Below are 44090 nucleotides of genomic sequence, written 5' to 3' on the forward strand. Positions count from 1 at the left end.
GCCAGCCGAAGCAGACTCCCAAGTCTGAAGCAAAACAGAATTTAACCATTAAAAAGTCAACGAAGGAGACAACCCATGGCCCTGATATCGCTGCGGCAACTTCTGGACCACGCCGCCGAGCATGGTTACGGTGTGCCAGCCTTTAACGTAAACAACCTCGAACAAATGCGCGCCATCATGGAAGCCGCCGACAAAACCGACTCCCCGGTGATTGTCCAGGCCTCCGCCGGTGCCCGCAAATACGCCGGCGCCCCCTTCCTGCGCCACCTCATCCTGGCTGCCATCGAAGAATGGCCCCACATCCCGGTGGTTATGCACCAGGACCACGGCACCAGCCCCGCCGTCTGCCAGCGCTCCATCCAGCTCGGCTTCAGCTCCGTCATGATGGACGGCTCACTGGGTGAAGACGGCAAAACCCCGACCAGCTACGAATACAACGTAGACGTTACCCGTCGCACCGTTGAAATGGCCCACGCCTGTGGTGTCTCCGTAGAAGGTGAGCTGGGCTGCCTGGGCTCCCTCGAAACCGGCCAGGCCGGTGAAGAAGACGGCATTGGCGCCGAAGGCACCCTGGACCATGACCAGATGCTGACCGACCCGGAGGAAGCGGCGGACTTCGTTAAGAAAACCCAGGTCGACGCCCTGGCCATCGCCATCGGCACCAGCCACGGTGCCTACAAGTTTACCCGTCCGCCGACCGGTGACATCCTGGCCATCGACCAGATCAAAGCCATTCACGCCCGCATCCCGGACACCCACCTGGTCATGCACGGCTCGAGCTCCGTACCCCAGGAATGGCTGAAGGTGATCAACGAATTCGGTGGCGAGATCCCGGAAACCTACGGTGTCCCGGTGGAAGAAATCGTGGAAGGCATCAAGCACGGCGTGCGCAAGGTCAACATCGACACCGACCTGCGCCTGGCCTCAACCGGTGCGGTTCGTCGCTTCATGGCCCAGAACCCGGCCGAATTCGACCCGCGCAAATTCCTCAAGGCCACCATGGTTGCCATGACCGACATCTGCGTAGCTCGCTACGAAGCCTTCGGTTGTGCCGGCCAGGCCAGCAAGATAAAGCCGGTGAACCTCGAGCAGATGTTCGAGCGTTATGAGGCTGGCGAGCTGGACCCTAAGGTTAAGTAAGCTGCACAAAAAAGCCCCCGCGAGTCGGGGGGCTTTTCTATCCCTTTTGCCTAAACCGCTCCAGCGCCAGCAACGTATCGGTATAACGGGCAAACCGCTCCAGATACTCTGGCGACAACGTCTGCATTTCCGCAAGCGCTCGGCTAACCAGCCGGTGTGCGTTCATCGGCCCCGCCTCTTTCGGGGTGCTCTCAATCCCGTGGCGGATGCGCTCCTGAAGGGCCTGAGTGCCCTGATCCGCTCTTGCTCTGATCATCGCCTTGAGCGGTTGTGGGCTGTTGGAGCTTGATGCCGTGCGCGTTTGCTCCAGCTCTGAAGTCTCTCCAAACACCCTTTGTTCCAACGTTGATCTCGGGGCTTCGGCCGGTGTCTCTGTGATTTGATTCAGCCGGTCCAGCAGGGATGAAATGGGGGATGGCTCAGGGGCAGCGGGTGCCTGCCTGGGCTGCTCGGCACCCTCTAACCTGGCCTGATAATCGGAAATGGCCTGCTCTAGCTTCCGCCAGTGACCGCCCTGCTGGAGTCCGTTCGCGCGCAGGCGCTGTTCGAAGGACTCCAGATAACGAAAGCGAACCGGATCGAACCGGTCTGCGCCTTGTTGCTTCAGGTTCTCTAGCAATGAAAGGCTGGAGGCTTCTTTCATCATCCGTTGCCTGACCCGGTTTCGGGATCCGTGGCCGCCGAAGGTGCCCGGGGCACGGTACTGATTTCCACCCGCCGGTTCTGAGCTCTTGATTCGGCATCCGTGTTGGGTACGGCCGGATGGTGTGGGCCGAAGGCGGCGGCGAAGACGCGGTCGTTGGGCAGGCCCAGTTCTGTTAACGAACGGGTGACGGTGAGCGCCCGCTGGGCCGACAGGCCCCAGTTATCCTGGTAACGGTTGCCGGGATGCATGGGCAGGTCGTCGGTGAAGCCGCTCACCATCAGCAATTCATCGTGCTGTTCCAGGTAGGCCTGTAACGGGCGAATCAGTGATTCCAGTACTTCTTCACCTTCGGCCTGCAACTGGTCTGAATTCAGCTCGAACAATACGTTCCCGCTGATGCCGATACGGCCATCGCGGAACGTCACCAGACCTTTGGTGAGAGGGTCTTCGAGAGCTTGCTCCAGGGCCATCCGGCGCTGTTCTTCCGCCTCCCGCTTCTCGATCTCCTCGGCCAGGGACTGGCTGAGTTCCAGCTGAATGCCGATCACCCACACAAGAATCAGCGCCAGAATACCCACCAAAGCAGCCATCAAGTCCGAGAATATGGCCCAGACCGGTGCCGATTGGTGTTCGCCGCCTTCCAGCTGTTCCATCACCCGACCTCGCTGGATTCTGCCCGGCGCAGAGCCGCAGCGGCATCAATCACATCTTTCTGGGCACTGACGCTGAGATCAATCACCTCGCGGGCCTGGGCCACGTAGTAGGCCAGTTGCTCATCGTGCCGGTTGCCAGCCTTATCCAGCGCTTTCTGGATATCCGCCAGGCTGCCGATGACCTGCTGGTTGGACTGGCTGAACAGCTCAATGGCCTGCGCGAAGGCATCGCTCAGGGCGCCGACTTCCTGGCTACTGCCGGTAATGTCGTCGCCCAGTTTGCCCAGTTGCTGGCTCTGTTCCTGGATCAGGGTGTTGAAGCGTTCGCTGATGCCGGTCAGGGTTTCGCCGGCGCCGGTGATCAGGGTATCCACCGCCTCCCGCTGACTGTCAGCGGTGCTACGCTGGTTCTCCAGCAGAGTGTCCAGTTCCTGAACCAGTCGCTGGCGTTCCTCCAGCAGCTCGTTTTCCCGCTCGCTGTTGCGGGCGATTTCCGACTGCAGCTGTCGGATCACCTCGGCGGCGGCCTTCGGTGTTTCCGAGGCCGTCTCAATCAGGCGGGTCATGGGCGCTTCCAGTGCAGTGCCGAGCTCGCTCAGGTGGCGGGCTGCTGTGGCTTCCAGTTGTTCCATTCGCTCGTTTGCAGCCCGGGCTCGCTCGCTTTCCTGTTCCCGAAGCTGATCGAGCTGAGCGGCAACGGTGCTGAGCAGTTCCGCCAGCCCGGCCTGTTGCTGCTCAATCAACCCGGTGCTGCTGGTCTGGAAATGGCTTTGGTATTGAGTCAGCGCGTCATTTAATGCTGCCAGCATGTCGTCACTTTGAACTTGCTGTCGGGCCAGACCGGCCTGCCAGTGTTGCGTTACCTCAGCTCCTGCATTGTTCAGGCGTTCACAGCTCTGTACCAGTTGTTGCTGTTGTTCCTTGAGCCAGGTTTGGTGCTGGTCGTTGATGGCGCCAAGCCAGGTGTGGAGTTGTTCCTGCAACTGGCTTTGACTTTGTTCGTTCTGCTTTGAGAGGGTCGCCAACGTCTCCTGGTTCTGGGCCTGTTGTGCAATCAGATTCTGCTGCCAGCGTTCGCCCGCCTCCGTGGTAACTGCCTGAAACCCGGAGATCAATTCCGTGAGTTGTTCACGGGCATTATCTGCCCAGCTTTGTTGCAGGCCGTGAGCATCCTTCTGAAGTTGCTCCAGGGCCTGGACAACTATGGGCTCAATCCGCTCTGACGCCTGCTTTGCAGTGTTGTCTAATGCCGTTGTCAGGGAGTTGGCTACGGAGTCGGCCAGGGTCTGATAGTGGCGGCCGACCGTGCTGTGGAATTCCTGCTGGTTCCGGGTCAGGGACTGTTCCAGTTGCTGGCCAAGTTGCTCCATGCGCGCCGTCATGCGTTCCATGGCCGAGGCCATTTCGGGCAGGGCTTTGGCCTGGCTTTCCAGTGCCTGAAACGCCTGGTGGCGTTGATGATCTGTAGATAGATGATGCAGCTTGTTTCGCAGCGCACTATCCAGGGCGCGGGACGCCTGCAACCGGTCCCGGCGGCTCAGGGTAGAGGCCAGCCCCAGCATGGCGGAGGCGGCCACGCCGGCAATGGAGGTGCCAAAGGCGAGACTCAAACCGGCAATCGGTGCGGCCAGTGCGCTGCGAATAGCGCTCAGTTCGGTACTGTTATCCAGCGCCGAGGCGGCGCCGCCAAGGGTCACAATCATGCCCGCAAAGGTGCCCAGCAGGCCCAGCATCACCAGCAGGCCGGTCAGGTAGGGTGTCAGTTGCGGGCCGGGTAATGCGGCGGCATGGCCCTCGATTCGCCGTTGCACCGGGAACTGCATCGGGGCGGGCAGTGTGCCAAGCCAGTGGTTAACCTGCTCCTGGCTTTCAGGTAACTGATGAACCTGTGCGTTCAGTTCGCGGGTTTGTCGGCGGAAATTCACCAGTTCGCCAAAGCCGAGACAGTAAACGGCGCCAATCAGCCCGGTAAACGCCAGCGCCAGCAGGTCGGAACCGACAAATCCGGCACCAATCCAGGCTACCACGGCCAGGCCGATGGCAAACGCCAGGGTAAAGAACAGTTTACTCATGGGGTGTTGTTAACCTCTTTGTGGCAAGCCTCCAGCAAACCCAGAACCGGTTCCAGCCGAACATCCAGTTCAGCGAGTAACAAAGACTGCGCTTCCTCGCAGTAACGGTGGAACCAGTCGGCCGTTGTGGCCGGGGTAGGGCTTTGCTCCGGGGTGGTCGATCGGTGCTCGAATCGTTGTTCAAGTACCTTGGGAATATGGGAAAAACACTGTGCGGTATACCCGGCCATCGTTTGATCAAACACGGCGTCCAATTCGGCCAGGTGAGCCAGCTTCGGGCCCTGATCTTTCATCGATTTTCGAACCTTGTCCCGCAACTGACGGCTGTTGGCCGCCACTTTGCGTTGGAGTGCGAGCCAGGTATTGAGAGCGGCTTCAAGCTCGGGTTCACCATCAAACTCCAGATCTGAGCCAAACCCGCGAATACGCTGAACCAGTGCCCTGCGTATCGTCGCCAGCTCCTCGGTTAACCGGTCTACCACGGCGCCCTGAGGCGTGCCTGGCTGTTTCGCCCGATAACCAATGGCCGCATCCAGGGTCATGGTGTTGCCCAGACCGAACAGCCGGCTCAGGCGCTCTGCGAAGCAGGGCAACTGGGTGCCGTTCAGCGTTGTCGCTGAATCATCCAGTTGGCGCAATAGCCTGGCTCTGAGGCCAGTATTTGCCAGAGGTTGCGAGGGCATTGGCTGGGGTTTCACTCCGGTTTCCGCGCAGGTAACGTTCAAAGCTCGCTATTCTACTGGCTAAGCGGAGTGAATGATAATGACTGTAGCGTGAGAAATGAGCGCCTAGCTGGCCTCTGGCACAGGCACAGGGTGGCGCCAGGCAACCAGGAAAATCATCAGCCCGGCCACGGCGGTTGCAGCTCCTACGTAGCCAGTGGATTGCCAGCCGAAGCCAGCGGTAATGGCCAGCCCGCCAAGCCATGGGCCAAGGGCGTTGGCGAGATTGAACGCGGCGTGATGGGAGGCGGCGGCCAGGGTCTGGGCGCCGGTGGCTACGTCCATCAGGTGGGTTTGCAGAGCCGGGCCCAGCGCCACCATCAATGCGGTCAGGAAGCAGACCACGAGTAACACCGGCAATGAGCCTGTGGCAGACGGAAAGACGCTCAGAATCATGGCGCTGAACACCAGGATCACGCCAACGGCCCGGAATTGCAGACGGTCAAACAGCCAGCCACCAAGCAGGTTGCCCACAAAACCGCCCATCCCGAACACCACCAGGGCCACCGGAATCCAGACCGCATCCACTCGGGTGACTTCCAGCAGCGTCGGGGCTAGGTAACTGAACACCGCGAACATGCCTGCGAAGCCGATAGCGCCAATGGCCAGCGCAAACCAGATTTGTGGTTTGTTAAAGGCGCGGACTTCGCTTAACGGGCTGTGCCTTTGTTCCTGCGGATTTTTGGGCAGGAACAGGGTAACCAGCACTACGGTGAGTAACGACACCAGGCCAACAAAACCAAAGGCATAGCGCCAGTCCATGGATTGCCCCATCACCGTGGCCAGGGGGTTGCCGATCAGCAGTGCTAGGGTCAGCCCCATCATGATCTGGCTCACCGCCTTGGCCCGCTTGTGTACTGGCACCAGCGAGGCTGCCACCAGCGCAGCAACACCGAAGTAGGCGCCATGGGGCAGTCCGGCGATAAACCGGAAAACCAGCAGGGATTCGTAATTGCTGGCCAGAGCGCTGGCCAGGTTACCCAGCGCGTAGAAGGACATCAGTAGTATGAGCAACTGCCGCCGGAAAAGTTGCGCACCGAGAATGGCCAGAATGGGTGCACCGACCACCACGCCCAGCGCATAGGTGGAGATAAGGTGGCCTACCTGTGGCTCAGAGACGCCGAGATCCTGGGCGACATTGGGCATCAACCCCATGATGGCGAATTCGCCGGTACCGATACCAAAGCCGCCCATCGCCAGCGCAAAGACGATCAGCCAGGTCGGAAGGCCGGATTCGGGGTTGTGGGTGGCGGCGCTCAATCTGATCTCCTTGATCCAGTCAGGGAAGAGAAAGCCCGCCATTGTCAGGATTGGGTGCTCTAACGGCTATAAGCGATTATGAGGATGGACGTTAGCTTACTAATTCAAGCCGTAGCGGCGTTCGCGCTCAAACCGGAAAAAGCCCTCTTCCTCTTCCCGTTCGATGGTCGGAGCAGAAAACCCGAAATGTTCCTGGCGAACGGCTTCTTCGGAGTAGCCTATCTGGCGGCGCAGATCGTTGATGGTTTGCTGGCGCTTGTCTGCAGGCAGGCTGGCAAGCTGCTGTTGCACGCTGTCCATGGCAAACAGGCCCGGACCAGTGTGGCATTGCCGTAGTCCACCGCCTCTCAGTTCTTGACCTGTCTCAAGTGGCGGTCAGCACTGGCTTGTATTTTTTCCATCAGCGTCAATTATAGGTAGTCAGAGAAACCTCTTTGGTCAGATGCGAGGAGCGCCATGGATTTCAAAGACTATTACGCCGTCCTCGGTGTGAGTGAGTCTGCCACGCCCGAGGAGATCAAGAAGGCCTACCGTAAGCTGGCGCGGAAGTACCACCCGGATGTCAGCAAAGAAGCCGACGCGAGCGACCGTTTTAAAGATGTGGGCGAAGCCTATGAAGTGTTGAAAGACCCCGAAAAACGGGCCGAGTACGACCAGTTGCGCAAGTACGGTGCCCGCGCCGATGGCTCATTCCAGCCGCCACCGGGCTGGCAGAGTGCCTCGGGCTTTGGCGGTGGAGGATACACCGAGGCCGACGCTCGCCAGTTCAGTGATTTTTTTGAGGAAATCTTCGGCGGTGGCCGGCGTGGAGGCTTCGGGGGTGGCGGTTTTCACCAGAGCATGAGAATGCGGGGCGAGGATGTGCATGCCCGGCTGGCCCTGTTTCTTGAAGAGGCTTTTAACGGTTGCGAGAAACAGGTGTCGTTCACGGTTCATGAACCGGATGACCATGGCCGCCTGATACCACGCCAGAAAACCCTGAAAGTAAAAATCCCTGCGGGCATGCGGGAAGGGCAGCATATCCGGCTGAAGGGCCAGGGCGCACCCGGAATTGGTGGAGGTGAGCCTGGCGATCTGTTTATCGAAGTGGAACTGGCGCCCCACCCTCACTTCAGTGTTGAGGGCCGGGATGTGCTGCTTACCGTGCCGATTTCGCCGTGGGAAGCCGCCCTGGGGGCAACGGTCACAGTGCCAACGGTGACCGGAAAGGTGAATGTGAAGGTGCCGAAGGGGGCCACCAGCGGGCGCAAACTCCGGCTCAAGGGCAAAGGCTTTCCGGGCAAACACCCGGGCGACCAGATTGTGGTACTGCAAGTGGCCATGCCCGAACAGCACACGGCGGAAGCCGAAGCACTCTACGAGAAGCTGGCTGAGCTGGAGAAAGGGTTCAATCCGCGCAGCAAGCTGCACGTGTGAGGGAGGCGAACATGACGAGTAAAGACCGGATTCTGATGGTGGAAGTCACCGACACCGATGGCAGCACCTTCTCGCTTCGGGAAATCTGCGAACGCGGGGGCTGCCATGCAGAGTTTGTGATCAAACTGGTGGACTATGGAGTCATCGCGCCACTGGACGAGGTGCCGGAAGTGCGCCAGTGGCAATTCGACGTGGCCGCATTGAGTCGCCTGCAGAAAGCGCTGCGCCTGCAGCGGGATCTCAAACTCAACCTGCCCGGGCTGGCCATGTCGCTGGAGCTGCTGGACGAAGTACAGGGCATGCGGAGGGAGGTGGACCGCCTGAACCAACGCATTCGTCAACTGATGGGCGAGTAGCGGTATTTTGTCCCGGGGGCTGAATGTCTGGTTCAGCTCCCGGACACGTTTCCAGAAACGATTCACGAAATTGTCATCTTCCTGAACTGGACAAATTTAAAATTTGGGATTATTTTCCTACTTAAATAGTTGGGAAAACATTCCCAAATAGTGTGGCGCTGAAAACAGCGCCGGATTCTGTCAAATCAGTCGGGAGAAGGAAGATGAAGCGCAACGGACTTTCAAAGGCGATCAAGTTGGTTCTGGTTGGTACCTTGGCCGGCGGTCTGGCCGCCTGTGGTGGGGGCGGCTCTGGCTCCTCCGGTTCAGTAAGCACCGGTGCCAACGCCGAGGGCACCAGTGTGGGTGCCGTCACCGGTTTTGGCAGTGTCTACGTCAATGGCACCCGGTTCGCCACCGATGGCAGCGTGAACAGCGACGACGGGATCGAGCGGGAGGACCAGCTGGAAAAAGGCATGGTTCTCAAGGTTAAAGGCAGCTGGGATTCACGTGGCGAGGGGCAGGCGAGTGATATCCGTTACGACGATACCCTCCGTGGGCCACTCACCGGCGCAATCTGGGACTCCGTTGCAGCTACGGGTAAATTGCAGCTGCTGGGGCAGACGGTTGCGCTGACCAACCAGACGGTATTCCGCGGGGCCACGCCGGTTGAGCTTGCGGCACCGCTTGCCAATTATCGGGTTCGGGTAAGCGGCTGGCGCCTGAATGACGGCAGCTTCCGGGCCAGCTTCGTGGGTGCTCGTTCGCTGGACTCGGATTTTGACGATTTGAATGAAGCTGAACTTGAAGGCGTGGTCCAGAACCTGAATGCGCAGTCGCAGACCTTCACCATCAACGGTTTCACAGTGGATTACACCAGCGCGGTCGCGGATGATGATTTCAGTCTGGACCAACTGGAGAACGGGCTTGTGGTTGAGGTGGAAGGTCAGCTCAACGCAGACGGCAATGTCCTGCTTGCCGAGGAAATTGATGATGAGGACGACCTGTTTGACGACAACGATGACGTTGAAATTTCCGGTGATATCTACGATTTCGATGCGTCTGCCCGCACCTTCCGGATTAATGGCGTGCTGGTTCAGCTGAATGCTGAGACTGAGTTTGACGACATCAGCGAGGGCAGCCTTCAGGATGGCGTGTTCGTGAAAGTCGAGGGTGATTTCCGCAACAACACTCTGCTGGCGGAAGAAGTGGAAGGCCGGGAAGGCGATGCGGAACTGGACGGCATCATCCAGCAGATCGATCTGGACAATGAGTTGCTGGTGGTCAGTGGCGTTCGCGTTCAACTCACCGCCAATACCCTGATCGACGACGATGACAGCGATAACGACCTGCGTAATCGGGTTGATGACATCAACGCCTTCAGCGTTGGGGACTATGTTGAGGTGGAAGGTCGTCAGCGTACTGATCACCTTGAAGCCTTCATCATTGAGCGGGAAGACAGCGACGAAGATGATAACTTTAAGCTGGAGGCCAGAATCGATGCCATTTCCGATACGTCGGTGACGGTGATGAATCTGGAAATCCTGCTGAATGGCTTCAGCGTTGCGGGCCTTCAGGTTGGTGATGAAGCCGAGGTTGAATACGCCCAGACCATCGGCGGAGAGTATGAGTTGACCGCAAACCCTGAAAACTGAGGTTGAAGGACACAGGTTGCGGGGGATACCGCAACCTGTGTCTGGTTTTCCGGGGCAAGATGGGAATACAATCCCAAATATGACTGATGCCAAATCCAATCCCCTGCACCAAGCGCTGTTCCGCATTTTGCGCCCGATGGCCAGGCTGCTGCTGCGCAATGGCGTTCCGTTCGGCGAGTTCTCTGAGCTGGTGAAAAGGGCGTATGTGGAGGCTGCGTTGGAAGATTTTTCCGATGGCCGCCGTAAACCGACCGATTCCCGGGCGGCCGTCATGACCGGACTGACCCGTAAGGAAGTACGCAAACAGCGGGAGATCCTGGCGGGCGAAAACCCGGTTCGGGAAACCACCTCCCACGCCAACCGGGCCTCACGAGTGGTCTCCGGCTGGGTTCACGACACCGGTTTCCAGGCCAGTAACGGAGAACCCGCTGCCCTGGTGTTTGAAGGCCCGGGCAGCTTCAGTGAGTTGGTTCGAAAATACAGCGGCGACATGACGCCACGGGCCGTACTGGATGAGCTGCAACGTGTAGGCGTGGTCAGTGTGGATGTGGACAGCGGCCAGTTGCACCTGAAGCAACGAGCCTATGTTCCCACCGGAGACAGCGAAGAAATGCTCCAGATCTTCGGCGAAGACGTATCAGATCTTGTAGCTACCATTGATCACAACCTGGTGAGCAGTGAACACGGGCAGCAACCCCTGTTTCAGCGAACGCTCACGTACAACGGTGTTCCACCAGACGTCATTAATGAGTGGCGCGAGCGTGCCGCAAGGCAGTCCCAGGCCCTGCTGGAAGAACTGGACAGCTGGTTAGGGCCTCACGACCGGGGAGTATCCGGCCAGGAGGGCGGCGAATCGGTACGGACCGGCGTCAGCATTTTCTATTTTGAAGAGCCGGTTCAGACGAACAAGAGCGGAGACGAATGATGATGGCTCTTAATGTCCCGACCGGACAGCCCCCGCGCTGGCAAACCACCGAACTGGTCAGCACGCTGCTTTCGCCGGGAGCCCGTCAGGTGGTGAGATACTGGCTGAGTTCCGAGCATTTCCTGGATGAGGAGAACCACCCGAGGGTGGTGCTTGCAACGCCCCATGAACCCCATTCCTTTGTTGACCTGGTGCAAATCGCCAACCCAAACCTGGTGCCTTCTGTCGTGCTTGCGGAACTGCTTCGAAAGGGCATTGTGGAAACCCTGGAGAGCGGTCACGTTCTGTTAAAGAGAAGCGCTTATGCTCCCTGGGGTGCTACCGGTTCACTGAGCCTGGGCAATTACGATGATTTTGTTGACATCGACAAGCTACGACGACGCCACAACGACAGCTGACGATCAGTGGCGGGCCCGGATGGCCTGCAGGAGAGAACAATGTTCAGAGCAGTAACGCTTCACAGAATGCTGAAACTCGCCGCCGCACCGATCGCACTCGGCGTGTTGAGTGCCTGCGGCGGCGGTGGCGGTGGTGGAGTCGGCGTTGCCGACGGCGGCATCCGAGGCACAGGCTCCAGCGTTGGGCCGGTTTCCGGTTTCGGCAGCGTCTTCGTCAATGGCGTGAGGTTTGAGACGGATGGTCGCGTCAGCAGTGATGACGGCATTGAGCGTGAAGACCAGTTACAGGAAGGCATGATCCTGAGGATCGAAGGCGAGTGGCGGGTTGATGGCCGAGGGAATGCGGAGTCGGTCGAGTACGACGATACCTTCCGTGGGCGTGTGGACAATCTGATTCAGACCCTGGATGCCGACGGTATGGTCGAATCGGTGCAGTTCACTATCTATGAGCAGACTGTGGTTGCCGACCAGCAGACGGTGTTCAAGGACATTACGCTTGAAACCCTGGCAGACGGCGCTTTCGTGCGCATCAGTGGCTGGCGTGAGCCGGATCCCAACGGTCGGTACGGGGCAAGCCACATTGGTTTGATGACGCAGGATGAAACCAACGTAGAGATTGAAGGCCGCATTGACAAGGGTTCATTGCAGCTGAATCTGAATCAGTTCAGCATTAACGGGCAGTTAGTCTCGTACACTGACAGTGCGTTCGTCGGGTCGCTGACGGAAGCCGATCTGGCAGATCTTCTGCTGGTGGAAGCCGAAGGTACGATCTCCAATGGCGTATTGATTGCCCGGGAAATCGACGAAGGCGAAACCCGTCGCTACCGTCGGGGCTCCGGCGATGACATTGAGTTCTCAGGCCCCGTGAGCACCGACTACAACGCATCGACCCGCTCCTTCCACATCAACGGCCTGATTGTCTTTGTCGATGACAATACCGAGTTTGATGATGGTTTGTCGGCCTCGGATCTGACCGCCGGCATGCTGATACAGGTTGAGGGGGATTTCCAGGACAATGGCTCCGTACTGGCTGAAGAAATTGAAGCTCGTGAAGGCAACGCGTCAGTAGACGGTGTCCTCGACGTCAACACGCTCAACTTCAACGACCAGACCTTCCGGGTTGGTGGTGTGTTGGTGCAGCTCACGCCACGGACGATCATCACCGACGATGACAGCGATCTGCGCCTGAAACTGGCGGACCTGAACGGCAGTTATCAGTTGGAAGTGGAAGGGATTGAGCGGCAGTCCGGCTCTGGCGTTGTGCTTGAAGCGATAAAGGTTGAGCGCAATGAGGAAGACAATGGGCCAGCGGCGGATCGTGAATATGAAAGCCAGGGTCAGCTCACGCACGTGCAGGGGACTGTGTTCACGGTACTGGGAATTGATGTGCAAACCACGATAGATACCCAGTTTGAAGGCACCAGCCGCGACGAGTTGATTGATGCCTTCGATGCCGGGCAGCGGCCGGTACTTGAAGTAGAGTATCGTGAGCCAACACCGGGCAACTTCGTGGCCGATGGAATCGAACTGGAAAGCGAAGACTGAGCCATGAACCACCTCGCCCACACCTTCCTCGCACCGGACTCACCGGAGGCGAGAGTGGGCAGTATCCTCGGGGATTTCACCCGGGGGCTGGACTGGGATCATGTGCCGGCGCCGGTGCTCGAAGGCGTGCGGCACCACCTGGCGGTTGATGTATTCACCGACCAGCATCCGCAGGTGCTGGCCAGCAAAAGCCTGTTCTCAAAAGAGCGCCGGCGCTTTGCCGGCGTGGCCCTGGATATCCTCTACGACCACTTCCTGCTCCGGCACTGGGAACAGTTCAGTGACTGGGACAAAGATACCTTTATCCGGACCGTATACCAGGAACTGCAAAGCCACCGGGCGCTGATGCCGGACAACATGGCTGTGGTGACCCGCCGCATGGTTGAACACGACTGGTTTGGCGCCTATCAGGATCTGGACAACATCGGTTATGCCCTCGACAGGGTGGCCGGCCGAATCCGCTTTGCTAACCGGTTTACCGGCATCATCGACGAAATTCGGGCCAACGAAGCCGAACTGGAAGGCCATTTTCTGGCCTTCTTCCCGGAACTTCAGGCCTTCGCCAACCGCTTTCCGGAATCATCCCATCAGGCGTGAACGGGCCTGCTGATATTCCGCTTCCAATCGCTGAACCAACGCCTCAACAGGCACCACATCATGAATCTGGCTCACACCCTGGCCGGCTGACCAGACCGTCTTCCACGCTTTGGCTTCATCGTCCATGGGCTTGAGTTTCTCGCCGTAATTCACATCGCCGGCCTGATTCAGCTTGTGCATATCAAAGCCCGCGGCTTCAAGACTCTGGCGCATAAAGCTGGCCGGTACACCGGACACCGCCGGGGTATGGATGATATCCGCTGATACGGCTTCGATGATCATGTTCCGATAGGCATCCTCTGCCTCGGATTCCTCGGTATTGATAAACCGTGTCCCCATATAGGCCAGATCCGCCCCCAGTGCCTGGGCTGCCAACAGATCCTCTCCGTGCGACAAACCGCCGGCCAGCAAAATGGTGCCATCGAACACCTCACGGATTTCATGCACCAGTACAAACGGGTTGGTGGTACCGGCATGGCCACCGGCCCCTGCACTCACGGCAATAATGCCATCCACCCCAGCTTCCGCCGCCTTACGGGCATGCTTCTGATTGGTTACATCATGGAACACCAGCCCACCATAACTGTGCACCGCCTCCACCACCTGGCTGGCCGCGCCCAGGGAGGTAATCACCATCGGCACTTTGTGCTTCACACAAAGCTCCAGATCCGCCTGCCAGCGAGGATTGGTGCGATGCACCACCAGATTAACCGCATAGGGCGCGGTAACTGAGTCCGGATGGGCCTGTCTCCATTGCGCCAACTCTGTGTTCATCTGAACCAGCCATCCCTCAAATCCCTCACTGCTGCGCTGATTCAGCGCCGGGAAACTTCCCACCACGCCCGCCTTACAGCAGGCCAGCGCCAGCCGGGGCGAAGAAATCAGAAACATTGGCGCGGCGATCAGGGGTAATGAAAGAGAATCTTTGAGCTGAACGGGCATTGGCATGATTGGTCCTTGATTTTTATTGGAACTTTCTCAGGATATAGGGGATCTTAGCCTGCCCGACGAGCAGTGGACAATCGTTCCAACGGGTGACAGGACAAAACAAAAGGAGCCCACCATGGGTGAAGCAAAAAGACGCAAACAAACCGGCGCCCCCGCACCGCGTAAGCACAGAAACAAGAAACCGGCCATCATCGGCATCTCGGTAGCGGTTGTCATTGCCGTAGCGGTAGCCGTGTACTTCCTCACCCTGCCGCCCAAACCAACCTCCGAGGCACTACCGGTAGCCGCCCCCAACGCATCAGACTTCCCGGCCTCCCTCGACCAATACGGCATCTCCATTGGCCCGGCAGACGCGCCCGTTGTCGTACGCGAATTCGCCGACTACCAATGCCCCGCCTGCGCCAGCTTCGCCTCAGCCAGCAAACGCCTGAAACAGGAATACGTAGACACCGGCAAAGTCCGCTTCGTCTATTTCGACCTGCCCCTACGCCAACACCAAAACGCCGTCCCCGCCGCCCAGGCCGCCCGCTGCGCCGGAGACCAGGGCCAATACTGGCCAATGCACGACAAACTCTACGACGCACAAAGCGAATGGAGCGGCTCCAACGACCCGGTAACCACCTTCACCCGCTACGCCAACGGCCTGGGCCTCGAAGAACGCCGCTTCCGCCGCTGCCTGACCACCGAACTCCACAAAGAAGCGGTAGAACAAAGCCTGCAAGTGGCCACCCAGATGCGCGTAATGAGCACCCCAACAGTGATGGTAGACAACATCCAACTAACCCGACCGGGTTGGGGACAGCTCTCCGCAGTAATTGAGCGCGAACTGGAAAAGGCGAATAACTAAGCACACGCCGCAATAAGTCCGACGGCAAACCGAAAAGTTAGCCACTGGGTGGGGAGAACTGTACAAAAGCCTACGGAGCCATGGATGGCGGAGCGGAGCGTACAGGGACGTATTCACAGCGTCTTTTGTACAGTTCTCCCCACCCAGTGGCGGGAACGCGGGAACAAAGGCACCCAAACTAAGTAAACCCCGACTTGCACCGAAACCCCAGTTGGTTAAACTTTGCCCCGTAACAAACATCAAACCATGCTCCGGATTTACGATCCGGCCCGCAGGAGAAACCATGAGCAACGAAATAGTCGTCTGCGCACTCTACAAGTTCGCAGTATTGAATGATTACAAAGACCTACGCCAACCCCTGCTGAACCTCATGCTGGAAAAAGACGTCCACGGCACCCTGCTGCTGGCACGGGAAGGCATCAACGGCACCATCGCCGGCAGCCGCCAGGGCATCGACGCCATCAAAGACTGGATCGCCAGCGACGAGCGCTTCGACGGCGTGGACTACAAAGAATCCTTCGTAGACATCCAGCCCTTCAAGCGCACCAAGGTCAAACTCAAAAAAGAAATCGTCACCATGGGCGTTGAAGGCATCGACCCCAAACGAGTGGTTGGCACCTACGTCGACCCCAAAGAATGGAACAACCTCATCTCAGACCCCGAAGTACTGCTGGTAGACACCCGAAACCAGTACGAAGTTGAGATTGGCACCTTCAAAAACGCCGTCAATCCGGCCACTGACACCTTCCGGGAATTTCCAGAGTATGTGAAACAGAATCTGGACCCCAGCAAACACAAGAAAGTCGCCATGTTCTGCACCGGCGGCATCCGCTGTGAAAAATCCACGGCGTACCTGAAAGAACAAGGGTTTGATGAGGTATACCACCTCAAAGGCGGCATCCTGAAATACCTGGAAGAGGTGCCCCAGGAACAGAGCCTTTGGCAGGGCGAGTGCTTCGTGTTTGACGACCGGGTAACCGTCAACCACAGCCTCGAACGTGGCGATTACGACCAGTGCCATGCCTGCCGCCGGCCCATCACCGAAGAAGACAAACAACGCCCGGAATACGAACAGGGCGTAAGCTGCCATCAGTGCATTGAATCACTGACAGAAGAACAAAAAGCCCGGTTCAAGGAACGTGAGCGCCAGATGCAACTGGCCCGGGAACGCGGGGAAGCGCACGTGGGTGGTGAAGCCGCCCGCGTTATTGCTGAGCGGAAGGCCCGCAAGAAGGCCGAAAGGGAAGAACAGGCCCGCAAAAGTCTGGAGGGGGAGAAAGTTCGTAAGGTTGTTAACAACTGAAAACTAACCCAACCAAGGAGATAACATGGGTATCAGAAAACCACTGGCAGTCGCATGTATGGCACTGGCCCCGCTGGCCCAGGCCCAGGACAGTGGCAACTGGACAGGGGAGGCAGAACTCGGTGTGCTGGTAACCTCCGGCAACACCGAAGAAACCAAAGTGAACGGTCGCCTGGGATTGCAGCATGAGACCCAAACCTGGCGCAACACCGGTGAGTTCAGCTCCCGTTACACAGAGACGGAAGATCAGACCACCGCTGAAGAGTACAAGGCGGCCCTCGAAGCTGATTACAAATTCGACGACAATCAATACTGGTTTGTGCGTGGCTCCTATGAAGACGACCGGTTCTCCGGTTATGACTTCGAATCCACCCTCACCACCGGTTATGGAAACCGTGTTTGGCAGGCAGGGGATCGTTCCTTCCTGGACCTCTCAGTGGGAGGCGGTTATCGCTACAACAAGCTGCGGCAGGAAAACCCCGATGGCCGGGATGTGGAAGAAGAGGCCATCGCCCGCCTGGCTGGCCAGTTCGATTACGCGTTGTCTGAAACTGCCCTGTTTCGCCAGAAACTGAGCACCGAGATTGGCCTGGATGAGAACAACACCATCAGCCAGTCCGAGACCTCGCTGCAGAGCAACATTGTCGGTAGCCTCTCCATGAAAGCGGCTTTCCGGGTAAAGCACGTGTCTGATGCGCCCGTTGGCTCAGACAAAACCGACACCGAGACCTCGCTCTCACTGCTGTACGGCTTCTGATTCCGGATTCCCGGAGCCAACGAAAAAGGGGCAGATGGTAAAATCATCTGCCCCTTTTTCGTTATCCAGAACCTCAGACGTTGTTCCGAAGTCCCAACTCATCCGGGTAGGGGGTCAGGTACTTCTGGGTGTGCAGATAATCCACCGGCTCCTTACGCTGGGCCAGTCGCAGTAGTGTCATCGGCACCACCAGTGGAATCTCGCCGCGCCGGTAAGCTTCAATCTGCTCCAGCAGCACCGCTTTCTCTTCCGCTGCCATCCCGTCTTTCAGGTAGCCCAGCAGATGCTGCATGGCATTCACGTGAGAACCCCGGCTTACGCGCTGGGTCATGGCTTCCATAAAGCCGTGAATGTAGCGATCCGCAATCTGCGCCAGCGGCTCGGCTTTCAGATCGGCGAGCATCGGGCCAAGCTGCCGGTAGATTTTTTCAGAGTGGGCCAGCAACGTGAACTTGTGGCGCTGATGGAACTCCAGCAAGGATTGCTTGGTCAGCTTGTCGCCGGCCACGTTCTGCATCCAGTCGTCGTAGGAGAACACGCGCTCAATGAAGTTCTCCCGCAACATGTCATCGTGCAGGCGGCCTTCTTCCTCCACCGGCATTAACGGGTAGGCCTTCATCAGCGCCTCGGCAAACATGCCACGGCCATCCCGGTGCATGAAATTACCTTCCGCGTTGTGAATCTTGATGCGCTCCATGCCGCAGCTGGGGGATTTCGCCATCAGGATGTAGCCACGCAGGTTGGCGAGCGAGGGCATCACCTCGGCAATGAAGTTCTGCATGCCTTCGGTGTGGTCTTTGGTGCCCTTGCTTTCCACCAGGTGCAGGCCGTCTTCGTGCTCGCGCAGGTGAATGGCCGGGCGGGGAACACCCAGGCCGGCTTCCAGTTCCGGGCAAATAGAGCGGAACTCAAAATGCTTGGCCAGCACCTGGGTGCAGTATCGGGAATGCTTGTGGCCACCGTCGTGGCGAACTTCCTTGCCGAGCAGGCAAGTGCTAATGCCAACAGGAATACCGGTCACTAAAACTCTCCAGCCGTTGGATGATCGGGTACTACACCACTATACGTTCTCTGAGTATAGCCCGATCAATTACAGACCCGGGGCTCCAGTTGAATGCTGAACCTCTGAAAGCCTCAGCTCAGGGCCTGCTCAATCAGCTGTTTCTGGTGCTCGGCAAATCCGCGAATCAGCGCCTGGGCCTTGTCGGCGTCTCTGGCCAGGACTGCCTGGGGAAGTTCCGAGAAAAACTGACTGGTCTGTGCCAGCCCCTGGCGATATCGCTCCGCGCTGAGATAGTACGCGCGGCTGACAGCCGGTTTGAAGTTGGAAAGGGCTTCCGTCAGGTACGGGTTGTCCACCACCTTACAGCAGGCCTCCATCACCCCGAAACTGGCCTCTACCACCGCGGTAATGTCGGTGGCCGGTTGTTTTACCTGGTCCACCACCTGGGCCACGGCGTCGAGCATCATCGGCTTGTCCGATTCCTGCCAGCGTTCACACAGGCGGGCGGCCAGCATCATCAGCAGGTGCATGTACACGTCATACAGCTCTGAAGCGTAATCGGCGTTCAGTTTGGTGGCAGAGGCACCTTTGCGCGGCGTGATTTCCACCAGGTGCCAGCGTTCCAGGGTATACAACGCTTCCTTCACAGACGCCCGGCTGACCTTGAGTTCGTTCGCCAGGCTGGCTTCCTGAATACGTTCACCGGGGCGGATCTGCCCGGTCATGATGCGTTCCGCCAGGTAGTTGGCTATCTGCTCCGCCAGGGTGTTGGGCACCTGAAAATCCATAAGGGCTCTCTGAACAGGTTGAACAATCCGGCTGGCCAAAGAGGGCAGTACGCCGGCAGATGGTTGAACGCGCATGAGTTTATCACAGCCTCTTGATGGATGGATTCAGGCCCGCGCTGGGCGGGTGTTTCGTGACACTTGTCAAAAAATAACCAGAACAATGCTTGACGACTGATATATTGTAGGACAATAATGCAGAAAAAGTAAGGCCATTATTCCCATCCCGACACAACGTTTTACAACAAAAGGGGGCTACCATGAGCTCACGTCTGATTACCTGGAATACCGAGGCTGGCCGCCGTCGGGTTCTGATTACCCTGAAAAAATACAGCTACTTGATTGCCATGATTCCCCTGGTGCTGCCGCCGTTGCTGCTGGCGGCCGGGGAAAGCACCGGCCTGATCAATCTGTTTGCCTGGGGTGTGCCGGTGGTGGTGTTCGGAATCATTCCATTGCTGGACATGATGCTCGGCAAAGACGCCCTGAACCCGGATGAGCAGGACGACGTGCCCCGGCTGAATCAGGAAAAGTTCTACAAAGTCATCACGCTCGGCTGGGTGGCTGCCTACGCCGCCTTGCTGGTCTGGAGCATGACTACCCTGGCCTCCGGCGTGTTCAGTGTGGCCGGCGCCATTGGCTGGGTGGTGTCCATCGGTATTGTGGGCGGTTTGGGCATCAACGTAGCCCACGAGTTGATTCACAAAGATGGCAAGCTGGAACCCTGGGCCGGTGGCTTTCTGTTGTCGCTGGTGTGCTACGCGGGCTTCAAGGTGGAGCACCTGCGGGGCCATCACGTGCATGTGTCGACGCCGGAGGATGCGTCATCCTCACGCTACAACCAGTCCCTGTACAACTTCCTGCCCCAGGCCTACGTGCGTAACTTCATGAATGCCTGGAAGCTGGAAGCCGAGCGCCTGAAGCGCAAGGGGCAGGCACCTGTGAGCTGGCGTAACGAGCTGATCTGGTGGTACGGCATCAGCCTGCTGGCTCTGGTGGCCTTCACGGTTGCGTTCGGCTGGCTCGGCGCCGCCTTCTTCCTGGGCCAGAGCTTTATTGCCTTTACCCTGCTGGAGATCGTCAACTATCTGGAACACTACGGCCTGCATCGCCGCAAGCTGGACAACGGCCGCTACGAGCGAACCACGCCGGAGCACAGCTGGAACAGCAATTATTTCCTGACCAACGTGTTCCTGTTCCAACTGCAGCGCCACAGTGATCACCATGCCTTTGCCAAGCGCCGTTACCAGGTGCTGCGCCATCACGACATCGCGCCGCAGTTGCCGGCGGGTTACGCCACCATGGTGGTGCTGGCCTGCATCCCGCCCCTCTGGCGCAAGGTGATGAACCCACGGGTAGAAGCCTATTACCGGGGCGAAGAGCACCAGCTTACCTCCTGACAGTTCTCTCATTAGCTCCGGCCTGCATGGCCGGGGCGATACCGCCTTCAGAGTGTCTCTGGAGAATGCCGGGGTAACACCCGGCCTTAAAGCCCCGTGAATTCGTCTCTGGTTCACGGGGTCTTTTTTTACCCTTGAAATCCGGGAAGGGGGCACACAGGTATATTGGCTGAACCCTCCATCCGATAAGGACACTCGACATGCCCAAGCATTTCGAACAGGCGCCGGGCCTTTACGACGCCCCGGTTCCCGAGACCGAAGGTTACGTATTCAACCAGACCATGATGCGCATCAAAGAGCCCGAGCGCTCCATGGACTTCTACACCCGCGTGATGGGCATGCGCCTGGTGCGCAAGCTGGACTTCCCGGAAATGAAGTTCACCCTGTATTTCCTGGGCTATCTGGACGACAAACAGGCTCAGCTGGTACCCAACGATGACGCCCACCGCACCACCTTCACCTTTGGCCGCGAAGCCATGCTGGAGCTGACCCACAATTGGGGCACGGAAGACGACGCTGATTTTGCCTACCACAACGGCAACGACCAGCCCCAGGGCTTCGGCCATATCGGCATTGCGGTGCCGGATGTGTATGCCGCCTGCGAACGCTTTGAAAAGCTGGGCGTGGAGTACGTGAAAAAGCCGGACGACGGAAAAATGAAAGGCCTGGCCTTTATCAAAGACCCGGACGGCTACTGGATTGAAATCCTGCAGCCGAACATGCTGGAGAAACAGCGCAAAGACGGCTGACCCGATATGGCCCCGGCTTCAGTCTGAACGACTGTTGCCGGGAGCGTTGCCGTAACGGGAAGCCACAATAACCGCCATGGTCAGTATCACAGCCCCGGTAATGCCGATGGGCCCCAGCACCTCACCCAGAATCAGCCAGGCCAGAAGTGCCACAAACAACGGCTCCAGCGTGACAATAATGCTGGAAAGCGTGGCAGGCGTGGTCTTCATCCCCGCGAAGAAGCACAGGTAGCCAATACAGGTTGGCACCACACCGATGTACAGCACCATCAACCAGTGGGAAAGCCCCAGGCTGGCCAGCCCGGCAAAGCCACCGGTCAGCGCCACTATCGGCACCAGCATAAGGGTAGCGGTCAGAAAGCAGATAAAGGCGGTGGTGAACACCGGGGTGCCGGCGGAATTGTAGCGACTGGTGAGGGTAAAGCCGGTGTATACGGCTGCTGCCAGCAATGCCATCAGAATACCCGCAAGCCGCAAGGTGCCGGCCGTGTCTATATCACTGGCCACCAGCATGCCAGTGCCGAGGATGGCCGCAAACGCCGCCGCCAGTGTCAGCGGGCCGGGCTTCTCGCCTAACATGGGTGCCGCCAGAATGGCCACCAGAACCGGCGGCAGACATAACGAAATCAACGTGGCAATACCGGCCCCGGTGAGGTCAACGGCCACCAGATAACTACCCTGATAAAACGCCTGGAATAACCCCATTGCTGCTAATGGTAATAAGGCCTTGGCGCTGAGCCCGCGCAGTGAACTACCGGCGACCTTCTGGCCGGGATGTTGAACTTCCAGCTGTCGCTGTTCCCGCCGCATCAACAGGTAGAAAAACGGCAACGCAACCACCAGGCGCAACAGCGCAAGCGTAAGGCCGGTCAGCTCGGTGCCGGTAAACAGGAATTTGGCAACAATGCCGGTGGTGCCCCACAGCAGGGCCGCGAACGCGATGAGTAAAGCGCCATGAATCATGAAAGTGGCCAACGCAATGAATGTAAAGCCAAAAAGGGTAACAGTGGCTGGCAGTTGGCGCTATAGGGGAAAGAACGGGCAGCCAGGGCTGCCCGGAGGGCTTTAACGCTTACTCGGCAGACAGCCGATCGGCATTGCGCTCAACGGTGCGAGCACCGATGCCTTTCACATTGGCCAGGTCTTCCACAGACTGGAAGGGGCCATTTTCAGAGCGGTAAGCCACAATGGCCTCGGCCTTGCTTTCGCCAATGCCGTTCAGGGTGGCCAGCGTGGCAACGTCCGCCTGGTTGATGTTAATGGTAGCCGGCTGTTCAGCGTGGGCGAAGCCTGTGGCCAGAGAGAACAGCAGAACGAGGGTAGCCAGAATGCCTGTGTGTTTCATCGGAGAACTCCTTTTTAAAGACGTTGTTATGAGACGTCAGGAGTAACAAACCGTGGGTGTGGGTAATGGGCTGGAGCGATGAGAGAAACGGTAAAACGGTAGGCTGTGTAAGTGCACGGAACGGGACCACAGTCCGTGTAGTCCCCAAATTCCGTGGCTGACCCCTGCCTGATCCATCAGGCGCGCATCATCCTGAGCACTTCGTCCTTGCGTTCGTCCCTGTAAGCCCTGTTCCATCGGGCAACTCCGGTTCCGTGGAGTTTCCATCCCTGAGCCAACGTCCGTGCTGGCTTGTCATCCCTGACAATGCTCATTCTACGCCTGGCCGGTTCATTAAGAATCGGACATCTGCCTGTCGGTGTGTGCGATATTTCCTACAGCGCTGTGAGCCTGCCGGTGAACCTAAGTTCATTGTTTCACGGGGCTTTTCTGGGCAATTTCTTGCCCGCCACGATGGGCTTCGGCGGCCTCTTTTATCTTCTCCATGGTGATTTCCCGCACCGCTTTCTGGCTGGACCGGATGTGCCGGGTCAGCCGGTCGGCGGCATCGGTGGCATGGCCGGTGCGAAGTGCTTCCAGAATCTGAGCGTGTTCTATATAGGTGGCATCCACCCGGTCATCCCGGGTGAAATCCAGCCGCCGGATAATCCGCAGGCGGTCGGTAATTTCCCGGTGAATGCGGGTCATCTCCCGATTGCCGGCGGCGGCCACCAGGTCGCAATGAAAGCTCTCGTCCAGCGCCCGCACGGTGCTGCCCACGGCCCGTTCGGAGGGGTGGTCCGGGTTCCAGATGGCAATCAGGGTGCGCAGGGTTTGTGGCTCCGCGGGCAGGGCGCAGATTTTGTGCATGGCGGCCCGTTCGAGGGTAATCCGCAAGTCGTAGAGTTCTTCCACCTGCTGAAAGTCAAAGGGCTTAACCTGCCAGCCACTGCGAAACAGGACGTCGACGTAGCCTTCCCGCTGCAACCGGTACAGGGCCTCGCGCACCGGTGTCCGGCTGGCGTTCAGGCGAGCACCTACGTCGCCTTCGCTGAATTTGTCTCCGGGAATCAGGCGGAACTCAAATATATCGTCCTTCAGGGCTTCATAAACCCTGTCTGCCATGGAGGCCTTTCTTTTGGTGGTCGTTTTCATTTTCGGAGTATTCCCTCTTTGGGGGTGTCCTCTTGTTTTGGAGTTTGGCGCTGGGCCGGCTGTTGGGGTGGGCCTTTCAAAAGACGCCGTGAACCCATCCATGGGGGCTTGAGCGCAGCATCCCTGCTGCGCACACTTTTGAAAGGCCCACCCCAACATCCGCCCCGACTCCCCAGGCCTGTTAGAGGCGTCTGCCGAGAAAGTGGAGTTGCCACGTTATTCCACATCGAGTTTCAGGCAATCGTAATCAGTTTTTTATGCCGCAATCACAGGAGCCAACCAAGCCGATGTGCGGGAACCCCTCCACAGACTGTGCGCAGCAGGGATGCTGCGCTCAAGCCCCCATGGATGGGTTCACGGCGTGTCTGTGGAGGGGTTCCCGCACAGCGGCGCTTTCGCTAACCAAAGCGGCCAGCACCACTGAAACACACTCCCAACCTAGACTTCGATACTCAACAGCGGCTCCCCGGGAGTAACAGACTTCCCAGGCTCCACATGCATAGCACTGATGGTGCCAGACAGCGTCGCATTCACCTCGAACTCCATCTTCATAGCCTCTACGATCACCAACGGATCACCCTCCGCCACCGTATCCCCCGGCTTCACCAGGCACTTCCAGATATTGCCGGCAATCTCCGCGCTCACCAGCTCCCCAAACCGCTCCAGGTCTGAGGTATCCGGTTTTGGCGGGGCCTTGGCCAGGCGGTCGAGTTCTTCGGCTTCGCTCTCCTTCCACAAAGCCACCTCTTTAGCATAAGCCGCCTGCTGCAGTTTGCGGAACTCGGTGATGGAGCTTTCGTTGGCGTCCAGGAAGGCCTGGTGGGATTTCAGATCGAAGGTTTCTTCTTCGATTTTGATTTCCAGCTTGCCGGCGCGGAACTGGTCGCGCATCTCGGTCAGTTCGTCTTCGGTGACCGGGTAGTAGCATACCTGATCAAAGAACCGTAACAGCCAGGGGGCGTCTTCGGCGAATTGTTTGTTTTTCAGGTATTTGTTCCAGATCGGCAGGGTTCGGCCCACCAGCTGGTAGCCGCCGGGGGAATCCATGCCGTAGATGCACATGTAGATGCCGCCGATGCCTACGGTGCCTTCGGCGGTGTAGGTTCTGGCCGGGTTGTATTTGGAGGTGAGCAACCGGTGGCGTGGGTCCAGGGGCACGGCGCAGGGGGCGCCGAGGTAGACGTCGCCCAGGCCCAGTACCAGGTAGCGGGCGGAGAAGAGCACGTCTTTGACGTCGTCCCGGCTGGGCAGGCCGTTGATGCGTTGCATGAAGTCGACGTTGTTGGGTAGCCAGGGCGCGGTGTCGCGAACGGACTGGCGGTATTTCTCCACGGCTTCCAGGGTGGCGCTGTCTTCGAAGGCCATGGGCAGGTGGATAACCCGGCTGCGCACTTTCAGTTCGTCGGTGGGCGGCAGGGTGGCTTCCAGGTCCAGCAGGTAGGTCATCAGCGCTTCCTGGGACAGCAGGCGGGCGTCGTACCTCAGCTGCAGGGAGCGCACGCCGGGGGACAGTTCCAGCAGGCCGTTGGGTTGTACATCGGCGATGGCTTCCATCAGGGCGTGGATGCGCATGCGGGCGCCCAAGTCCAGCACGTTGGCGCCGTATTCCAGCAGGATGTACTGGTCACCGGCCTGGCGGTAGGTCACTTCCGGGCGGCCGTCGGTTTCGTCCAGGTGCGCCAGGATGGTGGCAGACAAACCGTTCAATGGCGCCAGGTCAGGCGCCACCAGGGTGACCGCCGGCGGGGCCATCAGGCTCTTGATGGCCAGTTCCTGGCGTTCGGCCAGTTGCACCGCCGTGTCGTTATCAATCGCTACAAACCGGATGGTGTCGCCGGGTTTTACCTGGCCGACTTTCCACAACTCGGCTTTGGCGATGGTCACGGGGCACACAAAGCCGCCCAGGCTGGGGCCATCCTTGGTGAGAATCACCGGCATGTCGCCGGTAAAGTTGATGGAGCCGATGGCGTATTCGGTGTCGTGGATGTTGGACGGGTGCAGGCCCGCCTCGCCGCCGTCTTCACGGGTGAATTCCGGTTTCGGGCCGTTCAGACGGATGCCCAGGCGGTTGGAGTTGTAGTGTACTTCCCAATCCTGCTCGAAGAACTTCTCGATGGATTTTTCCGAGAAGAAATCCGGGGCGCCGTGGGGGCCATAGAGCACTCCGATTTCCCAGTGGTTGGGGTAATCCGGAATCAGGTCTGGGTCTGCCGGGGCGGGGTCGTGGGTTGGCCCCGGGGTGGTGCAGGCGGGCAGTTCCAGCTGGCTGATGCCGAGCATGTCGCCTGGGCGCAACGGGCGGCCGCCGTGGCCGCCAAACTGGCCCAGGGCGAAGGTAGACCGGCTGCCCAGGTACACCGGCACATCAAAACCGCCGCGTACCGCCAGATAGGTACGGCAACCTTTGATGGCCTTGCCCACGGCCAGTACCTGGCCGGCTTTGACGGTAATGGGTTTCCAGAATTCCACCGTTTTGCCGTCGAGGGTCGCGTCTGTAAGCGCACCGGTCAGCGCTACTACGGAATCCTTGTGGAATTTCAGGCTGGGGCCGATCAGTGTGGACTCCAGGCCGGCGGCGTCGTTGTGGTTGCCGACAATCCGGTTGGCAATGCGGAAGGCGTAGTCGTCCATCGGGCCACTGGGCGGTACGCCGATGTTCCAGTAACCCACACGGCCAGGGTAATCCTGCACCGTGGTGTAGGTGCCGGGTTTCAGCACCTCGGCCACTGACGGCTTGAACTCAAAGCTCTCCAACGCGCGGGTGGAGACAATGCCATCCTCAAAACTTTGCTGGGCCACCACCTGGCGCAGGTAATCCAGGTTGGTGGCGATGCCCATCAATCGGGTTTCCGCAAGCGCCTGGCGCAGTTTGGCCAGCGCGTCGGCCCGATTGGTGCCGTGCACAATCAGCTTGGCGATCATCGGGTCGTAGTGGGCGGACACTTCACTGCCGTTTTCCACCCAGGTATCCACCCGCACGCCGTGTTCCGGCCAGTACACATCGGTCAGTTCACCGGGGGAGGGCTGGAAATCTTTCAGCGGATCTTCCGCGTAAATGCGCACTTCCATGGACGCGCCGTCCAGTTCCGGCTGGAAGGTGGCCAGGTCCGGGCTTTCGCCGGCGGCGATTTTCAGCATCCACTCGATCAGGTCCAGGCCGGTGACAGACTCGGTCACCGGGTGCTCCACCTGTAAGCGGGTATTCACTTCCAGGAAGTAGAATTCGTCCCGGTCGGCGTCGTAAATGTATTCCACGGTACCGGCAGAGCGGTAATTCACCGACTGCCCGAGGGAGACGGCGGCATCCAGCATGGCCTGGCGCGTGGCGGCCGGCAGGTTAGGCGCCGGCGTTTCCTCTACCACCTTCTGGTTGCGCCGCTGCAGGGAGCAGTCCCGTTCGCCCAGGGCCACCACGTTCCCTTGGCCATCGCCGAACATCTGCACTTCCACATGGCGGGCCCGGGCGATGAAGCGTTCCAGGAACACGCCGCTGTCGTTAAAAAAGCTCTGGCCCTGGCGGCGCACGGTTTCGAAGGCATCCCGCAGTTCGCTGTCGCTGTTGCAGCGGGTCAGGCCGATGCCGCCACCACCGGCGGTGCTTTTCAGCATCACCGGATAGCCCAGGCGCTCGGCGGTTTGCAGGGCTTCGTCCAGGGTTTCCAGCAGGCCGCTGCCCGGGGCCAGGGGCACGCCAGCGGCTTCCGCCAGTTCACGGGCCCGGTGTTTCAGGCCGAATTCGCGCATCTGTTCCGGGGTGGGGCCGATGAACACAATGCCTTCGGCCTCGCAGGTTTCGGCGAAGTCGGCGTTCTCGGACAAAAAGCCGTAACCGGGAATGATGGCTTCCGCGCCGGTTTGTTTGGCCGCCGCCAGAATCTGGGCCTTGTCCAGGTAGGTTTCGCTGGCGCCTTTGCCCACCAATGCCACGGCTTCGTCGGCGGTGGTGACGTGCAGGCTGTGGCGGTCTTCATGGGAGTGAACCGCCACGCTGCCGATGCCCATGGCTTTCAGGGTGCGAATGGTGCGAACGGCGATTTCGCCTCGGTTGGCGATCAGGACTTTCTTGAACATGTTGTTTGGTCTCCGGAGTAGGTGGATCAGGCCCTGGATTTAATGAAAGCTCGCCAGCCGCCGAATTCGGTGACGTCGCGGGCGCCGGTGAAGCCGTAGCCTTCGCAGATAAAGCCGTTCACCCAGCGGCCATCGGCCAGCTCAACATTGCCGATGCCCAGGGGGGCGGGGATCAGGTCGACGAAGGAGCCGAATTCCGAGGCGGCCATTTCCCAGACTTCCAGCACAATTTCGGCGCCGCCGTCTTCCACCCGCTTCAGGCCCGGTTTGGGCGGAGTGGTGTTGGGCAGGGCGTACAGGCGGTAATTGGGCGTGGTGGTGGTTTGCTCCAGCAGCCGGGCCTTGCGTTCGGTAAGCTGGGTGTTCAGGGGCATGCCGGATAAATGGGCGCCGACTACCGCTACCTGAATGGTCGGAACGGCCGGTTGGTAAGTAACCACTTCCTCCGGTCGGGCTTTATCTGTGGCGCCCAGGGGTGTTGGGTGGGCATTCAGCCAATGGCTGGCCAGGGTTTGCAGTTCCCGGTCTTTCCAGGCACCGCTTATCAAGGTCACGCCAAAGGGCAGGCCGTCGTCCCGGAAGCCGGCGGGCACCGCCAGGGCGCACATATCCGCCAGGTTCACGAAGTTGGTGTAAGTGCCCAGCTGGCTGTTCAGTGCTACCGGGTCGGCATTCACCGCTTCAATGGTCGGGGCGATGGGCGCGGTGGGCACCAGCAGGCCGTCTACTTCTGCCAGGAGGCTGTCGATCTGCCGCAGCAGCTCTTCCTTGCGGTACTGGGCGTTGAAGGTGTCGGTGGCGGTGAAGCGTTCGGCTTTGCTGATAATGGAGCGCACCGTCTCGTTCATATCGCCGGCGTGGCCTGCCATAAACCCTTTAACGGCCGCGTGGCGCTCGGCTACCCAGGGGCCTTCATAAAGCAGGGCGGCCAACTCCAGCAGCGGGCTGAAATCCAGCGGCACCAGTTCAACACCGGCGGTATCCAGCTGGCGCCACTGGCCCAACGCGGTATTCCAGGCCGCTTCCGCCTGCTGGTCACCAAAGAACTCGGGGTGTTCAGGAATGGCCAGGCGCTGCACCGGGCCGGGGCGGCGAAGGGCTGGGGCATCCAGGGGCAGGGCGCTGGGTGCTTTCCGGGAAAAGGCATCGGCGGAATCAAAGCCCGCCATCACCTCTGCCACCAGGGCGGCATCGCCAATGGTCAGGCCGAACACCGAGACACAGTCCAGCGACCGGCAGGCTGGCACCACACCGTTAATGCTGAACAGGCCTTTGGTGGGTTTCAGCCCCACCAGGTTGTTCAGGCCGGCGGGCACGCGGCCGGAGCCGGCGGTGTCTGTGCCCAGGGCAAAGGGCACCAGGCCCCGTGCCACCACAGAGGCAGAACCAGAGCTGGAACCGCCGCTGATCACCTTCGGGTTAACACTGTTGGGTACCGCACCATAGGGCGACCGGGTGCCCACCAGCCCGGTGGCGAACTGGTCCAGATTGGTTTTGCCAATCACCACGGCGCCGGCGGCTTTCAGTTTGCGCACCACGGTGGCGTCTTGTTCGGGGGTGTAGGCAAAGGCCGGGCAGGCGGCGGTGGTTTCAAAGCCGGCGGCATCAATGTTGTCTTTCACCGCGAACGGAATGCCATAAAGCGGTAACTGCTCCAGATCACCGTCAACGGTTTCCAGCTGGTCTGCCAATCCGGCCATGGCCTGGTGGAAGCCGTCTTCGCCCAACCGGGAGATCCAGGCGTTGTCGTCACCTTTCAGGTAATCCAGCAGTTTGCTGATCAGGGCTTCTGGCTCGGCGCCTTCTCTGTAGGCCTGTTGCCAGTCTGCGATCGTCCATCCAAGGGTGGTTGGCATGGGGTGGTGTCCTCATGTGTGGTCAAACTTGTATACATGAGCAATGGCAAGCTGCGTGCCAGACACCGGATAAACGTCACTATTTCAATAAAAACAGTTGGTTAATGGTTTTTGCGTGATGAGTGTGCAAAACCGGCGTGCACCAGTAAGGCGCAGAATCACGCCAGAAGGCACCAAAATCAGGCCTCAATCCGGGTAAATCACCGGCCCTGGCGGCCTTTGGATAGCTTGTATACTAGATAACTTATTGGTTTTTCGTGCTTTTTGTAGGAGTTGGAACGGCAGATGCAATCACCCCGTTGCGTTTGACGACTCATAACCCAACGAAAAGGACGCGCAACATGAGCATCAAAAAACACGTGAAAATGGGCCTGTCTGCACTGGTACTGTCTGTCTCCTTCCACGCCATGGCGGCGGAAGACCCCATCAAAGTGGGCATTCTGCATTCCCTCTCCGGCACCATGGCCATCAGTGAAACCGCACTGAAAGACACCATGCTGATGCTGATCGAAAAGCAGAACGCCGAAGGCGGTGTACTGGGCCGCAAACTGGAGCCGGTCGTAGTAGACCCCGCCTCTAACTGGCCGCTGTTCGCTGAGCGGGCACGGGAACTGCTGGAAAAAGAAAAAGTAGACGTGATTTTCGGCAACTGGACCTCGGTTTCCCGTAAATCCGTGCTGCCGGTGGTGGAAGAACTGAACGGCCTGCTGTTCTACCCGGTGCAGTACGAGGGTGAGGAATCTTCTGAAAACGTCTTCTACACTGGCGCTGCGCCCAACCAGCAGGCCATTCCAGCGGTGGATTACCTGAAGAACGAACTGGGTGTTGAACGCTGGGTACTGGCGGGCACCGATTACGTTTACCCGCGCACCACCAACCGCATCCTGGAAACCTACCTGAAAGACCAGGGCGTGGCCGATGCAGACATCATGATCAACTACACCCCGTTTGGTCATTCCGACTGGCAGTCCATCGTTTCCGACATCAAGAGCTTCGGCAGCGCCGGCAAGAAAACCGCCGTGGTTTCCACCATCAACGGCGACGCCAACGTGCCGTTCTACCGGGAGCTGGGTAACCAGGGCGTATCCGCCTCCGACATTCCCGTGGTGGCCTTCTCCGTGGGCGAGCAGGAGCTTTCCGGCATCGACACCGCGCCGCTGGTGGGCCACCTCGCCGCCTGGAACTACTTCATGAGCGTGGATAACGAGGCCAACTACGACTTCATCGACGCCTGGGTAGAGTTCAAGGGCGACGAAAAAGCCGTCACCAACGACCCCATGGAAGCCCACTACATCGGCTTCAATATGTACGTTGAGGCGGTGAAAAAAGCCGGCACCACCGATGTCGACGCCATCAAAGACGCGATCATCGGCGTAGCCGTACCCAACCTCACCGGCGGCATTGCCACCATGATGCCCAACCACCACATCACCAAACCGGTACTGATTGGCGAAATCCAGGACAACGGCCAGTTCTCCGTGGTCTGGGAAACGCCGTCTACCGTGGCCGGCGATGCCTGGTCTGACTTCCTGCCGGGTTCCAAAGACCTGATCAGTGACTGGCGCGCCCCGCTGCGTTGCGGCAACTTCAACGTGGTCACCGGTAAGTGCGGTGGCTCTGCGGAAGTGGCTTCCAACTAAGTGAACCAGCCGGGCAGGTGAGCCTGCCTGCCCGGCTTTTCCACCCTGATTTCAACGCCAACAGGAATGAACCATGAGCATCTTCCGACTGCTCGCCGGGCTCGCTTTGGCCTGGTGCCTGGCCCTGGGGCCTGCGGTGGCCACTGCCCAGGTGCAGGACGACACCGCCCAAACCCTATTGCAACGGCTCGCAGAAGCCAGCAACGCTGAAAAAAGCAAGGTACTGAAACAGATTGCAGAAAGCGGAGATGAACGTGCCCGTGGCTGGCTGGAAGCCTTTGCCGGCGGCCGCCTGGCAACGGTGAAATCCTCTGGCTACGTGGTGCTGGTAACCAGTAACACCGGCCGCAATTGGCAGGTGGCCAGCGCCGTGACCGGTGACAGCATGGGCGAGATGTCTCGCCGTGATCTGGACAGCATTCGGGTGAACAACGCCCTGCGCAGCCAGGTGGAAGGCATTCTCTCGGTGGTCGACCTGAGCGTGGCTGATCACCGCACCCGCCGCGCCGCCGCCCGCCATTTGCTGGGCCGGGTAGATACCGTAACCGCACCGTTGATTGAAGAACGGCTTGAGGTGGAAGACAACGACCGGGTGCGGGAACTGCTCGCCAATGCCCTGGCCATCCACCAACTGGAACAAGGCGACATCAACGCCATCGAACAACTCTCCGGCAGCCTGAACTCCCGCGTGCGGGCTGCTTTGAATAATGCGGCCAGCAGTGACGACCCGGCCATCGCCGCGGCTGCCGAAAAAGCCCTGGCCAGCATCGAGCAGAAACTGAAACTGAACAAAGCGGCTGAGACCCTTTACTTCGGCCTCTCCCTCGGCTCGGTACTGGTACTGGCCGCCATCGGCCTGGCCATCACCTTCGGCGTGATGGGCGTGATCAACATGGCCCATGGTGAGCTGATTATGCTGGGTGCCTACACCACCTGGGGCATGCAGCAACTGTTTCCCGGCCAACCGGGGCTGGCGCTGATTCTGTCCATCCCAGCCGGGTTCATGGTGGCCGCGCTGGCGGGCATCATCATCGAGCGCAGCGTGATCCAGCACCTTAAAGGCCGCCCGCTGGAAACCCTGCTGGCCACCTTCGGCATCAGCCTGATTCTGCAGCAACTGGTGCGCACCGTGATCTCACCGCTCAACCGCACCGTGGTTACCCCGGAGTGGATGAGCGGCTCCATCATGATCAACGAGGCGCTATCCCTCACCCTTAACCGCCTGTACGTGATCGGCTTTGCCCTGGTGGTGTTTGCCGGGCTGATGCTAATCATGCGCCGCACCCGTTTGGGGCTGGAAGTGCGCGCCGTCACCCAGAACCGCGCGATGGCCCGCTCCATGGGCATCAAAGCCACCAAAGTGGACATCATGACCTTTGCCCTCGGCTCCGGCGTGGCCGGGCTGGCGGGCGTGGCGCTGTCACAGATCACCAACGTAGGCCCCAACCTGGGCCAGAACTACATCATCGATTCGTTCATGGTGGTGGTGTTCGGCGGCGTGGGTAACCTCTGGGGCACCCTGGTAGCAGGGCTGACCCTGGGCACCATCAACCAGGTTCTGGAACCATGGGCTGGCGCGGTACTGGCCAAGATCATGGTGCTGGTAATGATCATCCTGTTCATTCAAAAACGGCCGAGGGGGCTCTTCCCCCAGAAAGGCCGAGCGGCGGAGGGCTGAGTTATGGCTTCATCACAAACCTGGCTGCTCCGGCCCCTGCAGGAGCGCTCAACCCAGATCTTCCTGGGCGTGCTGTTCAGCGCCTTGATAGTAGTCACTTTTCTGCATCTGTTCATGCCCCAGGACAGCGCCCTGCACGTGAGCGCCTATACGGTTACCCTGCTGGGTAAATACCTGTGTTACGCCTTGCTGGCGGTGGCGGTGGACCTGGTGTGGGGTTACCTGGGCATTCTCAGCCTGGGCCACGGCGCCTTTTTTGCCCTGGGCGGCTACGCCATGGGTATGTACCTGATGCGCCAGATCGGCGACCGGGGCGTGTACGGCGACCCGGTACTGCCAGACTTCATGGTGTTCCTGAACTGGGACACACTGCCCTGGTACTGGCAGGGCTTCGACATGGCCTGGTTTGCCTTCATCATGGTGCTGCTGGCGCCGGGCTTGTTGGCACTGGTTTTCGGCTTTCTGGCCTTCCGCTCCCGGGTAACCGGGGTGTACCTGTCCATCATCACCCAGGCGCTTACCTTCGCGTTGATGCTGGCCTTCTTCCGCAACGAAATGGGCTTTGGCGGCAACAACGGCCTGACCGATTTCCGGGAGATTCTGGGCTTCAACCTGCGCAGCGATGCCACCCGCCTGGGACTGTTCATAGCCACCGGCATCGCCCTGGCCATCGGCTACCTGATTTGCCGGGGCATTGTCACCAGCAAGCTGGGCCGGGTGAGTGTGGCCTGCCGCGACGCTGAAGCCCGCACCCGCTTTTTGGGGTACCGGGTAGAACGGGTGCAGCTGTTCGTGTTCGTGGTGTCAGCCATGCTGGCGGGCGTGGCCGGGGCCCTGTATGTGCCGCAGGTGGGCATCATCAACCCCAGCGAATTCTCGCCGCTGTTCTCCATCGAAATCGTGGTGTGGGTGGCCCTGGGTGGCCGCGCAACGCTGTACGGTGCCGTGATTGGCGCCATCCTGGTGAACTACGCCAAAACCGTGTTCACCGGCGTAATGCCGGACGCCTGGCTGTTCGCCCTGGGCGCGCTGTTTGTGCTGGTGACCGTGTTCCTGCCCAAGGGCATTGCCGGCCTGCTGCAAAAGCGCAGAAAGGCCAAAGACGAAGATACCACCACCGGGCAGGAGGCCACCGCATGAGCATGTTCGAACAACTCACCAACCGCGACCGGGTATTTGAATTCCTGGCCCCGGCCGCCTCCCCGGTGGATGTGCGCCACGGCCCCATCCTGTACCTGGAAGACGTTAATGTGAGTTTTGATGGCTTCAAGGCCATCAACAACCTGAACCTGACCATCGACGACGGCGAGCTGCGCTGCATCATCGGCCCCAACGGCGCGGGCAAAACCACCATGATGGACATCATCACCGGTAAAACCCGCCCGGATACCGGCTCCGTATGGTTCGGCAGCCGCCACAACCTGCTGACCATGAACGAGCCGGACATCGCCAGCCTCGGCATCGGCCGCAAGTTCCAGAAACCCACGGTGTTTGAAGCCCTCACCGTGTTTGAAAACCTGGAACTGGCCATGGCCGCCGACAAGCGCATATTCCCAACCCTGACCGCCGTCATGAAACCCGAATACCGGGACCGCATCGACGAAGTGCTGGAGATGATCAAACTCAAAACCCTGCGCGACAAACCCGCCGGCATCCTCTCCCACGGCCAGAAACAGTGGCTGGAAATCGGCATGCTGCTGATGCAGAAACCCCGGCTGCTGCTGGTGGATGAACCCGTGGCCGGCATGACCGAACAGGAAATGGAACGCACCGCCGAACTGCTCACCAGCCTCGCCGGCAAACAGTCCGTAGTGGTGGTAGAGCACGACATGGGGTTTGTGCGCTCCATCGCCCGCCAGGTCACCGTGCTGCACCAGGGCAGCGTGCTGGCCGAAGGCTCCATGGACCAGGTCTCCAACGACCCGGAAGTGATCAAGGTATACCTGGGGGAGGAGGCGTAATGCTCAAGATCCAGAAACTCAACCAATACTACGGCGAAAGCCACACCCTCTGGGACCTGGACCTGGACATCCCCCAGGGCCAGTGCACCTGCGTGATGGGCCGCAACGGCGTGGGCAAAACCACCCTGATGAAATGCATCATGGGCGAGGAAACCACCAGCAGCGGCAGCATCGAATTTGCCCAAGATGTGGAACTGACCAAAAAGAAAATCGAAGACCGATCACGCTTCGGCATCGGCTACGTGCCCCAGGGCCGGCAAATTTTCCCCCTGCTGACCGTGGAAGAAAACCTGCGCACCGGCCTGGCCGTGCGCAAGGACGGCAGCAAGAAAATCCCCGAGCGGGTGTATGAGCTGTTTCCGGTGTTGAAGGAAATGAAACACCGCAGGGGGGGTGACCTTTCTGGCGGGCAGCAACAGCAGTTGGCGATTGGCCGGGCGCTGGTGATTGAGCCCAGGTTGCTGATTCTGGATGAGCCGGGGGAGGGGATTCAGCCGAACATTGTGGCGCAGATTGGGGAGGTTATTCGCAAATTGATCGAAGAGGATGGACTTACTGTGCTGCTGGTTGAGCAGAAGTTGCCGTTTGCGCGGAAGTATGCGGATCGGTTTGCTATTTTGGATCGGGGGCGGCGGGTTGCTGAAGGGCGGGTTGAGGAGCTTTCTGATCAACTGATTAAAAAGCACCTTACAGTATGATGGCTTGCACAAGCTTATCCGTCAGCAGAAATCGCAAGAGGCTATATCGGCGTTTTGCTTAGAAAGATTGGCTGCGCTGGTCGGGGTGGCTTCAGTCTCTCGGCCGCAGCCTTCTATATGCTCTTACTGTGATCAGTTTAGGTAGCTCGACACTGAGAACCAAGTTTGCTCGTCTAGCTAGGGAAACAGGCAGCATGCACTGCTGTAAGTAGCGGAATTTTACAGTCTTTTACAACAAGCAACGGGTACCTAAAGTTAAGCTGGCAAAGCTGCTTGGGTAAGCCGGCAGCTTTTTGCTGCAAGCCTCACAAGCATGGATGTCTGCCAAGCAATTGAAAAACATAATATTTTAAGTGGGTATTGTAGTTTGATGGTTTCAATATTTTCGGGTCGAAGACTACCGTACATAGGCTATTTCATCTATGATAACTTTGCGATATATAGAAATAGCAGTGGAAAGTGAAATAATCATGAACTTCAAAGATTTTCCAGACGCGGAGTTGTATACTTTCTTTCACGAGCTCAAAGCAGAGATGAGCCGTCGAAAGTTAGCAATTGATGTTGGTAAAATTGGTGAGGAAAGGGTTATAGAGTTCTTTTCACAAAGTACCAGTTTGCCTAACTTGACAGATGCCGCCCCTGGCACAAAAAATGTGGATGCTCTATCCAGACACGGTGAAAGATACTCCATAAAGACAGTATTAACTTCAATAAAAACTAGCTCAATATATCCTGAGCCAGAAGATGAGAAGCAATCTTTTGAGTATATGGTAATTTTGAAGTTAAACTCAAATTTCTCTATAAAAGAAATGTATCGAATTAGCTGGGCTGAGTTTTTACTTGTTCGGGCATGGGATAAAAGGATGAGTTCCTGGTATGTTCCTGTAAACAAAAAGAGATTAAAAAATGTTGAACGGATTGTTTAGCTAAAAACTGGAGCATGCTGTGGCAAAACTAAATCCCAGGGCTAGAATTATTCGAACGATTGGTGATCAGCTTATAAGTGGACCGGAAGCGGCTATTATTGAGTTGGTAAAGAATTCGTATGATGCTGATTCGTCTGAAGTTTCTGTTGTTTTTAATAAAGATGATTTGGGAAGGTTATCTATCACAGTCAAAGATTGTGGCCATGGGATGACTCGCTCAGAGATATTAGATACTTGGTTTGAACCAGCGACAAACACAAAAGTTAAGAACCCAAGCTCACGAAGCGGAAGCCGGCGAATGCTCGGCGCTAAGGGGATTGGACGTTTTGCCGTTTCTAGGTTGGGAAAAATCAGCTTGATGACATCGGTGGCTGAAATCAGGTCCGAGTCAAAAAGCATACTTCAAAAGTCGACTGTCTATATCGATTGGTCTCAATTCACAGCTGACAGATACCTCCATGAAATAGAAATTGATATCGATTCGGAGAACTTGTACTCGAGCGTTGAAACTGGTGTAGAAATTGAGATAACAGATCTTCGCGATGTTTGGTCCAAAAGACAGCTTGAGAGGTTGATTATTGAGTTGAGGCGTCTTGCTCATCCTCAGGAAGACGATGCTTTTAGCATCAGACTCGATATAAGTTGTTTTTCCAAGAAGGATGATGGGTTCTCCGGATCCGATCTTTTTGATGAGCATAATTCTGACGTTTTTGTTAATTCTGATCCTGATTACGATAAGTACTTAATTAGACCGTTTGCTGTCGGAGATACTTCCGATTATAAGTTGGTCGGAGACTTTGATAAGGATGGAAAGTTTTCGGGATCGTTTCAGATACAGAAGGGTGACGGTGTTGTTCATGACTTGATCATAGCGCCACCTAAGATGTCAGAAGATGAGAAGGCGTGTGGTCCTGTATCTATTAAATTCAATATTTATGATAGGGAGCAAGATTCGATACGCCAGTTATTTGAAAGAATGGAAATTAATTTTGATAAGATTGGTATTCGAAGAGCAAGAAAGATTCTAACCGATATGTCTGGGATTTCTATTTCTCGTAATGGTTTTCGGATTCGACCATACGGTAGCCCTGATCATGATTGGCTAGAATTACAAGCGAAGAGAATTCAGGATCCATCAAAAAAATTAGGTTCGGATCAGGTTTCCGGATATGTTCTCATTAAAAGTGAGGGGGAGTCCGGAATAGTTGAGCGAAGTAGCCGTGAGGGGCTAGAAATAACTCCTGAGTTTAATAGATTGAGAAGTCTAATTATATCGTTGCTGCCTCACGTAGAAGAGCGACGTTTTAAATTTAGAGAAAAAGCGGGTTTAAGTAGACGGCCTTCAACTAATACGGATAAGGCGCGGGATGCGGCAAAGTTAAAGCGAACCACCCGTGCTCTGGAGAAGGTTCCCGAAGAGTATAGAGAAAAACTGGCTAATGCACTGCAGAAAGATACAGCAACGTTGTATGAAATGCTTGATGAGGTCGATAGCTATCAAAAAGTTCTTCAGTCTAGAGCATCATTGGGTTTGGTTGTTGCGGAAGTCGTACATGAAGGTAGACGTCTTTTAGACCCAATGTTTTCGTCTATAAAAGAGTTAAGATCTGATTGGGAGTTAGCATTTAGCGATAATGAACTGGGTAAATTATATAGAAAGCACTTCCCAGAGAATATTGAAATGGCGTTTAAAGGAGGAAAGGGTCTAGCTTCTTTATTTAAGAAGCTGGATCCGGTCTCTGGTCGGAAAAGAGGTCGCCCTGCTAACTTTTATTTTCGCTCAATTCTGGATTCGGCTCTTTCAATTCTTTCAGTGCCAATAGAGTCCAATAGTATTAAGCTTTCTATAGATAATATTGATTCGCTTATTTGCTACGGCTACAAAGAAGATGTTCAAGCGTGTCTTTTGAATTTGTTTGAAAACGCAATTTTTTGGCTTGGCAGTAATTCTAGTGAAGATAGAGAAATTGAAATTGTAGGTGAGTATTTTAAAAATAAAGTTAGGGTGCGTGTTTCAAATAACGGTCCCCTTATCAATGACGAATATAGGGATAGAGTATTTGATGCTGGGTTCTCTTTAAAATCGGATGGTACTGGCTTAGGGCTTGCGATCGCACGCGAAACCTGTAGAGCTAGTAAAGGTGACTTGAAATTGGATCTTAACGACATAAATACAACTTTTATAGTTGAGATTCCAAAGGGACAGGAAAATGATTGATATTAGGATATTAGTTGTTGAGGATGATGATGCGCAGCTCGAAACTTGGTCGCGACAGTTGAGCAGGTTTAATACAAAGAATGGGACTGAGTTTGTCATTGATAAAGCGAGGACATTTTCAGAGGCCTTCTCACTCATCTCAGCTCGAAAATATGACGCTGCAGTGATCGATATTAGACTGAAAAGAGATGGAGGCGTAAAAGACGCCACCCACGATGGGAATGAAGTTAGAAAGATGCTTTTGGATACAGAGCTTGCAGTAGTTGCACATGTAACTGGTGAACCAAACGCATCGGATATGGCCGATGAGTCTCGGATTGTTAAAGTGTTCGTCAAAGGTGGTGACGATGACCAGGAGCAGCCTATACAATATGAAATCTTGAGCTGGATTGATCAACAGACTCCTATGATTTCGGCGATTAGGGAGTCGAAGAAGTTAATTAAGACTCATTTAGCTCACGTTTTTTGTCAATCAATATGGCCTCGTTGGGAAAATTGGGCATTAAAAGATGCCGAAGACTTTCTCAGCTTAAGTTTGGCGAGACATTTATCTTCACATCTCCATACTGACCTGTTATATGGAAGTGATGGAAAGGTCCACCCTGAAGAATGGTATTTTTTACCTCCGACTAGGTCTGAATTTCAAACAGGCGACATTACTTCTGATGCTGAAAATCAGTTGATATTGGTTAGTCCACGTTGCGATCTCGAACGACTGGAGCCAGGTGATACGCTTTTGTTTGCAAAAATGCTTGATGTGTCTGGAGAGTGGGCGAATGACTTGGATAAGCTAAGTGAGAAGTCTGCCGAACTCCATAGGCAGATTTCCGATGCCTTTAACTCGGGAAATGTGCAGAAGGCTGAAAGTTTGAAAAGAAAGATAGCTGGAGAGGAGTCAACGTTTAGGCAAAAATACTCCGGACACTTGCGCAATAAATTTTCATTCCACTTCTTGCCAAAAATCAACACTTCAGATGGCAAGGGGGTCGGGCCATTTTTCGTTGATTTCAGCCATATACTGCCTGTGGAGTATGAGTCTGAGAAGTTTAACGAGTTAAAGAGATCCCGTATTGCTTCTTTATCTCCAGCATTCTTACCATCGCTGGTCCAAAGGCTGGGTGCTTACATAAGCAGAATTGGATCGCCGGACTATAGTCATATCCATTGAGTTTCGTGAGCGTTTTTTTCGTTATATCAAGCTGAATTGAGGTGAAGGATGAGGTTATTGTCCGTTATTTTCAATCTCAATAAGTTTATTGAATATTGCCTTCATTACTGGTGAGCATACGCCGTTTCCACAAAGCTTAACTTTGTCTCTTCGGCTGCCGTGAGGTAGCTGGTGTTCGCTGCCCGCTCCCATGGCTCTCAAGAGTTCATCAGGTTGCAGCATTCTCAGATACGGGATGTCGTTTTGCCAAGTGACTAATCCAAAGCGATCCAGTGTTGTCACCGTACGTAGCGGAACATCCAAGGACTGCCAGCCGCCAGCGTAGTCTGAACCATAGTAGACGATAATAAAGTTCTTGCCTCTTCCAAGCTCGGCAATCGCTCTTTCGGCACGCAACAAGGTTGCTGTAGCTCGCTTTTCCGTGTAGAGCGGTCTGCTTTGGTACTTTCCGGTTTTATCGACAATGGATCGTGCAGATTTAATCTTTCCGGCGTACAGGACTTTCAGGTCTTCCTCAGATATTTTCGATCCATTTCTATCACAAACTAAGAACATACGTTTGCGAGCCTGGGGAGCGCCAAAGTCAGCGGCGTTGAGGTAAAGGTCATTAACTTCATACCCTTTGGAGCGAATATCGTTGACGAGCTCGCTGTGCCTCCCCCATTTCCTCATGCGGTTGACGTTCTCGACGATGAGCCAGCGTGGTTGCATGGCCTCTAGCCAGGGAACAATTCCAATTGCTGTTTCTCTGCTGCGTTCGCAGCTTGGCTTCGCGCCTCTTGCAATAGAGTGAGAAGTGCATTCTGGCGAAGTCAGTAGCACATCCGGATTGTGGTGCTTCGCCAGATCGGACGGGCTCAGGTCCTCAATCGGCGAACAAATCACTTCGGCTGACGGAAAGTTGCTTTTGTATGTCTTTGTTGCTTGGTCCCATGCATCGACTGCGAGTATTGGTGTGGCGCCAGCTGATACAGCGCCGCGTGCCCCAAGCCCTCCGCCACAGAAGAGATCTACGAATTTGAGCATGTTAAGTTTATTGCCTAGATTGCCGGAATTTTGAGATTGTACCAGGCTTTGTCTGTTGAAATGAGGGGTGGGGGAAAATTAATGCATTTAAAGGCGACCGGATGTTGGTGTGAAAGGTGGCAACCATGACTGATGTGGTGCCACCTCAGGTTCGTTCGCGGATGATGGCAGCTGTAAAATGCAAAAATACCAAACCAGAGATGGTTATTCGCTCTGGATTGCATGCACTAGGTTTCCGATACAAGCTGCATGATTCACGCTTGCCCGGAAAGCCAGATTTGGTTCTTCCAAAATACCGGGGGGTCATTCTGGTTAACGGCTGTTTTTGGCACATGCATGAATGTCAGCTTTTTAAGCTGCCATCGACTCGTAAAGAGTTTTGGCGTGAAAAGCTCGAGCGGAATCGTCAAAGGGACTTACGAAATATAGATCGACTCTTGGCATCAGGTTGGAGGGTTATGGTCGTCTGGGAGTGTGCTTTGAAAGGACCGCGGAGGGGCGCAAAGGATACGATCCTGGGAGAGTGTGTCCACTGGCTTTTAAGTGATGTTGAATTCGCGTCCTTGGAGGGTAGGTAAGTGGTCGTTAACTTAGATGGTTGGGGGCCAGATATGGCGATTAATGATACCTCCAACTATCCTGGCACGATATAAAGGCTGAAGTGATGGAACTGTATTCGTTTGATGATGTTGAGGAAAAAGTGTTGGAATCTGAATTTTTCCTCGGAAAGATGGTTGAATCTGCACGAAATTGGTCTGAGTTCAGGTTTTACATCAGCGCGTATCTTTCTGCTGCTCGTTCTATAACGTTTGCCCTGCAGAGGCTAAAAGACATTCCTGGACTTGATGCTTGGTATCAGTCACATAGGAAAGCGCTAAGTAAGAATCCGATAGCAAGGTTCCTCCTTGGTGCAAGGAATAATAATGTACATGGCGGGGGGATTCCTATTGCGAGCGCTGCGTATAGCCAAAATGGTGCAGTTTATCGGTTTAGCGAGCATGATAATCGGAACCCTGATGATGTGCTTGCATGCTGTCGGCTTCACTTCATTGAATTGCTGAAGGTTGTATTAGACTGTTATTTTAAGCTAGGCGTCCACATAGACGCTCAGCAGTACTTCACGCGTGAGCACTTTGATTCAATGGGGCTGTCTATCGATGATGCTGAAGTTGAAATATGGGGGTGGGTAATGACCTCATATATTGAAGAAGGGCTCAATAAAGATGAACGTTGGTATGAGTTGCGAGGCCAGGTTAGTGGTAGTAAATTAAATCATCTTTTTTTGGGTTACCTAAATAAAGTTACGCCGCAGCCTAACCAGCCAGATTATATAAATGACTTTGAGTTTTCATATGATGACAGAGGGTGGAATCATATCCCTGTTGGCTTTGTTTCAGAAGGTGACTATAAAGACTTTATTCAGGATTTTGGGGTGCTGATAGTCTAAAAATAGCGGGGCAGGTCGGTTTCATCGGAAATTGGTAGCGTGCTGAAATCGATGCCTGGAAATTTGGGCAGTTTTTTACGGAAAACCGGAACAGATTACTTTTTTACGTTCCGGTTTTGGTTCATGGGCAATATTATGCGTAGTTTGCCCGGAGCCCGATATGATCAAGCGCAGTTGTTACAGTTTTCGGAACAAGTTTGAGCCGTCTGCGCTGAAGGTTTCTTACTCAAAAAATTACTGTGAGTGCTGCAGTGTGGAGCTGTTTGGTGAGGATTATTTAAGTTTTGCCAGAAAGTCCTCCCCAACTACGCAGAAGAACTTGGCTATCCACTTTGCAGAGCTTCTTTTCGCGGGTACTTGCTTGTTGTTATGGCTTTCGATTGGCCAGTTTTGAAGGCTGATGCTGGGAATCCAATCGGTTCCGGTTCGCGGTCATCGGAAAAATAGACCTGTCCCGGTTTTGCAGACACAGAGGCAGCATGAAGTATTTCGCTTACGGATCGAACATGTCACTCCGCAGATTAAGAGCGAGGGTTCCAAGCGCGGAGCGAATCGGTATGTTCAGGCTGGTTGAGCATGCCCTTCGGTTTCATAAGTGGAGCAGGAAAGACCAATCCGCTAAATGCGACGCACTGTTCACCGGCAATCCGGAGGACTTTGTCATCGGCGCACTGTTTGAGATACCGCGCAGCGAGAAAGGCCCGCTGGACAGGGCTGAGGGGTTGGGTTTCGGTTACGACGAAAAGCGGGTAACGGTTACGGATGCTCTCGAGCCTGTAAATAAATCTGTGTAACTGCCCACCCCATTACAGGTGGCCGTCCAGGCGGTCACCGAATTCGATAATAAAGCGATTCAATGCCGGCTTCCAATCACGGATCGGCATGGTCCATTTCTTTGAGGCCTGCTGGATCGCCAGGAAGGCCACTTTCAGGGCCGAGTCATCGCTTGGGAACAGCTTCCGTCGCTTGGTGGCTTTGCGGATCACGCTGTTCAGCGACTCAATGGCATTGGTGGTGTAGATCACCTTCCGGATCGCCGGAGGATACTCGAAGATGGTAATCAGATTGTCCCAGTGGCTATGCCAAGAGCGAGAGATCTGTGGATATTGGCTGTCCCAGCGTTCTCCAAAGGCCTCCAGTGCCTGCCGGGCTTCGTGTTCTGAGGCAGACTGATAGATCTGCTTCAGATCGGTCGTAACGGCCTTGTAGTCCTTCCAGGACACATAACGCAGTGAGTTGCGAACCATGTGCACGATGCACAGCTGTACCTTGGTCTGCGGGTACTCAGCGGCAATGGCATCCGGGAAGCCCTTGAGACCGTCCACGCAAGCGATCAGGATGTCCTCCAGGCCCCGATTCTTGAGTTCTGTCAGTACCGACAGCCAGAACTTCGCGCCCTCAGTTTCGGCAAGCCACAGGCCCAGCAGTTCCTTCTGGCCTTCCATGTTGATGCCCAGGGCCAAATATAGGGACTTGTTGATCACCCTCTTGTCCTGACGAATTTTCAGAACGATGCAGTCCAGATAGACGATGGGGTAGATCGGATCCAGTGGCCGGTTTTGCCACTCATGAACCTGCTCGATCACCCGCTCCGTGACCTTGGATACGAGCGTCGCCGAGATGTCCGCATCGTACATCTCCTTGAAGGCATCCACGATATCACGGGTGCTCAGGCCCTTGGCGTAAAGCGCCAGGATCTGGTCATCCATCTGAGTCAGGCGGGACTGGCCTTTACGGACGAACTGAGGCTCGAAGGAACCGTCCCG

The 44090-nt window shown here is 56.6% G+C and carries 40 protein-coding genes; 24 read left to right on the plus strand and 16 right to left on the minus strand.

The genetic code is table 11. The features are described from left to right. The first annotated feature begins 75 nt into the window (after positions 1–75). Entirely contained in the window at positions 76–1140 is a 1065-nt protein-coding gene (fba, locus tag J122_RS12570) for a class II fructose-bisphosphate aldolase (RefSeq protein ID WP_061332612.1), read from the plus strand. Between the two features lie 37 nt (positions 1141–1177). Here the strand turns inward: fba and J122_RS12575 are convergent, their stop codons facing one another. The 6 genes from J122_RS12575 to J122_RS24815 all read right to left on the minus strand — a co-directional run bounded on the left by J122_RS12575 (position 1178) and on the right by J122_RS24815 (position 6793). Then, on the minus strand, positions 1178–1786 hold the full coding sequence (locus J122_RS12575; protein ID WP_227510194.1) for a DUF2894 domain-containing protein: 609 nt from the start codon (positions 1784–1786) through the stop codon (positions 1178–1180). Further along, complete coding sequence (locus tag J122_RS12580; protein ID WP_061332614.1) at positions 1783–2439, minus strand: OmpA family protein; 657 nt, start codon at positions 2437–2439, stop codon at positions 1783–1785. The genes J122_RS12575 and J122_RS12580 overlap by 4 nt, the downstream gene beginning before the upstream one ends. After that, positions 2439–4511, minus strand: coding sequence for a DUF802 domain-containing protein (locus J122_RS12585; RefSeq protein ID WP_061332615.1), 2073 nt, complete (start codon positions 4509–4511; stop codon positions 2439–2441). Before J122_RS12585 ends, J122_RS12580 begins: the two co-directional genes overlap by 1 nt. Continuing rightward, entirely contained in the window at positions 4508–5194 is a 687-nt protein-coding gene (locus J122_RS12590; RefSeq protein ID WP_061332616.1) for a DUF3348 family protein, read from the minus strand. Before J122_RS12590 ends, J122_RS12585 begins: the two co-directional genes overlap by 4 nt. A gap of 105 nt (positions 5195–5299) precedes the next feature. Further along, entirely contained in the window at positions 5300–6535 is a 1236-nt protein-coding gene (locus tag J122_RS12595) for an MFS transporter (protein ID WP_058092740.1), read from the minus strand. A gap of 57 nt (positions 6536–6592) precedes the next feature. Further along, the gene (locus J122_RS24815; protein WP_058092741.1) at positions 6593–6793 is read right to left on the minus strand and encodes a hypothetical protein; all 201 of its coding nucleotides are present in this window, start codon (positions 6791–6793) and stop codon (positions 6593–6595) included. A gap of 156 nt (positions 6794–6949) precedes the next feature. On the opposite strand from J122_RS24815, the gene J122_RS12605 reads away from it, so the two are divergent. From J122_RS12605 to J122_RS12635, 7 genes are all read left to right on the plus strand, one after another. Further along, positions 6950–7909 (plus strand): DnaJ C-terminal domain-containing protein, encoded by a 960-nt coding sequence (locus J122_RS12605; RefSeq protein ID WP_058092742.1) that lies wholly within the window; start codon positions 6950–6952, stop codon positions 7907–7909. A gap of 11 nt (positions 7910–7920) precedes the next feature. After that, the gene (locus J122_RS12610; protein WP_058092743.1) at positions 7921–8265 is read left to right on the plus strand and encodes a chaperone modulator CbpM; all 345 of its coding nucleotides are present in this window, start codon (positions 7921–7923) and stop codon (positions 8263–8265) included. A 203-nt stretch (positions 8266–8468) separates the two neighbouring features. Continuing rightward, positions 8469–9899, plus strand: coding sequence for a DUF5666 domain-containing protein (locus J122_RS12615; RefSeq protein ID WP_058092744.1), 1431 nt, complete (start codon positions 8469–8471; stop codon positions 9897–9899). A gap of 79 nt (positions 9900–9978) precedes the next feature. Then, positions 9979–10824, plus strand: a complete 846-nt coding sequence (locus tag J122_RS12620; RefSeq protein ID WP_058092745.1) for a DUF6502 family protein — start codon at positions 9979–9981, stop codon at positions 10822–10824. Continuing rightward, positions 10821–11222, plus strand: a complete 402-nt coding sequence (locus tag J122_RS12625) for a hypothetical protein (protein ID WP_058092746.1) — start codon at positions 10821–10823, stop codon at positions 11220–11222. Before J122_RS12620 ends, J122_RS12625 begins: the two co-directional genes overlap by 4 nt. A gap of 39 nt (positions 11223–11261) precedes the next feature. Further along, positions 11262–12767, plus strand: coding sequence for a DUF5666 domain-containing protein (locus J122_RS12630; protein ID WP_061332617.1), 1506 nt, complete (start codon positions 11262–11264; stop codon positions 12765–12767). Between the two features lie 3 nt (positions 12768–12770). After that, complete coding sequence (locus tag J122_RS12635; protein WP_058092748.1) at positions 12771–13364, plus strand: ACP phosphodiesterase; 594 nt, start codon at positions 12771–12773, stop codon at positions 13362–13364. Here the strand turns inward: J122_RS12635 and J122_RS12640 are convergent. Further along, the gene (locus J122_RS12640; RefSeq protein WP_058092749.1) at positions 13347–14312 is read right to left on the minus strand and encodes an NAD(P)H-dependent flavin oxidoreductase; all 966 of its coding nucleotides are present in this window, start codon (positions 14310–14312) and stop codon (positions 13347–13349) included. The two genes, J122_RS12635 and J122_RS12640, sit on opposite strands and share 18 nt — an antisense overlap. Positions 14313–14427: 115 nt before the next feature. On the opposite strand from J122_RS12640, the gene J122_RS12645 reads away from it, so the two are divergent. The 3 genes from J122_RS12645 (at position 14428) to J122_RS12655 (ending at position 17219) form a co-directional block, all read left to right on the plus strand. Continuing rightward, positions 14428–15159, plus strand: a complete 732-nt coding sequence (locus tag J122_RS12645) for a DsbA family protein (protein ID WP_061332618.1) — start codon at positions 14428–14430, stop codon at positions 15157–15159. 283 nt (positions 15160–15442) lie between these two features. Then, positions 15443–16462: a rhodanese-related sulfurtransferase gene (locus J122_RS12650; protein ID WP_058092751.1), complete on the plus strand. Its 1020-nt coding sequence runs from the start codon at positions 15443–15445 to the stop codon at positions 16460–16462. Between the two features lie 25 nt (positions 16463–16487). Further along, positions 16488–17219, plus strand: coding sequence for a YdiY family protein (locus J122_RS12655; RefSeq protein ID WP_058092752.1), 732 nt, complete (start codon positions 16488–16490; stop codon positions 17217–17219). A 73-nt stretch (positions 17220–17292) separates the two neighbouring features. On the opposite strand, the gene J122_RS12660 is transcribed toward J122_RS12655, so the two are convergent. Beyond that, positions 17293–18240: a YbgA family protein gene (locus J122_RS12660; RefSeq protein WP_058092753.1), complete on the minus strand. Its 948-nt coding sequence runs from the start codon at positions 18238–18240 to the stop codon at positions 17293–17295. A 113-nt stretch (positions 18241–18353) separates the two neighbouring features. Then, entirely contained in the window at positions 18354–19010 is a 657-nt protein-coding gene (locus tag J122_RS12665) for a GntR family transcriptional regulator (RefSeq protein ID WP_061332640.1), read from the minus strand. Between the two features lie 257 nt (positions 19011–19267). On the opposite strand from J122_RS12665, the gene J122_RS12670 reads away from it, so the two are divergent. Continuing rightward, positions 19268–20407 (plus strand): alkane 1-monooxygenase, encoded by a 1140-nt coding sequence (locus J122_RS12670; RefSeq protein ID WP_061332619.1) that lies wholly within the window; start codon positions 19268–19270, stop codon positions 20405–20407. Between the two features lie 200 nt (positions 20408–20607). After that, positions 20608–21156 carry a lactoylglutathione lyase gene (gloA, locus tag J122_RS12675; protein ID WP_061332620.1) on the plus strand — a complete coding sequence of 183 codons (549 nt, stop codon included), beginning with the start codon at positions 20608–20610 and terminating at the stop codon, positions 21154–21156. Positions 21157–21174: 18 nt separating this feature from the next. Here gloA and J122_RS12680 read toward each other — a convergent pair whose 3' ends face one another. The 5 genes from J122_RS12680 to atzF form a co-directional block, all read right to left on the minus strand. After that, positions 21175–22119, minus strand: coding sequence for a DMT family transporter (locus J122_RS12680; RefSeq protein ID WP_061332621.1), 945 nt, complete (start codon positions 22117–22119; stop codon positions 21175–21177). 109 nt (positions 22120–22228) lie between these two features. After that, on the minus strand, positions 22229–22501 hold the full coding sequence (locus tag J122_RS12685; protein WP_061332622.1) for a ComEA family DNA-binding protein: 273 nt from the start codon (positions 22499–22501) through the stop codon (positions 22229–22231). Between the two features lie 408 nt (positions 22502–22909). After that, complete coding sequence (locus J122_RS12690; protein ID WP_227510195.1) at positions 22910–23605, minus strand: GntR family transcriptional regulator; 696 nt, start codon at positions 23603–23605, stop codon at positions 22910–22912. A 468-nt stretch (positions 23606–24073) separates the two neighbouring features. Then, entirely contained in the window at positions 24074–27706 is a 3633-nt protein-coding gene (gene uca, locus J122_RS12695) for an urea carboxylase (RefSeq protein ID WP_061332624.1), read from the minus strand. 26 nt (positions 27707–27732) lie between these two features. Continuing rightward, a complete protein-coding gene (atzF, locus tag J122_RS12700; RefSeq protein ID WP_061332625.1) occupies positions 27733–29562 on the minus strand; it encodes an allophanate hydrolase in 1830 nt (609 codons plus the stop codon). Positions 29563–29903: 341 nt separating this feature from the next. Between atzF and urtA the strand changes: the two genes are divergently transcribed. From urtA to J122_RS12740, 8 genes are all read left to right on the plus strand, one after another. Next, complete coding sequence (urtA, locus tag J122_RS12705) at positions 29904–31202, plus strand: urea ABC transporter substrate-binding protein (protein ID WP_061332626.1); 1299 nt, start codon at positions 29904–29906, stop codon at positions 31200–31202. Positions 31203–31275: 73 nt separating this feature from the next. Continuing rightward, complete coding sequence (urtB, locus tag J122_RS12710; protein ID WP_061332627.1) at positions 31276–32880, plus strand: urea ABC transporter permease subunit UrtB; 1605 nt, start codon at positions 31276–31278, stop codon at positions 32878–32880. Between the two features lie 3 nt (positions 32881–32883). After that, complete coding sequence (gene urtC / locus J122_RS12715; RefSeq protein WP_061332628.1) at positions 32884–34020, plus strand: urea ABC transporter permease subunit UrtC; 1137 nt, start codon at positions 32884–32886, stop codon at positions 34018–34020. Further along, complete coding sequence (urtD, locus tag J122_RS12720) at positions 34017–34841, plus strand: urea ABC transporter ATP-binding protein UrtD (RefSeq protein ID WP_061332629.1); 825 nt, start codon at positions 34017–34019, stop codon at positions 34839–34841. The genes urtC and urtD overlap by 4 nt, the downstream gene beginning before the upstream one ends. Further along, the gene (gene urtE / locus J122_RS12725) at positions 34841–35539 is read left to right on the plus strand and encodes an urea ABC transporter ATP-binding subunit UrtE (RefSeq protein WP_061332630.1); all 699 of its coding nucleotides are present in this window, start codon (positions 34841–34843) and stop codon (positions 35537–35539) included. The genes urtD and urtE overlap by 1 nt, the downstream gene beginning before the upstream one ends. A gap of 470 nt (positions 35540–36009) precedes the next feature. Next, a complete protein-coding gene (locus tag J122_RS12730; RefSeq protein WP_156471758.1) occupies positions 36010–36465 on the plus strand; it encodes a hypothetical protein in 456 nt (151 codons plus the stop codon). 19 nt (positions 36466–36484) lie between these two features. Beyond that, a complete protein-coding gene (locus J122_RS12735; RefSeq protein WP_082780589.1) occupies positions 36485–38683 on the plus strand; it encodes a sensor histidine kinase in 2199 nt (732 codons plus the stop codon). After that, positions 38676–39851, plus strand: coding sequence for a response regulator (locus J122_RS12740; RefSeq protein WP_061332633.1), 1176 nt, complete (start codon positions 38676–38678; stop codon positions 39849–39851). Before J122_RS12735 ends, J122_RS12740 begins: the two co-directional genes overlap by 8 nt. Before the next feature lie 54 nt (positions 39852–39905). On the opposite strand, the gene J122_RS12745 is transcribed toward J122_RS12740, so the two are convergent. After that, positions 39906–40877, minus strand: coding sequence for a DNA cytosine methyltransferase (locus tag J122_RS12745; RefSeq protein ID WP_061332634.1), 972 nt, complete (start codon positions 40875–40877; stop codon positions 39906–39908). A gap of 125 nt (positions 40878–41002) precedes the next feature. Between J122_RS12745 and J122_RS21185 the strand changes: the two genes are divergently transcribed. The 3 genes from J122_RS21185 (at position 41003) to J122_RS12760 (ending at position 43118) form a co-directional block, all read left to right on the plus strand. Beyond that, positions 41003–41455, plus strand: coding sequence for a very short patch repair endonuclease (locus tag J122_RS21185; protein WP_082780590.1), 453 nt, complete (start codon positions 41003–41005; stop codon positions 41453–41455). Positions 41456–41541: 86 nt separating this feature from the next. Beyond that, positions 41542–42324 carry a hypothetical protein gene (locus J122_RS12750; protein WP_061332635.1) on the plus strand — a complete coding sequence of 261 codons (783 nt, stop codon included), beginning with the start codon at positions 41542–41544 and terminating at the stop codon, positions 42322–42324. 557 nt (positions 42325–42881) lie between these two features. Next, positions 42882–43118 (plus strand): gamma-glutamylcyclotransferase family protein, encoded by a 237-nt coding sequence (locus J122_RS12760; RefSeq protein WP_156471759.1) that lies wholly within the window; start codon positions 42882–42884, stop codon positions 43116–43118. Positions 43119–43130: 12 nt separating this feature from the next. On the opposite strand, the gene J122_RS12765 is transcribed toward J122_RS12760, so the two are convergent. Beyond that, positions 43131–44090, minus strand: a 960-nt coding sequence (locus J122_RS12765) for an IS256 family transposase (RefSeq protein ID WP_061332638.1), incomplete at its 5' end; no start/stop codon positions are given.

Source organism: Marinobacter excellens LAMA 842 (genome assembly GCF_001574445.1).
Classification (GTDB): Bacteria; Pseudomonadota; Gammaproteobacteria; order Pseudomonadales; family Oleiphilaceae; genus Marinobacter; species Marinobacter shengliensis.

Bases quoted from the DNA above. Each gene is read 5' to 3' on its own strand.
- fba (WP_061332612.1), top strand. From the start codon at position 76: ATGGCCCTGATATCGCTGCGGCAACTTCTGGACCACGCCGCCGAGCAT.
- J122_RS12575 (WP_227510194.1), bottom strand. From the start codon at position 1,786: ATGATGAAAGAAGCCTCCAGCCTTTCATTGCTAGAGAACCTGAAGCAA.
- J122_RS12580 (WP_061332614.1), bottom strand. From the start codon at position 2,439: ATGGAACAGCTGGAAGGCGGCGAACACCAATCGGCACCGGTCTGGGCC.
- J122_RS12585 (WP_061332615.1), bottom strand. From the start codon at position 4,511: ATGAGTAAACTGTTCTTTACCCTGGCGTTTGCCATCGGCCTGGCCGTG.
- J122_RS12590 (WP_061332616.1), bottom strand. From the start codon at position 5,194: ATGCCCTCGCAACCTCTGGCAAATACTGGCCTCAGAGCCAGGCTATTG.
- J122_RS12595 (WP_058092740.1), bottom strand. From the start codon at position 6,535: ATGGCGGGCTTTCTCTTCCCTGACTGGATCAAGGAGATCAGATTGAGC.
- J122_RS24815 (WP_058092741.1), bottom strand. From the start codon at position 6,793: ATGGACAGCGTGCAACAGCAGCTTGCCAGCCTGCCTGCAGACAAGCGC.
- J122_RS12605 (WP_058092742.1), top strand. From the start codon at position 6,950: ATGGATTTCAAAGACTATTACGCCGTCCTCGGTGTGAGTGAGTCTGCC.
- J122_RS12610 (WP_058092743.1), top strand. From the start codon at position 7,921: ATGACGAGTAAAGACCGGATTCTGATGGTGGAAGTCACCGACACCGAT.
- J122_RS12615 (WP_058092744.1), top strand. From the start codon at position 8,469: ATGAAGCGCAACGGACTTTCAAAGGCGATCAAGTTGGTTCTGGTTGGT.
- J122_RS12620 (WP_058092745.1), top strand. From the start codon at position 9,979: ATGACTGATGCCAAATCCAATCCCCTGCACCAAGCGCTGTTCCGCATT.
- J122_RS12625 (WP_058092746.1), top strand. From the start codon at position 10,821: ATGATGATGGCTCTTAATGTCCCGACCGGACAGCCCCCGCGCTGGCAA.
- J122_RS12630 (WP_061332617.1), top strand. From the start codon at position 11,262: ATGTTCAGAGCAGTAACGCTTCACAGAATGCTGAAACTCGCCGCCGCA.
- J122_RS12635 (WP_058092748.1), top strand. From the start codon at position 12,771: ATGAACCACCTCGCCCACACCTTCCTCGCACCGGACTCACCGGAGGCG.
- J122_RS12640 (WP_058092749.1), bottom strand. From the start codon at position 14,312: ATGCCAATGCCCGTTCAGCTCAAAGATTCTCTTTCATTACCCCTGATC.
- J122_RS12645 (WP_061332618.1), top strand. From the start codon at position 14,428: ATGGGTGAAGCAAAAAGACGCAAACAAACCGGCGCCCCCGCACCGCGT.
- J122_RS12650 (WP_058092751.1), top strand. From the start codon at position 15,443: ATGAGCAACGAAATAGTCGTCTGCGCACTCTACAAGTTCGCAGTATTG.
- J122_RS12655 (WP_058092752.1), top strand. From the start codon at position 16,488: ATGGGTATCAGAAAACCACTGGCAGTCGCATGTATGGCACTGGCCCCG.
- J122_RS12665 (WP_061332640.1), bottom strand. From the start codon at position 19,010: ATGGATTTTCAGGTGCCCAACACCCTGGCGGAGCAGATAGCCAACTAC.
- J122_RS12670 (WP_061332619.1), top strand. From the start codon at position 19,268: ATGAGCTCACGTCTGATTACCTGGAATACCGAGGCTGGCCGCCGTCGG.
- gloA (WP_061332620.1), top strand. From the start codon at position 20,608: ATGCCCAAGCATTTCGAACAGGCGCCGGGCCTTTACGACGCCCCGGTT.
- J122_RS12680 (WP_061332621.1), bottom strand. From the start codon at position 22,119: ATGATTCATGGCGCTTTACTCATCGCGTTCGCGGCCCTGCTGTGGGGC.
- J122_RS12685 (WP_061332622.1), bottom strand. From the start codon at position 22,501: ATGAAACACACAGGCATTCTGGCTACCCTCGTTCTGCTGTTCTCTCTG.
- J122_RS12690 (WP_227510195.1), bottom strand. From the start codon at position 23,605: ATGGCAGACAGGGTTTATGAAGCCCTGAAGGACGATATATTTGAGTTC.
- uca (WP_061332624.1), bottom strand. From the start codon at position 27,706: ATGTTCAAGAAAGTCCTGATCGCCAACCGAGGCGAAATCGCCGTTCGC.
- atzF (WP_061332625.1), bottom strand. From the start codon at position 29,562: ATGCCAACCACCCTTGGATGGACGATCGCAGACTGGCAACAGGCCTAC.
- urtA (WP_061332626.1), top strand. From the start codon at position 29,904: ATGAGCATCAAAAAACACGTGAAAATGGGCCTGTCTGCACTGGTACTG.
- urtB (WP_061332627.1), top strand. From the start codon at position 31,276: ATGAGCATCTTCCGACTGCTCGCCGGGCTCGCTTTGGCCTGGTGCCTG.
- urtC (WP_061332628.1), top strand. From the start codon at position 32,884: ATGGCTTCATCACAAACCTGGCTGCTCCGGCCCCTGCAGGAGCGCTCA.
- urtD (WP_061332629.1), top strand. From the start codon at position 34,017: ATGAGCATGTTCGAACAACTCACCAACCGCGACCGGGTATTTGAATTC.
- urtE (WP_061332630.1), top strand. From the start codon at position 34,841: ATGCTCAAGATCCAGAAACTCAACCAATACTACGGCGAAAGCCACACC.
- J122_RS12730 (WP_156471758.1), top strand. From the start codon at position 36,010: ATGAACTTCAAAGATTTTCCAGACGCGGAGTTGTATACTTTCTTTCAC.
- J122_RS12740 (WP_061332633.1), top strand. From the start codon at position 38,676: ATGATTGATATTAGGATATTAGTTGTTGAGGATGATGATGCGCAGCTC.
- J122_RS12745 (WP_061332634.1), bottom strand. From the start codon at position 40,877: ATGCTCAAATTCGTAGATCTCTTCTGTGGCGGAGGGCTTGGGGCACGC.
- J122_RS21185 (WP_082780590.1), top strand. From the start codon at position 41,003: ATGACTGATGTGGTGCCACCTCAGGTTCGTTCGCGGATGATGGCAGCT.
- J122_RS12750 (WP_061332635.1), top strand. From the start codon at position 41,542: ATGGAACTGTATTCGTTTGATGATGTTGAGGAAAAAGTGTTGGAATCT.
- J122_RS12760 (WP_156471759.1), top strand. From the start codon at position 42,882: ATGTTCAGGCTGGTTGAGCATGCCCTTCGGTTTCATAAGTGGAGCAGG.